The organism is Terribacillus halophilus, assembly GCF_900162685.1.
Lineage (GTDB): Bacteria > Bacillota > Bacilli > Bacillales > Amphibacillaceae > Terribacillus > Terribacillus halophilus_A.
In genome coordinates, this window is the sequence record NZ_LT727817.1 from 1 (window position 1) to 55,508 (window position 55,508).

63 protein-coding genes and 1 tRNA gene are annotated in these 55,508 nt (G+C 43.1%); 8 read left to right on the plus strand and 56 right to left on the minus strand.

From position 1 onward, the window contains the following. Positions 1-323: 323 nt before the first annotated feature. From lysS to spoIIE, 13 genes are all read right to left on the minus strand, one after another. Positions 324-1,808 (minus strand): lysine--tRNA ligase, encoded by a 1,485-nt coding sequence (gene lysS, locus B1K52_RS00015; RefSeq protein WP_077303759.1) that lies wholly within the window; start codon positions 1,806-1,808, stop codon positions 324-326. 161 nt (positions 1,809-1,969) lie between these two features. Further along, entirely contained in the window at positions 1,970-2,959 is a 990-nt protein-coding gene (dusB, locus tag B1K52_RS00020) for a tRNA dihydrouridine synthase DusB (protein WP_077303763.1), read from the minus strand. A gap of 21 nt (positions 2,960-2,980) precedes the next feature. Further along, positions 2,981-3,478, minus strand: coding sequence for a 2-amino-4-hydroxy-6-hydroxymethyldihydropteridine diphosphokinase (folK, locus tag B1K52_RS00025; RefSeq protein ID WP_077303766.1), 498 nt, complete (start codon positions 3,476-3,478; stop codon positions 2,981-2,983). Next, positions 3,475-3,837: a dihydroneopterin aldolase gene (gene folB / locus B1K52_RS00030; protein WP_077303769.1), complete on the minus strand. Its 363-nt coding sequence runs from the start codon at positions 3,835-3,837 to the stop codon at positions 3,475-3,477. Before folB ends, folK begins: the two co-directional genes overlap by 4 nt. Before the next feature lie 3 nt (positions 3,838-3,840). Beyond that, positions 3,841-4,602 (minus strand): dihydropteroate synthase, encoded by a 762-nt coding sequence (folP, locus tag B1K52_RS00035; protein WP_077303927.1) that lies wholly within the window; start codon positions 4,600-4,602, stop codon positions 3,841-3,843. Positions 4,603-4,752: 150 nt separating this feature from the next. Next, positions 4,753-5,676, minus strand: coding sequence for a cysteine synthase A (cysK, locus tag B1K52_RS00040; RefSeq protein WP_373022050.1), 924 nt, complete (start codon positions 5,674-5,676; stop codon positions 4,753-4,755). An 85-nt stretch (positions 5,677-5,761) separates the two neighbouring features. Continuing rightward, the gene (gene hslO / locus B1K52_RS00045) at positions 5,762-6,631 is read right to left on the minus strand and encodes an Hsp33 family molecular chaperone HslO (RefSeq protein ID WP_077303775.1); all 870 of its coding nucleotides are present in this window, start codon (positions 6,629-6,631) and stop codon (positions 5,762-5,764) included. A gap of 152 nt (positions 6,632-6,783) precedes the next feature. Continuing rightward, on the minus strand, positions 6,784-8,832 hold the full coding sequence (gene ftsH, locus B1K52_RS00050; RefSeq protein ID WP_077303778.1) for an ATP-dependent zinc metalloprotease FtsH: 2,049 nt from the start codon (positions 8,830-8,832) through the stop codon (positions 6,784-6,786). Between the two features lie 116 nt (positions 8,833-8,948). Continuing rightward, complete coding sequence (gene hpt / locus B1K52_RS00055; RefSeq protein ID WP_077303781.1) at positions 8,949-9,500, minus strand: hypoxanthine phosphoribosyltransferase; 552 nt, start codon at positions 9,498-9,500, stop codon at positions 8,949-8,951. Beyond that, a complete protein-coding gene (tilS, locus tag B1K52_RS00060) occupies positions 9,493-10,911 on the minus strand; it encodes a tRNA lysidine(34) synthetase TilS (protein WP_179106405.1) in 1,419 nt (472 codons plus the stop codon). The genes hpt and tilS overlap by 8 nt, the downstream gene beginning before the upstream one ends. Positions 10,912-10,972: 61 nt before the next feature. Beyond that, on the minus strand, positions 10,973-11,905 hold the full coding sequence (locus tag B1K52_RS00065; protein WP_077303787.1) for a protein kinase domain-containing protein: 933 nt from the start codon (positions 11,903-11,905) through the stop codon (positions 10,973-10,975). Next, on the minus strand, positions 11,868-12,608 hold the full coding sequence (locus B1K52_RS00070; RefSeq protein ID WP_077303790.1) for a VWA domain-containing protein: 741 nt from the start codon (positions 12,606-12,608) through the stop codon (positions 11,868-11,870). Before B1K52_RS00070 ends, B1K52_RS00065 begins: the two co-directional genes overlap by 38 nt. Positions 12,609-12,671: 63 nt before the next feature. Then, the gene (gene spoIIE, locus B1K52_RS00075; protein ID WP_077303793.1) at positions 12,672-15,131 is read right to left on the minus strand and encodes a stage II sporulation protein E; all 2,460 of its coding nucleotides are present in this window, start codon (positions 15,129-15,131) and stop codon (positions 12,672-12,674) included. A gap of 389 nt (positions 15,132-15,520) precedes the next feature. On the opposite strand from spoIIE, the gene B1K52_RS00080 reads away from it, so the two are divergent. Together B1K52_RS00080 and B1K52_RS00085 are read left to right on the plus strand one after the other, a co-directional pair. Further along, complete coding sequence (locus B1K52_RS00080; RefSeq protein ID WP_179106406.1) at positions 15,521-15,967, plus strand: MarR family winged helix-turn-helix transcriptional regulator; 447 nt, start codon at positions 15,521-15,523, stop codon at positions 15,965-15,967. Further along, the gene (locus tag B1K52_RS00085; protein ID WP_077303799.1) at positions 15,964-17,466 is read left to right on the plus strand and encodes a DHA2 family efflux MFS transporter permease subunit; all 1,503 of its coding nucleotides are present in this window, start codon (positions 15,964-15,966) and stop codon (positions 17,464-17,466) included. The genes B1K52_RS00080 and B1K52_RS00085 overlap by 4 nt, the downstream gene beginning before the upstream one ends. A gap of 39 nt (positions 17,467-17,505) precedes the next feature. Here the strand turns inward: B1K52_RS00085 and B1K52_RS00090 are convergent, their stop codons facing one another. Then, a complete protein-coding gene (locus B1K52_RS00090) occupies positions 17,506-18,081 on the minus strand; it encodes a histidine phosphatase family protein (RefSeq protein WP_077303930.1) in 576 nt (191 codons plus the stop codon). Positions 18,082-18,207: 126 nt separating this feature from the next. Between B1K52_RS00090 and B1K52_RS00095 the strand changes: the two genes are divergently transcribed. Beyond that, positions 18,208-18,281, plus strand: a tRNA-Met gene (locus B1K52_RS00095). 148 nt (positions 18,282-18,429) lie between these two features. Here the strand turns inward: B1K52_RS00095 and B1K52_RS00100 are convergent. From B1K52_RS00100 to B1K52_RS00130, 7 genes are all read right to left on the minus strand, one after another. After that, complete coding sequence (locus tag B1K52_RS00100) at positions 18,430-18,843, minus strand: S1 domain-containing RNA-binding protein (protein WP_077303802.1); 414 nt, start codon at positions 18,841-18,843, stop codon at positions 18,430-18,432. 74 nt (positions 18,844-18,917) lie between these two features. Beyond that, positions 18,918-19,298 (minus strand): FtsB family cell division protein, encoded by a 381-nt coding sequence (locus tag B1K52_RS00105; RefSeq protein WP_256855803.1) that lies wholly within the window; start codon positions 19,296-19,298, stop codon positions 18,918-18,920. Positions 19,299-19,305: 7 nt separating this feature from the next. Next, positions 19,306-19,905: a spore cortex biosynthesis protein YabQ gene (yabQ, locus tag B1K52_RS00110; RefSeq protein WP_077303809.1), complete on the minus strand. Its 600-nt coding sequence runs from the start codon at positions 19,903-19,905 to the stop codon at positions 19,306-19,308. Next, positions 19,902-20,186: a sporulation protein YabP gene (gene yabP, locus B1K52_RS00115; protein ID WP_077303812.1), complete on the minus strand. Its 285-nt coding sequence runs from the start codon at positions 20,184-20,186 to the stop codon at positions 19,902-19,904. The genes yabQ and yabP overlap by 4 nt, the downstream gene beginning before the upstream one ends. A 60-nt stretch (positions 20,187-20,246) precedes the next feature. Beyond that, positions 20,247-20,504, minus strand: coding sequence for an RNA-binding S4 domain-containing protein (locus tag B1K52_RS00120; protein WP_077303933.1), 258 nt, complete (start codon positions 20,502-20,504; stop codon positions 20,247-20,249). Continuing rightward, positions 20,504-21,820, minus strand: coding sequence for a bifunctional methyltransferase/pyrophosphohydrolase YabN (locus B1K52_RS00125; protein ID WP_077303815.1), 1,317 nt, complete (start codon positions 21,818-21,820; stop codon positions 20,504-20,506). Before B1K52_RS00125 ends, B1K52_RS00120 begins: the two co-directional genes overlap by 1 nt. Next, complete coding sequence (locus tag B1K52_RS00130; RefSeq protein WP_077303818.1) at positions 21,817-23,397, minus strand: putative polysaccharide biosynthesis protein; 1,581 nt, start codon at positions 23,395-23,397, stop codon at positions 21,817-21,819. The genes B1K52_RS00125 and B1K52_RS00130 overlap by 4 nt, the downstream gene beginning before the upstream one ends. Positions 23,398-23,528: 131 nt before the next feature. Between B1K52_RS00130 and B1K52_RS00135 the strand changes: the two genes are divergently transcribed. Further along, positions 23,529-24,743, plus strand: coding sequence for an MFS transporter (locus tag B1K52_RS00135; protein ID WP_077303820.1), 1,215 nt, complete (start codon positions 23,529-23,531; stop codon positions 24,741-24,743). On the opposite strand, the gene B1K52_RS00140 is transcribed toward B1K52_RS00135, so the two are convergent. From B1K52_RS00140 to metG, 24 genes are all read right to left on the minus strand, one after another. Further along, a complete protein-coding gene (locus tag B1K52_RS00140) occupies positions 24,701-25,504 on the minus strand; it encodes a helix-turn-helix domain-containing protein (protein ID WP_077303823.1) in 804 nt (267 codons plus the stop codon). The genes B1K52_RS00135 and B1K52_RS00140 overlap by 43 nt on opposite strands. Positions 25,505-25,590: 86 nt before the next feature. Further along, positions 25,591-26,127 carry a stage V sporulation protein T gene (gene spoVT / locus B1K52_RS00145; RefSeq protein ID WP_077303826.1) on the minus strand — a complete coding sequence of 179 codons (537 nt, stop codon included), beginning with the start codon at positions 26,125-26,127 and terminating at the stop codon, positions 25,591-25,593. Positions 26,128-26,282: 155 nt separating this feature from the next. Beyond that, positions 26,283-29,813, minus strand: coding sequence for a transcription-repair coupling factor (gene mfd / locus B1K52_RS00150; RefSeq protein WP_077303829.1), 3,531 nt, complete (start codon positions 29,811-29,813; stop codon positions 26,283-26,285). 91 nt (positions 29,814-29,904) lie between these two features. Then, on the minus strand, positions 29,905-30,132 hold the full coding sequence (locus B1K52_RS00155) for an anti-sigma-F factor Fin (RefSeq protein WP_077303832.1): 228 nt from the start codon (positions 30,130-30,132) through the stop codon (positions 29,905-29,907). A gap of 82 nt (positions 30,133-30,214) precedes the next feature. Continuing rightward, positions 30,215-30,775, minus strand: coding sequence for an aminoacyl-tRNA hydrolase (pth, locus tag B1K52_RS00160; protein ID WP_077303835.1), 561 nt, complete (start codon positions 30,773-30,775; stop codon positions 30,215-30,217). A 911-nt stretch (positions 30,776-31,686) separates the two neighbouring features. Beyond that, positions 31,687-32,463: an ABC transporter permease gene (locus B1K52_RS00165; RefSeq protein ID WP_077303838.1), complete on the minus strand. Its 777-nt coding sequence runs from the start codon at positions 32,461-32,463 to the stop codon at positions 31,687-31,689. Further along, positions 32,460-33,347 (minus strand): ABC transporter ATP-binding protein, encoded by an 888-nt coding sequence (locus B1K52_RS00170; protein WP_077303841.1) that lies wholly within the window; start codon positions 33,345-33,347, stop codon positions 32,460-32,462. The genes B1K52_RS00165 and B1K52_RS00170 overlap by 4 nt, the downstream gene beginning before the upstream one ends. Further along, a complete protein-coding gene (locus tag B1K52_RS00175; protein WP_077303844.1) occupies positions 33,348-33,539 on the minus strand; it encodes a PLDc N-terminal domain-containing protein in 192 nt (63 codons plus the stop codon). It abuts the gene before it with no gap. A gap of 6 nt (positions 33,540-33,545) precedes the next feature. Further along, entirely contained in the window at positions 33,546-33,737 is a 192-nt protein-coding gene (locus B1K52_RS00180) for a transcriptional regulator (protein ID WP_077303848.1), read from the minus strand. Further along, on the minus strand, positions 33,737-34,039 hold the full coding sequence (locus B1K52_RS00185) for a YxlC family protein (RefSeq protein WP_077303851.1): 303 nt from the start codon (positions 34,037-34,039) through the stop codon (positions 33,737-33,739). The genes B1K52_RS00180 and B1K52_RS00185 overlap by 1 nt, the downstream gene beginning before the upstream one ends. Further along, entirely contained in the window at positions 34,029-34,565 is a 537-nt protein-coding gene (gene sigY / locus B1K52_RS00190) for an RNA polymerase sigma factor SigY (RefSeq protein ID WP_077303854.1), read from the minus strand. Before sigY ends, B1K52_RS00185 begins: the two co-directional genes overlap by 11 nt. Before the next feature lie 112 nt (positions 34,566-34,677). Beyond that, entirely contained in the window at positions 34,678-35,313 is a 636-nt protein-coding gene (locus tag B1K52_RS00195) for a 50S ribosomal protein L25/general stress protein Ctc (RefSeq protein WP_077303936.1), read from the minus strand. Between the two features lie 72 nt (positions 35,314-35,385). Continuing rightward, positions 35,386-36,333, minus strand: a complete 948-nt coding sequence (locus B1K52_RS00200) for a ribose-phosphate diphosphokinase (RefSeq protein WP_077303857.1) — start codon at positions 36,331-36,333, stop codon at positions 35,386-35,388. 19 nt (positions 36,334-36,352) lie between these two features. Beyond that, on the minus strand, positions 36,353-37,714 hold the full coding sequence (gene glmU / locus B1K52_RS00205) for a bifunctional UDP-N-acetylglucosamine diphosphorylase/glucosamine-1-phosphate N-acetyltransferase GlmU (protein ID WP_077303860.1): 1,362 nt from the start codon (positions 37,712-37,714) through the stop codon (positions 36,353-36,355). A gap of 209 nt (positions 37,715-37,923) precedes the next feature. Next, entirely contained in the window at positions 37,924-38,226 is a 303-nt protein-coding gene (spoVG, locus tag B1K52_RS00210; protein WP_077303863.1) for a septation regulator SpoVG, read from the minus strand. A 122-nt stretch (positions 38,227-38,348) separates the two neighbouring features. Continuing rightward, the gene (gene purR / locus B1K52_RS00215; RefSeq protein ID WP_077303866.1) at positions 38,349-39,161 is read right to left on the minus strand and encodes a pur operon repressor; all 813 of its coding nucleotides are present in this window, start codon (positions 39,159-39,161) and stop codon (positions 38,349-38,351) included. Between the two features lie 54 nt (positions 39,162-39,215). Next, positions 39,216-40,085 (minus strand): 4-(cytidine 5'-diphospho)-2-C-methyl-D-erythritol kinase, encoded by an 870-nt coding sequence (ispE, locus tag B1K52_RS00220; protein ID WP_077303869.1) that lies wholly within the window; start codon positions 40,083-40,085, stop codon positions 39,216-39,218. A gap of 119 nt (positions 40,086-40,204) precedes the next feature. Further along, positions 40,205-40,381: a small, acid-soluble spore protein, alpha/beta type gene (locus B1K52_RS00225; RefSeq protein ID WP_077303939.1), complete on the minus strand. Its 177-nt coding sequence runs from the start codon at positions 40,379-40,381 to the stop codon at positions 40,205-40,207. A gap of 131 nt (positions 40,382-40,512) precedes the next feature. After that, positions 40,513-40,773, minus strand: a complete 261-nt coding sequence (veg, locus tag B1K52_RS00230; protein WP_038562465.1) for a biofilm formation stimulator Veg — start codon at positions 40,771-40,773, stop codon at positions 40,513-40,515. Positions 40,774-40,958: 185 nt separating this feature from the next. Continuing rightward, the gene (gene yabG / locus B1K52_RS00235; protein WP_077303872.1) at positions 40,959-41,837 is read right to left on the minus strand and encodes a sporulation peptidase YabG; all 879 of its coding nucleotides are present in this window, start codon (positions 41,835-41,837) and stop codon (positions 40,959-40,961) included. A 61-nt stretch (positions 41,838-41,898) separates the two neighbouring features. Continuing rightward, entirely contained in the window at positions 41,899-42,774 is an 876-nt protein-coding gene (gene rsmA / locus B1K52_RS00240; RefSeq protein WP_077303875.1) for a 16S rRNA (adenine(1518)-N(6)/adenine(1519)-N(6))-dimethyltransferase RsmA, read from the minus strand. Further along, positions 42,764-43,327, minus strand: a complete 564-nt coding sequence (gene rnmV / locus B1K52_RS00245) for a ribonuclease M5 (RefSeq protein ID WP_077303942.1) — start codon at positions 43,325-43,327, stop codon at positions 42,764-42,766. Before rnmV ends, rsmA begins: the two co-directional genes overlap by 11 nt. A 10-nt stretch (positions 43,328-43,337) precedes the next feature. After that, on the minus strand, positions 43,338-44,108 hold the full coding sequence (locus tag B1K52_RS00250; RefSeq protein WP_077303878.1) for a TatD family hydrolase: 771 nt from the start codon (positions 44,106-44,108) through the stop codon (positions 43,338-43,340). A gap of 69 nt (positions 44,109-44,177) precedes the next feature. Beyond that, the gene (metG, locus tag B1K52_RS00255) at positions 44,178-46,136 is read right to left on the minus strand and encodes a methionine--tRNA ligase (RefSeq protein WP_077303881.1); all 1,959 of its coding nucleotides are present in this window, start codon (positions 46,134-46,136) and stop codon (positions 44,178-44,180) included. Positions 46,137-46,592: 456 nt separating this feature from the next. Between metG and B1K52_RS00260 the strand changes: the two genes are divergently transcribed. Then, on the plus strand, positions 46,593-46,871 hold the full coding sequence (locus B1K52_RS00260) for a transition state genes transcriptional regulator AbrB (protein WP_038562480.1): 279 nt from the start codon (positions 46,593-46,595) through the stop codon (positions 46,869-46,871). Positions 46,872-46,904: 33 nt separating this feature from the next. On the opposite strand, the gene rsmI is transcribed toward B1K52_RS00260, so the two are convergent. The 11 genes from rsmI to B1K52_RS00315 all read right to left on the minus strand — a co-directional run bounded on the left by rsmI (position 46,905) and on the right by B1K52_RS00315 (position 54,187). Beyond that, the gene (rsmI, locus tag B1K52_RS00265) at positions 46,905-47,780 is read right to left on the minus strand and encodes a 16S rRNA (cytidine(1402)-2'-O)-methyltransferase (protein WP_077303884.1); all 876 of its coding nucleotides are present in this window, start codon (positions 47,778-47,780) and stop codon (positions 46,905-46,907) included. Then, positions 47,758-48,042 carry a GIY-YIG nuclease family protein gene (locus B1K52_RS00270; protein WP_077303887.1) on the minus strand — a complete coding sequence of 95 codons (285 nt, stop codon included), beginning with the start codon at positions 48,040-48,042 and terminating at the stop codon, positions 47,758-47,760. Before B1K52_RS00270 ends, rsmI begins: the two co-directional genes overlap by 23 nt. After that, complete coding sequence (locus B1K52_RS00275) at positions 48,029-48,775, minus strand: tRNA1(Val) (adenine(37)-N6)-methyltransferase (RefSeq protein ID WP_077303891.1); 747 nt, start codon at positions 48,773-48,775, stop codon at positions 48,029-48,031. Before B1K52_RS00275 ends, B1K52_RS00270 begins: the two co-directional genes overlap by 14 nt. A 71-nt stretch (positions 48,776-48,846) precedes the next feature. After that, complete coding sequence (gene yabA / locus B1K52_RS00280; RefSeq protein WP_077303894.1) at positions 48,847-49,197, minus strand: DNA replication initiation control protein YabA; 351 nt, start codon at positions 49,195-49,197, stop codon at positions 48,847-48,849. A gap of 15 nt (positions 49,198-49,212) precedes the next feature. Then, positions 49,213-50,037: a PSP1 domain-containing protein gene (locus B1K52_RS00285; RefSeq protein ID WP_077303897.1), complete on the minus strand. Its 825-nt coding sequence runs from the start codon at positions 50,035-50,037 to the stop codon at positions 49,213-49,215. An 8-nt stretch (positions 50,038-50,045) separates the two neighbouring features. Then, positions 50,046-51,032 (minus strand): DNA polymerase III subunit delta', encoded by a 987-nt coding sequence (holB, locus tag B1K52_RS00290; RefSeq protein ID WP_077303900.1) that lies wholly within the window; start codon positions 51,030-51,032, stop codon positions 50,046-50,048. A gap of 24 nt (positions 51,033-51,056) precedes the next feature. Beyond that, positions 51,057-51,494, minus strand: coding sequence for a YaaR family protein (locus tag B1K52_RS00295; protein WP_077303903.1), 438 nt, complete (start codon positions 51,492-51,494; stop codon positions 51,057-51,059). An 18-nt stretch (positions 51,495-51,512) separates the two neighbouring features. After that, positions 51,513-51,842: a cyclic-di-AMP receptor gene (locus B1K52_RS00300; RefSeq protein ID WP_077303905.1), complete on the minus strand. Its 330-nt coding sequence runs from the start codon at positions 51,840-51,842 to the stop codon at positions 51,513-51,515. Positions 51,843-51,869: 27 nt separating this feature from the next. After that, on the minus strand, positions 51,870-52,502 hold the full coding sequence (gene tmk / locus B1K52_RS00305; protein ID WP_077303908.1) for a dTMP kinase: 633 nt from the start codon (positions 52,500-52,502) through the stop codon (positions 51,870-51,872). Positions 52,503-52,515: 13 nt separating this feature from the next. Beyond that, positions 52,516-53,925, minus strand: a complete 1,410-nt coding sequence (locus B1K52_RS00310; RefSeq protein ID WP_077303911.1) for an aminotransferase class I/II-fold pyridoxal phosphate-dependent enzyme — start codon at positions 53,923-53,925, stop codon at positions 52,516-52,518. 79 nt (positions 53,926-54,004) lie between these two features. Then, the gene (locus B1K52_RS00315; protein ID WP_077303914.1) at positions 54,005-54,187 is read right to left on the minus strand and encodes a sigma factor G inhibitor Gin; all 183 of its coding nucleotides are present in this window, start codon (positions 54,185-54,187) and stop codon (positions 54,005-54,007) included. Between the two features lie 300 nt (positions 54,188-54,487). On the opposite strand from B1K52_RS00315, the gene B1K52_RS00320 reads away from it, so the two are divergent. Genes B1K52_RS00320 through B1K52_RS00330 form a run of 3 tightly spaced genes read left to right on the plus strand, consistent with a single transcriptional unit; the run spans position 54,488 to position 55,438 of the window. Further along, positions 54,488-55,048 (plus strand): sigma-70 family RNA polymerase sigma factor, encoded by a 561-nt coding sequence (locus B1K52_RS00320; RefSeq protein WP_179106407.1) that lies wholly within the window; start codon positions 54,488-54,490, stop codon positions 55,046-55,048. Then, complete coding sequence (locus B1K52_RS00325) at positions 55,045-55,197, plus strand: YvrJ family protein (protein WP_077303920.1); 153 nt, start codon at positions 55,045-55,047, stop codon at positions 55,195-55,197. The genes B1K52_RS00320 and B1K52_RS00325 overlap by 4 nt, the downstream gene beginning before the upstream one ends. Position 55,198: 1 nt before the next feature. Beyond that, the gene (locus tag B1K52_RS00330) at positions 55,199-55,438 is read left to right on the plus strand and encodes a helix-turn-helix domain-containing protein (RefSeq protein ID WP_077303924.1); all 240 of its coding nucleotides are present in this window, start codon (positions 55,199-55,201) and stop codon (positions 55,436-55,438) included. Positions 55,439-55,508: the final 70 nt, after the last annotated feature.

Sequence of the window (55,508 nt, forward strand, 5' to 3'; positions counted from 1 at the left end):
TGTCGTTTAGTTCGTAATTGGTTGTTTTGTTCAGTTTTCAAAGATCAATTTTGTTCCGTCGCTTATTTGGCGACTAGAACATCTTATCATGTTTTAACTTTCGTTGTCAACATGTTTTTTTAATTCTTTTCTTACGTTTGCTGCTCCGTTCGAAGCAACTCTAATAATTTACCACGGATATAAAACCAATGCAATAGTTTTTTAAAATAAACATAATATTTCTGTAAAATCTTTTGCGAAATAGGTTTCTCATTTCCCCAGTATTCTATGCAAACGCCTATAATAAGTGAAAGAAGAAGAGCAAAATGCCCTTCTTCTTCTTATTATGAACGGTTACGCATTTGCGGGAATAGTAATACGTCACGGATAGATGGTGCATTTGTTAGCAACATAATCAAGCGGTCAATCCCGATACCTAATCCACCTGTTGGCGGCATACCGTATTCAAGAGATTCTAAGAAATCCTCATCCATCTCGTGTGCTTCATCATTACCTTGTTCTTTCTCTTTTAACTGCGCTTCAAATCGCTCACGCTGATCGATTGGATCATTTAATTCAGAGAATGCATTTCCATGCTCTCTTCCTACAATAAATACTTCGAAACGATCTGTGAAACGTTCATCTTCTGGATTTTTCTTCGCTAGCGGAGAAATCTCTACTGGATGTCCATAAATGAACGTAGGCTGAATCAGCTTCTCCTCTACACGCTGTTCGAAGAATTCATTTAGGATATGACCAAATGTCATTGTATCTTTGATTTCGATACCATGCTCTTTTGCTAGAGCTTTCGCTTCGTCGTCACTCATGTGCTTCCAGAAGTCCGCACCTGTATGTTCTTTTACTGCATCTGCCATGTGAAGTCGTTTCCACTCCGGCTCTAGGTTAATTTCATGCTCCCCATAAGGAATGACCGTCTTGCCAAGTACATCTTTCGCTACATGCGCAATCAGATTCTCTGTCAGTTCCATGATGGTATCCATATCACCATAAGCTTCATATAACTCAAGCATAGTAAATTCCGGGTTATGGCGCGTGGAGACACCTTCGTTACGGAATACACGTCCAATTTCATAGACTTTTTCTAATCCGCCGACAATCAAGCGTTTTAGATGCAACTCGATAGCTATACGCATGTATAGCGGAATATCCAGTGCATTGTGATGTGTAATGAACGGACGAGCTGCAGCTCCGCCTGGGATGCTGTGCATAAGTGGCGTTTCGACTTCTAAGTATCCAACATCATCTAAATAACGTCGGATACTTTGTATGATTTTACTGCGAGTGATGAATGTCTGTTTTGATTCTGGGTTTACAATCAAATCAAGGTAGCGCTGGCGGTAACGCTGTTCAATGTCTGTCAGACCATGGAATTTGTCCGGAAGCGGGCGAAGCGCTTTAGACAAAAGATCGAAAGACGTTGCCTTAACAGAAAGCTCTCCTACGTTTGTTTTGAACATAACACCAGTTACTCCTACGATATCACCTAGGTCTGCACTGCTGAATAACTCGTACGCTTCTTCTCCAACCTGATCTTTACGTACATAAAGCTGGATTTGTCCACTCAAGTCTTGCAAGTGAGCAAAGCCTGCTTTCCCTTTTCCTCGTTTCGTCATCAAACGGCCAGCAATTGTTACTTCTGCTTTTTTCACTTCTAATTCTTCCTTGCTGAAAGAATCGTAAGCTGTTACTAGTTCTTCGGATTGATGCGTACGCTCAAATCTGGCACCGAACGGATTATAGCCTTGGTTCATGAGCTGCTCCATCTTCTCACGACGCACCTGCATTTGATCGTTTAATTCTTCACTCATCCTGTTCACTCCCATTTCTATATTCACTCTCTAACATGATAAAAAAACTGCCAGCATGGGCTGGCAGTATCCTTCGTCCTCATAAAATGCGAGGCTTATCGCATTGCTACCTCGTATTAGTATAGAAAAGCAGCACTGCTGTGTCAACAAAGCACGCCCTATTACGACATTGCCATTGAAGCTTCTACTTGGTCAGCGTAATCATACAGCAAATCGAGCATACCTTCTTTTGTACTTGTTTCATTGATTAGCTTGCGCACTTTCCCATTACCATCTAAACCTTTCAGATACCAGGCAGCGTGCTTACGCATTTCCAGTACCGCAACCTTCTCACCTTTTAGACGAATTAAGCGCTCCATGTGCAAAAGACAAACATCAATTTTCTCTCTTGGTCTCGGTTCGTCCAATAACACCCCAGTTTCCAAGTAGTGCACCGTACGATAAATCATCCACGGATCTCCAAGTGCAGCACGGCCAATCATAACTGCATCTACGCCAGTCTCATCCAAACGCTGTTTTGCGATTTGCGGAGTTGTAATATCCCCGTTCCCGATAACTGGAATAGATACTGACTCTTTCACTTGGCGGATGATATCCCAGTTAGCCAATCCTTCATAATGCTGCTCACGTGTCCGGCCATGCAGTGCAACCGCCGCTGCTCCTGCCTCTTCCAGCGCTTGCGCATTTTCTACAGCATAGATGGTACTGTCATCCCAGCCTGTTCGCATTTTTACAGTGACTGGTTTATTGACTTCTTTCACAACAGCCGATACCATCTCATAAATTTTCTCTGGCTGCAGCAACCAACGTGATCCCGCCATGTTCTTCGTAATCTTTGGAGCTGGGCACCCCATATTAATATCAATAATATCAGCTGTTGTGTTTTGATCAACGAACTTAGCAGCCTCCACCAATGTTTCTGGATTTGAACCAAAGATTTGCAAGCTCATCGGCTTTTCTTGCTCATCTATATAAAGCATGTTCATCGTTTTCGCATTACGAGTCACGATGCCATTATCACTAATCATTTCTGCGCAAACGACTCCTGCGCCGAACTCTTTGACGGTTAATCGGAATGCAGAGTTACTGATACCAGCCATCGGCGCCAATATTACACGGTTTTTAATGGTGATATCACCTATATTAAACAACGTCACTACCTCCTGTATTCACTATCTATGCAAAGAACCCCAAACCCTTACACCTTGAACCTCTTCAGCAGTCATTGTATCCAACCATTCTTTCACTTTTCTCCCATTTAAGGAGAGCTGCGGAGCTATTTCAGCCAATGGCACTAAAACAAAGGCTCGTTCATGCATGCGTGGGTGAGGAAGAATAAGTTCCTCAATGTTCATATTCTCAGTACTATACAGCAAAATGTCAAGGTCTACCGTTCGAGGACCCCACCTGATAATCCGCTCTCGTCCCAGCTCTTGTTCAATTTGCTGACACGTATGCAGCAGTTCCTGAGGAGTCAAGCTCGTATCCACTTCTACCACAAGATTAAGAAACTGATCTTGTTCTTCATAGCCGACCGGCTCCGTCTCATAAACTGTCGATACTTGTTTAAGCACAATATCCCGGCTATCTGCCAGCTGTTGGACTGCCTGCTGCAAGTATACTTCTTTTGGCTGTATGTTCGATCCTAAAGCAATCCACGCCGGCTTCATATGCGCTCCCGCCTAATTTCAACTGCCACGGATTCATAATGTCCTGCAATTGGCGGATCTGGTTTAATTACTTTGATTGTGCATGCTTCCAGCAGAGAAAAAGCAGTGAATAGCTGCTTGGCAATCTCTTCTGCCACTGCTTCAATGAGATTTTTTGCTCGGCCTTCGACAACAGCTTTAATGATTTCGTATGCCTGACCATAATGTATCGACTGGGTCATATCATCTGATTCCCCGGCTTTACGAAGATCCAGCTCCAGCACAGTATCGACTGTGAACCGCTGCCCAAGCTTGTTTTCTTCCGGAAACAGACCGTGGTAACCGTAAAATTGCAATTGATTTAAATGTATTTTATCCATCGTTTACTCCTCCCGAACTAAAGCATCCATCATTTTTGCGACACGCGCTGTACGTTTCACTTCATGTACACGAACCATATGTACACCTTTTGTGATGCCATACGCTACTGTAGCAGCAGTTCCTTCATCTCGTTCGTCAGCAGGCAAACCAAGTATCGTGCCGATAAACCTTTTTCTCGAAGTGCCGAGCAACACTGGAAAGCCCATAGCAGATAGCTTGTCTAACTGGCGCATGGCAGTCATATTCTCCTCCAGGTTTTTCGCAAACCCTACACCCGGATCTAACCATATATGTTCTTTTTTCACTCCAGCGTTTAAAGCGATTTGAATACTTTCCTCTAAATCTGCCATCATATCCGAAAGCAAATCCGTATACTGTACTTCCTCCCGATTATGCATCAAGATGATTGGCACTTCGTAACGAGCTGCTACTTTGGCCATATCTGGGTCATATTTCGCTCCCCAAATATCATTGATAATTGTCGCCCCAGCTTGAATAGCAGCTTCTGCTGTTTGTGCTTTGTATGTATCAATAGAAATTGGTACATCTACCGCTTCTCTGATAGCTTTTATCGCTGGTACGATACGGGCAATTTCTTCTTCAACAGCTACAGGTTCAAAACCTGGGCGAGTTGACTCACCGCCAATATCCAATACGTGCGCCCCTTCATCGACAAGCTTTCGAGCCTGTTGAACCGCAGCTTCCACATCTGTATAGTTTCCTCCATCTGAAAAGGAATCAGGCGTCACATTGAGTATACCCATTACAAGCGTTTGCTTCGCAAGGTCATATTCTTTATTTCCTATCTTTCGTTTCACAGCACGTCAACCTCTCGTTCAATCTATCTTACTAGTGTACACGATTTTTCGCACAAAAAAACACCCCCGCCAACGTTAGCAGGGATGTTTATTCTATTAGTCTTCAAATTGGTAAAGCGGTGTTGAAAGATAGCGTTCGCCATTACTTGGTACGATTGCTAACACTTTTTTGCCAGGTCCTAGTTCTTTCGCTACCTTCTTCGCCGCAAAGATTGCCGCTCCCGTAGACACTCCACCAAGCAAACCTTCCTTAGCTGCTGTTTCTCTAGCCGTATCATATGCTTCATCATTCTCTACTTGAATGATTTCCGTATAAATGTTTGTATCCAGGATAGAAGGAACAAATCCCGCACCGATACCTTGTATCTTGTGAGGTCCCGGCTGACCGCCAGACAGAACTGGCGAACTCGTCGGCTCGACCGCAACAATTCGAATCTCCTCATTTAGCTCTTTTAATACTTTACCTACACCAGTGATTGTCCCACCTGTGCCAATACCAGCGACAAAGGCATCCAAATCACCGCCAAATTCAGATGCAATCTCTTTACCAGTAGTACGTGCATGAATAGCAGGATTAGCTTCGTTGTTAAACTGTTGCGGCATGAAATAATCATGTTCTTTTTGCAATTCTTCCGCTTTCTGAATGGCACCTTTCATCCCTTCAGCGCCAGGTGTAAGCACAAGCTGCGCTCCATAAGCCCGAAGCAGATTGCGTCTTTCCATACTCATTGTATCCGGCATAACCAGAATCGCTTTATAGCCTTTTATCGCCGCTACTAGAGCAAGTCCGATTCCAGTATTTCCACTTGTCGGTTCAATGATTGTATCGCCAGCATTGAGTTTGCCATTTTCTTCTGCATCCTCAATCATTGCAAGGGCAATCCGGTCTTTAACGGAGCCGCCTGGATTCTGGAATTCCAGTTTCACATAAATCTCGGCGCTATCTGCGTCCGCCGTGCGATTAAGTTTGACGATAGGTGTATTACCGATCAATTCAGAAATGGATGATGCAATTGCCATGATTATTCCCCCTAATTCCCACTATTTTGATTGGATTTACTTAACTGTAAGCAAAATATGCTAAAAAGTCAATTCAAATGGGCTTTTATCGAAGCAGTTCTCTGAGCTCTTCTTCAGAGAAAGTATATGTTTCGTTACAGAAGTGGCAGTTCGCCTTCGCGCCATGATCTTCGTCGATCATCGCTTGAATCTCATCATTCCCAAGGCTAGTAATCGCATTTTGAATACGTTCACGAGAACACTGACAAGTAAAGCTGACAGGCATTGATTCTAAGAGATGAAGGTTTTCCTCCCCAATTAATTTCTCTAGAATCTGTTCAGGTGTATTCCCTTCTCTAATCAACGTAGAGATTGGCGCGATGGAACTGATTCTCCCTTCTAACTGCGAGATAATCTCATCACTTGCTCCAGGGAGCACTTGCAGAATAAATCCGCCAGCAGCGAGAATAGTATGATCCGGATTTACTAAGACGCCAGCACCTACTGCGGAAGGTACCTGTTCTGAGTTAGCGAAGTAATAAGTGAAATCGTCTCCTATTTCACCTGACACAAGTGGCACTTGACCAGTAAACATATCTTTTAATCCAAGATCTTTTGCCACACTTAATGTTCCAACTGTACCGACCGCACGGGATACATCTAGTTTTCCAAGAGAGTTTAACTCAAAATCAACATGAGGATTGGTAATATAACCTCTTACTTCTCCTTTTGCATTACTGTCTACAATAATTGGTCCGACTGGCCCGTCTCCTTCCACCTTCACTGTCAGCTTGTCCTGACCTTTTAACATTGTTCCCATTATAGCACTGATCGTCAGTGTACGACCTAATGCCGCTGAAGCTGTTGCATACGTATCATGACGACGGCGTGCTTCTTCCACCAATTCTGTAGATTGAATAGCATAAGCACGAATATTACCGTTGAATCCTGTTGCTTTAATTAAATAATCACCCATGACAGCAAAGTCACTCCTTTTATATATCAACCTTTAACGGTTTTATGTCCTTAAGGTATTGTATATCTTAACACAATCCTGTGGGTAAATCCCTTGATATGTTTACTATACCCAAACAACGAAAAAGGCCTCCTATAAGGAGACCTTTTCTTTTACGATCTTGGACGATCGTCTGAACCATTATCTTCACGCGGTTCATCTTCTGGTATTCCTGATTGTTCCCGAGGAGCAGGAGTATCTTCATCGATGGCATTGTCATCGGCTGGCGTTACTTCCTTGTCTTCCTGCGGTTGGATGGTAACAGTTACGTCGTCATCCTCATCTTTCATCAGGCTTGTTTTTTTATTCGACTTGCTGCGCTCTTCTGCGAGCTCTTCTTCAGTTGGAAGACGCCCTTTATCGAATAGTGTCTGGATCTGGAGCGCATCCAATGTTTCGATATCAAGCAGTGTTTGCGCAATAAGTTCCAGCTTCGCTTTGTTCTCTGTGAGAATATCCTTCGCTCTTGCATAACACTGATTGATGAAGCTTTGTACTTCTTGATCAATTTCATAAGCGATGGCATCGCTGTATGTTTGTTCGTTCTGGATATCACGGCCGAGGAAGACATTTCCGCCGCTGCTTGTAAACTGAAGCGGTCCAATCTTATCACTCATACCGTACTCAGTAACCATCTTACGAGCAATGTTCGTTGCCCGCTGGAAGTCATTATGCGCTCCAGTACTTACTTCACCGAAGATAACTTCCTCCGCAACACGTCCGCCAAGCAATCCAGTAATCTTATCAAGTAATTCCGGCTTCGTCATGAAGTAACGGTCTTCTCTCGGCAGCATAACGGCATATCCGCCAGCCTGGCCACGAGGAACGATGGTAACTTTATGTACCATGTCTGCGTCATCGAGTACCATACCGATGACAGTATGTCCGCTCTCATGATAAGCAACGATATTACGTTCTTTCTTAGAAATAACACGGCTCTTCTTCGCCGGACCTGCAATGACACGGTCGATTGCTTCATCGACATCATCCATTACAATCTCCTTACGGTCATTACGAGCAGCTACTAATGCAGCTTCATTCAACAAGTTCTCCAAATCTGCTCCGGAGAAACCTGGTGTACGCATCGCAATCGTACGCAGATTAACCGACTCATCAAGTGGTTTATTGCGGGCATGTACTTTCAATACTGCTTCACGTCCGCCTAGATCTGGTCTGTCAACTGTGATCTGACGGTCAAAACGTCCTGGACGAAGCAAGGCTGGATCCAAGATATCAGCACGGTTTGTAGCCGCGATGATGATGATTCCTTCATTAGCACCGAAACCATCCATTTCAACAAGAAGCTGGTTCAAAGTCTGTTCACGTTCATCGTGACCGCCGCCTAATCCAGCGCCACGCTGACGTCCTACTGCATCAATCTCATCAATGAAAATGATACATGGTGCATTTTTCTTCGCATTTTCAAACAAGTCACGTACACGGGATGCACCGACACCCACAAACATCTCTACGAAGTCCGAACCACTTATAGAGAAGAATGGAACGCCAGCTTCCCCTGCTACTGCACGGGCTAGCAACGTCTTACCTGTACCCGGAGGTCCTACAAGAAGAACACCCTTCGGAATACGTGCACCAACTGCGGAGAATTTACGCGGATCCTTGAGGAAGTCTACTACTTCAACAAGCTCCTGTTTCTCTTCATCAGCACCCGCTACATCACGGAATTTCACTTTCTTCTTCTCTTCGCTGTACATTTTAGCTTTGCTCTTACCAAAGTTCATTACTCGGCTGCCGCCGCCTTGTGCTTGGCTCATGAAGAATAGGAATACCAAGATGATTAGCAATACAGGGAATAGTGTAGACAGCAGCGTCTGCCAGAAGCTTGGCTGCGGCTCTTCATCCGCATTAAGTTTAACATTCTGTTCATCTGCTGCAGCCAGAATTTCGTCCATCAGCTGTTCATTCTGAGGAACCTCTGTCTGGAACTGCGTATTATCTTCCGTCTCACCTGTAATCGTATAGATATTATTAGTAGGCTGGACGGTCATACTTTTTATGTCACCACTCTCAAGCGTGGTTCTGAACTGATTAACATCGTACTGTTCGGTTTCATTTGACTGGTTCTGGAATAAGTTGATCACACCGATAATGACTACAAATATAATTATAACCATTAGGATATTACGAAACACTTTGCTCATTGCCTACCTCCTCCCAAACGAGAAAACTATAGTAAATACTACCATACGCAAAACATGCTGCACAACTAAATACCCTTTACCTTATGTAAAAGGCAGATAATCCATACCGTAACTGTTTATTCAGCACGGACACCGCCATATACTTCTGGTTTCAGAACACCGATATATGGCAAGTTACGATATTTCTCTTGATAATCCAATCCGTAACCTACAACAAATTCATTCGGTACATGGAATCCAACCAAATCCGCTTGAATTTTTGCTGTACGGCCTGAAGGTTTATCAAGCAATGTTACGATCTTGATCGATTTTGCTTTTCGGTATTTGAACAGATCTACCAAATAGCTTAATGTAAGCCCGCTATCAATGATATCCTCAATAATCAGAAGGTCTCTGCCTTCTACTTTTGTGTCCAAATCCTTGACGATTTTCACTTCACCAGAAGATGTCATGCCGCCTCCATAGCTGGATACGTCCATAAAGTCCATTTCCAAATGCGTATCCATGTGACGGATTACGTCAGACATGAATGGGAGGGCGCCTTTTAATACGCCGATTGCCAACGGGAAGGAATCCTTGTACTCCTCTGTAAGCTGCTTTCCGATTTCCGCACATTTCGCGTCAATCTCTTCCTTAGATATCAGTACTTTCTCAATCTCATCATGCATTGCCTGGTCCTCCTGTTTGTTCCCCATTTTTCGCTTGGTAACACAGACACAAATAATTGCCTGTCTTCCCTGTTGATCTGCCTGTTTCCCCTTTTCTCAAACCGATAAGCCACAAAATAGCGCCAGTCGCATCCTCCACAATCGGCCAATCCTGCCTTTTGAGAGCAGGAATTTTTCCATCAATGAAAATATCTTTTACTTTTTTGGTCCCTCTCATTCCACGCAGCTTCATTTTATCGCCATTTTTCCTTGTCCGTACTCTTAAAGGCAACGTAATGTCTTCTAACGGAATTACAAAGATATAGGGATTTTCTTCTGTTTGGTGAGGGGTAAAAGCAGCCGTTATTAATGATCCATCAGGTAACGTGACGCATCCGGGAGCGTGTAATGTATAGTGGAATAAATCTTTCGCCTCATCTCGAAAAGAAATCGACAAGCGGCCGTAAGACTTTGTCAGTTGTAATCCTGCCGGAAAATCCAAAGAAATATTTGCTTTAGAGCTAGCTATCAGTTCAAAAAACTGCGCTTCGTGCCGATGATGTAAGTCCACCGGAAGCGCTTGATACAGATAATTTAATATTAGATGAAACACTCTTCTTTGTAAAGCAATCGGGTATGTACAAAAACGAGCAATTTCAAAGGCTGCCGCCTGTTTCTCCGCGGTGTACGTCACTGCTTCCTTGAACATCTTCTGTGCCTGTTCAAGAAGATATGCTTCGTCCGCTTTAAGCGCTTCACTAAAGCGTTGGGCTTGTTGGTGGAAGCTTGGATATTCTTCTTTAATTGGTTGAAGAACGCGGTGACGGAAATAGTTCCGCGTATAATCAACACTTGCATTGGACGGATCAATTCGAAAAGGAACCGCGTGACGTTCACAATATTGTTGAATTTGTTCTTTGCTGCAAGCTAGCATTGGGCGAATTAGTTCGCCGCCGGCAAAGTCTCGTCTGACAGCCATCCCGCTGACAGCAGCAGGATTTGATCCCCGTGCCATGCGCATAATAATTGTTTCTGCTTGGTCATCTCCATGATGGGCCAGAAACAAGCTATCTGCCTGGTAGTGTCTCATTTGCTCCTCAAAAAAACGATAGCGTACTTCCCTTGCTGCAACTTGCGTGCTCTGTTGGTGTGCTATCTTCCAAGCCGAAACGTCCAGTGTGACAATTTCAGATATAACTCCCCATTGCTCGCATGCTCCCTTTACGAATTCAGCATCAGATCTGGATTCCATCCCCCTCAGTCCGTGATCGACACTTAAAGCTATTATCTTCCATCCTCTGCGTTCCTTTCGTTCCTTCAAGAAATGAAGCAGCGCCATTGAGTCAGGTCCTCCAGAAACACCTACCAAGATTGTCGTATTCTCTTTCCACAATCCATGCTTATCCATAAATGCCGTCATCGTTTGTTCCATTACTGTCATCCTTATGTAGTTGCTGCTATTATCGTACCATTTATACGGATATACCTAAAGTTTATTGCAGCAAGTAAAGCACATAACAAACGAAACCATAACTACTTAATAACAAACACTCACCAATTCCCGCTTTCCGCTTAGACCGTCTTGCAGGCGGCACCTGTTTTGCTACAGCTGCAGGGACCTTTTGCTTCATAAGTAATTTCATCATGTCTTGTTTCATTGCGACGCTGGTTGGGTATTTCCCTGTCAAGGCTTTTTCAAGAATTGGGCGCAGATGACCGGCACGGGTTAAGGCCTTCTTCAGCGTCACTTTTGGTGCTTCCCCTTTTTTGAATCTGTTCCCATGTATAACTTCTAATGCCGTCATCGCAAGCGCAAATAAGTCATATGTTGGTTCTGCTTTTCTGCTGCCCATTCCCCAATGGCCGCGATCGTAGAATTCAGTATATTCCTTAATCGCACGTCCTATTTGGGTAGTGCCTCCTACATCGACCCAGCGAAGCCGAATTGGATTATCACTCACAACCAGGTTATCCAATTTCAAATCTCCAAATACCCAGCCTGCTTGGTGAAGATAATCGAGATCCTCAAGCAGTCCAAGCAGCAGTACTGGAAGCCATTCAGGTCCTTTCTTCTTAACATAGTCATCCAACCGGCTGCCTTGAATATATTCCATAACATAAAAAGTATATAGTTTTCCGCTGGGACTGCTATAATCATCTGTCTCAAGCAAACAAGGTCCGAGGAAATGACCCTGGACCTTTTTCAGTGACTGCAACACATTCACTTCCATTGTTATTGAGGTACGCTTATCACTGATTTTCAAGGCAGCTTGAGCACCATTTCTCTCTGTCAGGTAGACAGAACCAATCGCACCGCTTCCGAGTTTGCGGAGAAGCGGATAAGTTCCGCCATGCCATTTCCCTGTCAAGCGCATGCCAGATCGCAAATCAGTTGCCGAACTCTTCATATTCGGAGATTCTGTCATTTGCTTTGCTCCTTTGCAGCGATTGACGGCTGAATTCATGTAATGCTTCGCGAAGCGCTGGACCAGTCGGTGTCACACCGCCCGTTGCAAGCTTAGGAAACACAGAAGATACATTCTCAAGCCGTTCGGTCCAATCCATTATTTTTACGGCTGCATCCCTTTTCCCTGGAAAGCCGAAGATAACAAATTTATTTTGTCCTTGCCGCGCATTCATACTAATGGAAAGGTCAATTAATGCTTCTTTCACAACTGGAAGTTTATGATGCATGCTGGCACTTGTGTCGACAAGAATTAGAACTTCCAGATTCGCCGTCTCACTAATCTCCTCGACAACCTCCAGTACATCGCCGCGTTTTTCTGGAGGCAAATCATCTAATGTATTACCCTTGCCAAGAATTTGCTTTAGTTCTTGATTAACAACTCCTTCTATTGTTTGTGTCATCGCCTGCTTTGTGACCATCTGAACGGTTTCTGTCAAAGCTTGTTTGTAAATAAGCTGACTCACACCGCCCCCAGCTTTAGCTATGTTCTCTACTTCAGCTAAACTGAGCGACTGCTCTGTCTGTCCCTCTTCTAAAATTCCAATCACATTAACGGTTATATGCTGGGCATAAGCTAAGGCTGCGACAGCTGAAGGGTCTTCCCCGCGGTTGGAGCATCCATCTGTAAGTAACAGGATTTGTTTGAGTGTGCTTGGTTTCATCGTTATCCCTCTTCTCCATTCGTTATCTCCATCATCGACTGGAAAAGAAGAAAATATACGTTTCTATGCCTCTCTCACATCGTTTTTATAAGTAGAGATGGAGGCCCATTCCGGCATATTTCGATCAATAGCCGCTACCATCACCGTCATGTCATCCTCAATCTCCCCTGCTCGATTGCGAACAACCTCCTCCAGCAGCAAATCAGCCATTTCCTGCGGTACAGTTGTGCTCATCTCTCTAATTTTGCGTTTCAGCCAAATATCTATATTTTCTATATGCCGCGGTGACTCGAAGATGCCATCACTCATCATGACGAGCAAATCTCCCGGCTGTAGCTGCTCCTGTACGACATCTACTTCAAGATCTTGCACGATACCGATAGGTAGATTGCCGGACTCTATTTTAATGACCTGATCACCGCGCTTGATGAAGCTAGGTGTCGATCCGATTTTTAGGAATTGGACAGCTGCATCATGTAAATCAATTACTGCAAGGTCCAATGTTGCGAATATCTCTTCACTCGATCTTAAGGAGAGGATAGAATTAATGGATTTAATTGCTACTTCCTCTCGGATCCCCGACTGCAGTATTTGCTGCAGCAAACGCAGTGTTTCTGTACTCTCTTCATGTGCTCGATCTCCATTGCCCATTCCATCACTGATTGCAACTGCGTACTTGCCCGCCCCTAGTTCGATCGTAGAATAACTGTCTCCCGATACGAACCCCCCACCTTTTGCCGCATGCGCAACGCCTGTATCGACAACAAATTTCTTGATGGAAGAAAAGGCCAAGAAACAAGACTTGTCCGGAAACTCTGCTATCTCTTCCTTCGTCACAACGACAGTCTCCCCTAGAATGTCGGATAAGATTGGACCAATAAGTTTCTGTCCTTCCCCATGATAACCAGCTATAGATATGTGCATCTCTACGTCAATGCTTCCCTTCGTAAGAGAGAATACATCGAGTTTCTCCACAACTAAACCAGCCGCCTTCAGTGCAGCCATTATCTCTACTTCTTGTTGTTCATGGTTTTCTTTTTCTTTTACAATCTCTTTAGCGAAATCCTCCATAACTTCGGATACGCCGGTTAATTGATCGGCGACAAATCGGCGGCTTTCCTCTACTTGCCGGCGCAGCATTTGATTTGCTTGGTAGAAACTCAGCTCATGCTTCATCGTTTCAACCACTTTCTTCGATTTAACACAGTGCGATTCCAGGTTTCTCTCCAGCAGCTTATTCGGCGACCCGCCGCCCTCCATATCTTCCTTCAAACTTTCCATCAGCTGATAGGTTCGGTCAAATTGCTGCGCCCCCCAGCAGCGATCTTTTTTAAAGCATAGCTGACATGTTTGCTCCGTTACATTGCCCAGCAGAAAATCAGTCTCCCGGTCACGCATTTCTTCTGCTGCACGATTAGGAGTCGTAAAGCTTTTCGCTAAAGCATGAAACACATTTGAAAATTGCTGTACACGACTGGCCGTCACATCCCGGACCTTTTGCAAGTATTGCTCCTGCTCTTGATTATGTTCGGCAGTTCCTGGCACAAAACGAGACATACGCCGGATCCAGCTGTCCGGTGTCAATACCAGAAGCAGAATACTAATGGCTGATGCAAGCAAAGATGGATACACTTCCTGCAATCCTTGCTCTTGCCCGTACAGACCAATCAGCAAAGTTCCAATTACAAGACCAATACTTACGCCGAATTTCTTTCCGTCTTTTAATAACCCGCCAAGCAGACCAGCAAATGCCAACAGGCTCATCTGATAAAGACTGGCAACATTGGCTAAACTCAAAATCAGCCCTGCAACTACACCTACCGTCGAACCCATTGCTGCTCCCCCAATTAAAGCAAGCAGCAAGACAAAGTACCGGGAGAAGATTTGCTCAATGCCAGCTCCTTGTATCTGCCAACCGATCGTACCAGTGAGCACCGAAGCGAGTAAGATGATTAAGCAAACAATTTCTTCATTCTTTAATGCTGGATAATATCTTTTAACGGATAATAACGGAAGACTTTGCATAAAGATGATAAAGAGCACAGAACCTAGAATCCCTTCGACGCCGATCATCATCCAATCGAAGCTGGATAAGGTATGTTCATAAGCAAGCGTCAGCATCCTAGGTAAGGCACTGGCCAAAAAGACGAGCACCGCTAAGACTCGAACTTGGTGCGGTATCTTTTTGCATATTGCTGCTAAGAAGTAGAGAACGAATGCAGCACCCGCTACATAGAGACCATGTGTCCATTGGTAGCTGCAAGCCCCCGCAATGGTTGCCAACGTAATCGGCAGCATCTTTTTTCGCCTTGTCAGCCATATGGATGCTAGAAATGCTGCTGCAAACGGCGAGACAGTTGTCAAAACGACAGCTCGTCCTAACAAGAATCCAACAAGCGCCAAAAGCCATGCCTTCTCAATTAATAGAAGCTTCGCGAGTTCAATCCCCTTCTTCTTCCAATTATCCAGCCGCTTCTGTTCTACTCCATAGATGCCCCATTTTTTTCTCGATACTGTCTCCATTACATTGAACACTCCTATCCTCAATTTGCCGAGGCTCTGTGTACATACTATGGTAATCCCCGGGACAAACTCTTTTTGATTAATGTCATTTAACCACACCTCTCTTTCACAATTTGTCAAAAGAACCAATGCAAACCGAAAAACATTTCGACTTATTCCCGTGCCTTTTCACGAGCTTCAACACCTCTAAGACAACAACAGCTCTTTTACGTCAATTTCTGTTGTCGTAACGAGTTCAGCTATTGGGTCTCTTGTCAGAAAACATTTACTTTTTTAAGGAAGCGTTTACCGCAAAACTTCTTTATTGCATTTTAATAAAAAGGGAGTAGAATAGTTCATACTGAAACAGTTCGCATGCGAACTATTTTTTTGTTGAGGGGATGACAACTTTGACTGATGAGGAAAAGATCAGCCAAGTTATTCAATCGTTTCGCTGCTTGAATCAAGCTTTTCATAAGCAGTTTTGGCATAATGCTGACCAATTGGGTGTGACTGTCGTACAGCTCCACATTCTAAAAGTATTGGCGGACGAGCCTGGAACTGGCTTGAATGAACTTGCGCACAAAGTGAATGCAAGCAAGAGTACAGTAAGTGAAACGGTTGAAAGGCTTGTACAAGCTGACCTGGTAAAACGAGAGCGTTCAACACACGACCGGCGCGCTATCGTTCTGTCGCTGACTCCAAAGGGGCTGGAGCAGAAGAAGACAGCATACCGAGCCTACTTGCAAAGATTGGGGAACATTTCAAACTTCAGCACGGAGGAAATAGAGACATTAATGTCGCTTCACCGCCGTTTGCTTAACAAGATAACAACTCAAGGAGATGAAACAACATGAAAGATCGTTCTGCCTATGTAGATCCGAAAACGATTAACAAAGGTCCGATCATAGCCATCATGGTTTTAGGTGCTTTTGTAGCTATCCTAAACCAAACATTGATGAATATCGCACTGCCCGTTATGATGAAGGATCTAGAAATCGAAGAAAATACAGCCCAGTGGCTGACAACAGCATTTATGCTAGTTAACGGTATCTTAATTCCTATTACTGCTTTCTTTATGGAAAGATTCTCAACACGTAAATTATTTATCACAGCAATGAGCTTGTTTGCACTTGGAACTCTCATTTGCGGAGTTGGACCTGATTTCACAACCATCTTAATTGGTCGTATCATACAGGCTGCCGGCGCTGGTATTATGATGCCATTGCTATTCAATACAGTATTAAGTCTCTTCCCAATTGAAAAACGAGGAAGTGCAATGGGACTAATCGGTCTTGCGATGATGTTTGCGCCAGCAGTAGGGCCTACACTATCCGGGTTAATCGTTCAAAGTGCATCTTGGAGATGGTTATTCTTTATCATCCTGCCAATTGCTCTTATTGATGTAATTTTAGCTATTTTCGTATTGCGTAATGTAACGAAGACACAAAAGTCATCTGTTGATATTCTATCTGTCCTTCTTTCTACTATTGGATTTGGCGGACTATTATACGGCTTTAGTGTTGCTGGTGATAAAGGCTGGGATTCGACAGAAGTTATTACAACATTAGCTGTAGGCGCAGTTGCCTTAGTCATCTTCATTACACGCCAGTTGATGATGAAAAAGCCGATGCTGGAATTCCGTGTATTTAAATACTGGATGTTCTCTCTATCAACAGCAATCAATGTCGTTGTTACAATGGCAATGTTTGCGGCGATGCTATTAATTCCTATTTTCACGCAGAATATGCTTGGCTACACACCTCTTGAATCAGGCTTACTGCTATTGCCCGGTGCATTAGTATCTGCAATTATGTCGCCTATTACTGGTAAGTTATTTGATAAGATTGGCGCTCGTCCACTTGCTTTAATTGGACTTTTGATCACGACTATTACAACTTACTTCCTAAGCACATTAACAATCGATACGACGTATACGTATATGATGACTGTTTATACATTCCGCATGATCGGTGTATCGATGGTTATGATGCCAATCATGACAGCAGGTTTGAACCAGCTGCCAAAACGTTATTATGCACACGGTACAGCAATGGCAAACACATTGCGTCAGATGGCTGGTGCAATCGGTACAGCATTACTTGTTACTGTATTCTCTAACCAAACAAAAGAGCATGTTACAGATATGGTGACATCTGGTACACCACAGCAGCAAGCTACTTTGCTTGGTTCAATCGAAGGTATCAATGATGCATTCTGGATTGCCACATTAATTGCTGGTGTTGGCTTCCTGCTTTCATTCTTCTTGAAAAAAGTTCGTCCTGCAGATGAGATTGAAGAAGAACAGACTAATGCTACTACAACACCTATCGGCAAACCTTCCGAAACACATTAAACGAAAAAACCTGCATCCTTGATTGGATGCAGGTTTTTTCTATATATTCGTCAGATGGTCGGCAAGATTGTAATTATGCATTTTCCATTTATCATCAATAAACTGAATGTTGCTTAAGCACGCATTCACAAGGCGTGTATTTTCGATGTCGTATTCCCCATCAGATATGGTAGCTAGAATGGCAGAGATTACTGCTCCATGTGCAACTAGCAGCACTTTCTTCTCTCCATACTTCACATTTACTTCCTGCAAGGCTTGCATTACTCGTTCCACCAGGGCATCCCATGTTTCCATACCCGGAAAGTCCCAGCTAGGATACTTGGCCTCACGCTCTTCTCTTGTAAGCCCTTCTGCTTCGCCAAACCCTCGTTCGACAAACCCTTTCATCTCGACGAGCGGAAGCTGTAAAGACTCATTAATGATATCTGCTGTTTTCCTTGCACGTTTCATCGGACTAGCGATGATTAGATCATAATCACTGCCTGCCAGGTAATCACGAGTTGCCTGTGCCTGCTTTATTCCTGTTTCATTCAATGGTATGTCGGTGCTTCCTTGTACTTTGCCAAGCTTATTCCAATCCGTTTCTCCATGTCTTACAAGGCAAATCACATTGATCCCCTCCCAATAAACTATATTCCTACTATACCGTATTCTTAACAGCAAACGAATAATAATTTTATTATTGACATATAGTATAGGCTGGTGTATTATATTACTTGTGTCTGAAACAAATATTGTTATGGCGGTGTAGCTCAGCTGGCTAGAGCGTACGGTTCATACCCGTGAGGTCGGGGGTTCGATCCCCTCCGCCGCTATCCCTAAAACAAGGAATGCATAATGCATTCCTTGTTTTTTTATATAAAAATGTATACAAAGAAAAAACCGAATGCTCGCAAGCATCCGGTCAATCGTTTTATATCTTAAGATTTGCATTTTTATCAAATCCCAATATAGACAGCAAGTTTAACCTTTTTTAGCGCCTCTGCCACCGCGTTTTGCTTCTGTGTGTTTCTTAAGGGACGCCAAACGGTCCTCTGAATCCTTCAAGAAGCGATTCATTTTTGCTTCGAAAGTTTCCGTACGTTCACGGCCACCACCATGATTGGACCCTCTATTATTGTTGTTACGGCGTGCTGGAGGCGGATTATCTTTTGCTTTCTTAATAGAAAGCCCAATCTTTCCGTCCTTTTCATTAATAACTTTGACTGTGATCATGTCACCAACAGACAAATGTTCATTAATGTCTTTCACATAATTATCGGCAACCTCACTAATATGCACAAGACCTGTAGATCCGCCTGGCAGTTCTACGAATGCACCGAAATTAGTAATACCTGTTACCTTACCCTGATACTTGCTGCCTACTTCAATTGACATAAAAAAAATGCTCCTCCTTAAAGTTTGAAAGAAATATACTACTTATATATTATATAAAAGCTTGGAAAAGGGTGTCAATAAGAGGGCTCCTCTTCGGTGATCTTAAATATCGTTTCACCGTCTTTTGAATAAAAATAGTTCGTTCTGGCTATTTCCAGTACGTAGCTCTTATCATTCAGAAGCTCAATCTCTTCTTTCAGTTCCTCTTCCTTCTTTTGTAAACTAGCCAACTCTTCTTGTTTCTCTTTGTATTCAGACTGCTTTGCTGTATAGACACCTCGTTGGTGAATATGAAAGGCTATCATCAGTCCAAGCAGAACAACTGCAAAAGCGGCGAACAAGATTAAACGCCGAAAGAGTCTTTTTTGTTTTTTCCGCTGCCGTTCTGTATATGCGTCGTATTTTTTCGTATAGCTGGACTCCATCTTTGTTACGTTCCGTTTCTGTCTTGCCACGCCAGTTTTACCTCCTTGATCTGCGCAGTGAATCATAAACCTTTGTTGCTATATTCTTCATTCTACTATAGATACCTGCTAAAATGGAGTAAATTTTTCGGTACTTCTTTGGTGTCAGCTTCCAAATCAACCGTCCTAAGATACGTATCGGGTACAATAGGATAATGAAAAGCAGCCAAACAAACTTCCATACCAGTGTGAGTAATCCCCCAGCCAGCATAAGCAGCCCTTGCAGAAGCCATCGGATTGGCGTCAGAACAAGTACATACAAGATGCGTTTGGCGATGAAAATTATCCTGTAAATCACACGAATAAGCCATTCGAGCACACGCCGATAGCTTGTCTGAAATAGAGCTCGATATCCTGCGAAGCCGCATATTAGTGCTAGAAGAATATAAAAACGCATTTCTCCCTGATTTACCTGAAACAGCAGGAAGAATAGCAGCAATGCCTGCAGCAGCCAGAATCCGCATTCCATAACATATCGCATGATGACCTGTCTCTTCCAGTGCCGTTCAAAGCGGCGGAATGTATCCATGGCTGCTCCAAGATAAATTCCGCCGGCAATCATCGACACAATGGTTAGGAACTGGACGGTAAGCGTCATTTGAAGAGCTTGCTAAAGATTCCTTTAGCCTTCTCCCCGTGCTGCTCGTCTAAATAAGACAGCTCCTGGATCTTGCCTTTTATTGATACCTTGCCTTCCTGCAAATCAAGATTCTTCATATGCAGGTTATTGCCGCGGATGACCATATAACCCATCTCGGTCTGAAGCAGAAACTCCTCGCTATCAAAGCTGTCCACTTCTTTCACACCACTGATCTCAAGTGTTTTTCGATTGAACATCTTTATGTCATGATCCGCTTGAACTTTTCGGGTTTGATCCATCGTTACCGCCTCCCTTTATCCCTAACAATCTATGAAGATAGGGACAAGGTTAGAACGGCTTTATTGTACAGGCTCTTCCTTTTTCACTTTATAAAGCGTTGCAGCGTCGTCTTTCTTCACTGCTTCTTTAAGCTGCTGCACCTCAATTGTGAGTAGTTTTTGACCGAAGCGAATAGCCATTTCGTCTCCTACAGCCACATTTGTGGACGCCTTCGCTTGGACACCATTAATGGTAATACGTCCTTGATCTGCTACTTCTTTAGCCAGTGTTCGTCTTTTAATCAATCGTGATACTTTCAGAAACTTGTCTAATCGCATCATCGTTCACTTCCTTTATCCGTACTTTGCTTCTTATCGATAACCTGATGCAGTGCGATTTCTGGGTTTATCTTATGATAGCCTGCATGGGAAGCAATAGCAAACAGAATCTCTCCAATTGCTGTTTCATACTGCTCGCTACTTTCATCACGCAGCTTTGCAAGCATCCGATCTATCTCAGACACAGTTATCTCTTTGACTTTTCCTAACTTCGCAGCTTTCATCAACTGAGGCAGCGCCGCATCTTCTGTATCCGTTCGACCTTGCTCTTTCTTTTCTTCTTGCTTGATGGCTGCCCAGCTATCGCGCAGCTCTTCTTCTGTTTCTAACACTTCATCTCCAAACACATGCGGATGACGGCGAATCATTTTTTCTGTCACGCTTCGAATCACATCATCAATCGTGAAGTAACCATCATCTTCGCCGATTTGACTATGCAGCATAACTTGGAGCAGCACATCTCCAAGCTCTTCAATCAGATTCTCATCATCTTCCTTGTTAATCGCATCAATCAATTCATATGCCTCTTCAATTAAATAACGGCGTAACGATGTATGTGTTTGTTTTTGATCCCATGGGCAGCCGTTCGGCCCGCGTAATGTTCGAATGACGTCATGGAGCCTGTAAAACTTATGATTTAATTCTAATGAAATAGCCGGCGGTATATAAACGCTCATCAGATTACTGAACGCAACACTTCTGTCCAGCTCCTCCAGCGCTACTGTTTTGATACTTTCACTCGAACTGCCTACAGCATCCACAATCGTCACCGGATATTCCGGCGGAAGATCTTCCAATAATTCCAGCTTCACTTCTGATGCCACCATTTGATCGTACACCTGACAGAAAATAAGATGCTGCCTGTACTCTAGTTCATCTCGGCGGAAGGACGTGGCATCTACGAACTGAAAGCCATCAATCGGATCAATCTGGAGGACAGAGAATAAGTCATCTAAGAAGCTCTGGCCACCAATGATTTTTACATCTACTTCTTGCTGTGCCAACAGCAGCTGTACTGTTTTTTCTGCCAGCATTGGATGTCCCGGTACTGCATAGATGATGGAACCTTCCTCTGCTTCCCGAAACAAGCTGTTTGCTATTTCTTCATATACCGTCTGAAAATCTGGATATTGTTCATATATCTCATCATACGAATGAAACGTCACACCTTCTTCTTGCAAGGTCTGGACGACTGGATGGTCCTTCGTCCTCACAAAGATAGGGTTTGCATGTTCCTTTAATTTTCGGTAAATTCCAAGTGACAGCTGATTAATGTCGCCGCCGCCAAGTCCTACCACTTCTATTGTATGTTTCATTTTTTCGTTCTCCCTTCCAAACGCAGCAAATATCGGCTGAACGGTAATGACTTTAATTCAGATCGACTGAACGCTTTCGTCTTGATTAAAGTAATAGCATACAGCATTGCACCTGTTATGACTGCGAAGATAACATATGCCAATAACAAAAATCGTGTTTTCACGTGAAACAATTCGACAGCGGCTGCATATAACATACCAACTGCGACAACCATGACCAACAATCCGACAAACAAACTCCTCCACGGCAGCTGGAACAGTTTCATATCGGGTATATAACGGTGAAGCAAATACAGATTGGCAGCCAAGATGCAGGTCACGGTAATAACGGTTGCTACAGAAGCCCCCATAATCCCCCACATCGGGACAAGCCATTCATTCAGCATCCACTTAATTAACAACCCGCCAGCAATAACAGCCGCAGTGTGCTTCCACTTCCCTAACGTCTCCAGCATAGAAGCGGTTGTTAGTGTGAGTGAGCAGACAAAGATTGTAAGCATAAATACTTGCAGCGTATATGTACCAAGATCTTCTTTAAAGAGTAATCTATTAATTAGCGGGAAAAGACTGATTAGACCGGCAGCAGCAGCGATGGATAATAAGAAACTAAGCTTCCATCCACTATGCAGTAAGGCAATCACAGATTTCCGCTCGCTCAACAGCTGTTTTTTCGTGATAGACGGTACAAATGCCAGCGCTAGAGAAGAACCTATCACAATCCCCAGCTGAACTAACGGCTGCCCACGATCATATATTCCTTTCCATTCACGTGCTTCTTCCAAACTAAACCCATGTTCCAGCAATCCAGATACAAGTGTAAACGCGTCTGCAAACTGCAGCAAAAGCAATAGCATATAGTTTAGACAAATAAAAAAGCCGTATACGAAAATTGTTTTTATGACATGGATCCATGGCAGCGACTGCTTAACAGAAGAGATGATCGGTTCATGTTTCATAAAAAAGCAGAGCACTATAATACCGCAGCAAGCTCCTGCTAAAGATGCTAGCGCCGCTTTCGCCCCAATTGCGTATAAATCACTTCCGCCACGAACGAGCAAGAAAGTAACAAGCAGAATCAATCCTACCCGGACAAGCTGCTCTACTACTTGCGAAACAGCTGTGGGTGTCATATTCTGCTTCCCTTGGTAAACACCTCTTAATATAGCTGTAAACGGAACAGCGAGAAAGATAAAAGCTGATGCTTGAAGCGGGATCTTCAGAGCAGGATCCCCCATAAGTCCAGCTATCTGCGGTGCCGCTATATATACAAAGGCAGACGTTAGACCGGCCAAGACAAACAAAAAAGCACCGAGCGGCATGTAGAACGAACGAAGAGATGGCAGCTGCTTCGGATATTGTTCAGACACTAGCCGAGATACCGCAGCCGGAATTCCATACAAAGCTAAGCTCGCTGCAATACCAAGGAAAGGATATACCTGCTGGTAAATATAGAACCCTTTATCACCTACAATATTTTGGAACGGGACACGATAACCCGCACTTAAGATCTTACTGATCAATCCAGCGACTGCCAGGATAAACGCTCCATGGAAAAGCCGCTTCATTCCTAACCCCATGCACTAATTCCCCCAACCTTTTCTACTGGAATTATACCACGTAGCGATATGTCAAATCTTGCTTTATCTTTGCACAAGATTCTATACGACGGAATCCTGTCTGGGCTATATGCTGAACAGGAGGTGATTATATGTATAAAGATATTCAGAAGAACCGTCATGTGATCTATTACTTCTCGGGAGGTGCCATTTCCCAAATTGGCAATATCTTATCTGGCTTAGGCTTTTTATTTCTCACATATCGTCTGACAGAATCAAATATGCAGACTACTTTTATAGCGATTGCAGAAACAGTGCCGTATCTGCTATTCGGCTTAATTGGCGGAGCAGTGGCAGATGTAATAAATAGAATAAAGATGATGATTATCATGGATTTATTGCGATTTGGAATTGTATGCTTCACTGTCATTTTATACTTCCAAAATTGGCTGAACTTTTATCATTTATTAACAGGCAGCTTCCTGCTCCAATGCTGCGGATGCTTTTTTAATCCTGCTCATCGCGCTGTTCTGCTTGAGCTTGTTAAAGAAGAGCAGCTTCCTGCTGCTAATAGTATATGGGACACTATACAACGACCAGCTTCTTTAGCAGGTCCAATCTTGGCTGCCTGGATGCTGGCAAAAGGTGATATTGTTTATTTATTCATCATAGATGCTTTGTCTTTTGCTATTAGTGCTGTATTCATCTCTCGTTTACCATCTATACTTCGTTTAGCAAACAAGGAAAGCCTCTCTTTGTCTTCTTTGTATCAATCTATCTGGGCCTTTGTGCAATACGGGAAAACCAATTCAAAGCTGGTACAGCTTTTTGTGATCACTTTCCTTGTCGTCTTTTTTAATACATGGGTATGGCAAGTAGGAATGCTGCTTGCTTTCGAGGAGATTACAACAGATGGAGAGAGTTGGTTTAATGCTTTACAGATACTTTATGGTATTGCAGCTACAATCATCAGTGTTCTTCTCCCTTATCTGCTAAAACAGCTGAACATGAAAAAGTATTTGATCGGCTGTATCATATGGGGGCTGGGAATCAGCATAATAGGATTTGTATATGAGCTGCCGGTTTTCTTTATTGGCGCGTTGCTCATTGGAATAGGCCTCCCAATCAGCAGTTTGACGAGAGTTTATCTTATCCAGACTTCTGTACCTAAAGCGATGCTAGGCAGGGCTTTTAGTACAAATGCTGTTTTGCTTTATGCAGCTAACACACTGTCCTTAAGTATTTATGCTAGTCTATTACCCGTGTTATCTATTCGAACATTAATGCTAATAAGCGGATTGGCAATTTTATTTATTGTATGCTTCTATGCATGCAGCAGTCTCTTTCGGAAAGTACCTGGTGTCTGACCATAGAGCCGCCGAAATACCGTATGATAGGAAGCCGCATTTTTAAATCCTACTTCTAAGGCAATTGTAAGAATGGAGACATCTGATTGCTGCAGCAGCTTCTGACTTCTCACGACACGGAGTATTTGCAGCCAGCTGTAGGGAGTCAGACCTGTTTCCTTTTTGAAGTAATGACTGAACTGATACTTTCCTAACGAAGTCAATGCCACCATATCATCCAAAGTCCAATCCTGTTCATAACTCTGCTTCAGTGCATCCAGCACTACATAAATCGACGGATCGTATCCTTCTATATTCCAATTTTCGGCATGTGCGCCTGGAACAAGTCGAAGCAGCAGTAACGCAAGCTGAATTAAACTGTTTTCCATCCAAAAGCGCTGCTCTGTTTCGGTCGTTTGCATTTGTAAATACATGCGCGTCGTCTCCACCCACTGATGAATGAGAGGATGCTTAAATACAATTTTTGTAAAGAAAGGATCTTGGGCTGTAATGCCAATTTCCTTTGCAATATCCGTTAAAAGTACTGGGCTTAACTCTACGATCCATTTCTCTGCGGTATGAAAGAGCTGCTTATGAATAACGTGTGGGTTGAGGAGGAGTGATTCACCGGTGGATAGCTCCATAGTGTGTTCTTTGAACTGATAGATGGACTTTCCGCTAGGATTGAATAGCAGTTTGTAGCTAAGGTCATCACGCCAGCTTCTCTCTCCCAGCAGGCTTTTGCGCCATAACAAAAGGCCGTTTTGATGTTCTAGTATCATATCGTCTCCTCCTCCTTTTCACCAGCTTAGCATAAAAAAGAATCCCGCAGCTGATATGCTGCGGGATTCCTATGATTTCAGATTCATTATTCCATTTGTCTTGCAAGGAAATTAGCAGCTGTTTCTGCAGCCTTTTCCTCTACCGTTCCCAATTCACCGTCATTACGACTGACAATGACAACACAGCCAATTGGGTCACCGCTGGCAATAATCGGGCTGACTACATACGCCTGTATCTCGTCATCTTTTCCTTCTACAAGTTCGACATTTCCCGATTGATTATAGACAGCAGTTGCTCTGTCCTGCATTGCCTTTTCGATCACTTCTCCAATACCTTTGTTCATGTATTCTTTCTTTGATTCGCCTGCAACTGCAATATATTCGTCACGGTCACAGATCATAACACCATGATCAATCGTAGTAAATAGTGCTTCCGCATATTCTTTTGCGAAGTCACCTAACTCACTGATAGGTGAGTATTTTTTTAAGATAACTTCTCCATCACGATCAACAAAGATCTCTAGCGGATCTCCTTCTCGAATGCGCAGTGTCCGGCGTATTTCTTTCGGGATAACAACACGTCCCAAATCATCAATTCTACGTACGATTCCTGTAGCCTTCATCTTCCATTGCCTCTCTTTCTGTATCCTAAGCTGCTCTGGGGTATTTTCTACTTATTATGAAGAAAAGAAGAATTCACCAGTTGTGCTGTTAGTATGATACACATTGGCATAACTATTCATTTCCTGCCAATTTTTTCGAGGACAATGTTAAGACTTTAGCCAGCTCGCTTGAATTCCCGCATCGCTTGGATGAATTCCTCTGCAATCTCATACCGGCGGTTATAGGAGTTTCTGTCCCAATTGAACACGATTTTCAGTTTCTTGTCTTCTGTGCCAAGCTGGACCATCCGCCCGTATTGATTAGCGAAGTCAAATAGCTTGCCGCCATCTACATGCTGACTCATATCTGGATCGACGAGTATTTCCATGCGCTGCTTTTTCTTCTTCTCACTGATGGATTCAATTTTCTCACGCTTCGCATACATCTTGATTGTTGTAACGTGGAAGAGATTGGCTACTTCATCCGGGTAATCTCCGAAACGATCAATCAGCTCCTCGCGTAAGTCATGGATTTCTTCTTGAGAGATGCAGCTTTGGAAACGTTTGTACATATCAATCTTCTGCTTTTCATCGCTAATATAGCTTTCCGGTATATACGCATTGATGTCCAGATCCAATTCTACTTCAAACGGCTTCATCTCCTCAGTAGGCTTACCTGCTTTACGAGCCTCCACTGCTTCGGTAAGCATCTGTGAATACATATCGAAGCCGACAGAATCAATAAACCCATGTTGCTGCGAGCCGAGCAAGTTACCTGCTCCGCGGATAGATAAATCACGCATTGCAATCTTGAAACCAGATCCAAGCTCTGTAAATTCTTTAATCGCCTGCAGTCGTTTCTCAGCCACTTCTGTGAGCACTTTATCTTGCTGATACGTGAAGTAAGCATAAGCAACACGGTTCGAACGTCCAACTCGTCCGCGCAGCTGATATAGCTGACTAAGCCCCATTCGATCCGCATTATTAACAATCAGAGTATTTACATTGGGAATATCTACACCAGTTTCAATGATGGTCGTACTGACAAGGACGTCGTACTCGCCTTCCAAGAAGGCAAGCATTACACCTTCCAGTTCCGATTCATTCATCTGTCCATGCGCAAATGCAACCCTAGCATCGTCAACTAACGCAGAAATCTCCTGTGCTTTTCGTTCGATGCTCTCGACCTGGTTATAGAGGAAGAACACCTGGCCATCGCGAGCCATTTCCCGCTCAATCGCTTCACGGATAAACACCGGATTGTATTCCATAACATATGTTTGAATCGGAAATCTGTTTTCAGGTGGTGTTTCAATAACAGATAAGTCTCTTACACCAAGCATGGACATATGCAATGTCCGCGGAATTGGCGTTGCCGTCAATGTTAATACATCGACATTTGTCTTCAGCTGTTTTAGTTTTTCTTTATGTTTTACACCAAAACGCTGCTCTTCATCGACAACTAACAACCCTAGGTCCTTATAGACGACATCCTTAGACAATAGTCGGTGCGTACCAACGACAACATCCACCGTACCGTTCTTTAAGCCTGCTGTTACTTCATTTTGCTGTTTTCGTGTTCGGAAACGACTCATTAGTCCGACATTGATTGGGTAGTCTTGGAATCGCTCTAAGATCGTCTCATAATGCTGCTGCGCCAATATAGTAGTTGGCACAAGAATTGCAACTTGCTTGCCATCTGCAATTGCTTTAAATGCAGCACGTATGGCAACCTCTGTTTTGCCGTACCCTACATCTCCGCAAAGCAGCCTGTCCATCGGCCGTTCCCGTTCCATATCCTGCTTAATTTCATCAATACAGCGAAGCTGATCCTCTGTTTCCTGATAAGGGAAAGCGGCTTCGAACTCCCGCTGCATCTCGGTATCTTCTGAAAAGGCATACCCTTTAGATGCTTCTCGCTCCGCGTATAACTTGATCAGTTCATCCGCAATATTTTCCACAGAAGATTGCACACGACTTTTTACTTTCTTCCATTCTGATCCGCCAAGTTTATACAGCTTTGGTTCTTTACCTTCCGAACCAACATACTTTTGCACAAGGTCAATTTGATCAATTGGAACAAATAACTTATCGTCGCCCGAGTAACGGATTAACATGAAATCTTTACGTATATCTTGTACCTGCAGCGTTTCTATTCCAACATAGCGACCAATACCGTGATTAGCATGAACAACATAATCACCAACTGCAAGCTCCTGGTAACTTTTGATTCGTTCTGCATTGGATATCTTTTGTTTCCGTTTTGGTCTTGATGTTCGTTTTTTAAACAACTCGTTCTCTGTTAGTACCGCCAGCTTATGGAACGGCAGCTCAAATCCGCTGCTAATATTGCCAATAATGATTGTCGGTGTACTCGCTGGTAATGAGACACGCTCTGTAATGACAGCTTCCATCTCATAATCAGCCATTACTGCCTGTATTTTTTCTGCTCGCTGTTGGTTCGGCGCCATTAATATAATAGAATAATTGCTCTTGCTCCATCGTTCTAACTCATTTTTCAATAAATGCATTTGTCCGTGGAATTGCTGCATCGCTCTGCATGTTACATTTACGATGTTTTGCGGGTGTGTATTCGATATATGCCGCAGGAACACACTCAAATACAGACGCGGCTGTTTCATCTGCCGCAATACCTCATGCCAGTCAAAGGAAAGACGCAAATCCCTGACAGTTTGATGCGCTTCCAATAGGCTTTGATGCCATTCTGCTTCCTCTTCATCAAGCCGATTGGCAGTTTCTTGAATACGGCTCATCTCATCCAGGATAATATAGCCATCCTGCCCAAGGTAATCTAATAAGCTAGCTGGCTTCTCATAGAAATAGCCAGCATATTTAGCCATCGCAGGAAAGCGCTCTTGCTGCTTCAGTCGTTCCAGATCTTGACTGACTGCCTCAAGCACCCGCTGTTTATGTTCATCTTCTTTTAGCTTACTAATTGTTTCGCCCAATGCTTTCTCCAGACGATCAGCTGCTCTTGCGATATCTTCTTGATCGACAAGCAATTCTGTTGCAGGTCCTATTTCCACAGTTTTTTGCTTTTCCATCGATCGCTGTGTGTCTGAATCAAAATATCGTATTGAATCAATTTCTGTATCAAATAATTCGATTCTCACTGGATTGTCTTCTGTCAGCGGAAAAATATCCAGTATACCGCCGCGCAAGCTGTACTCCCCTGGTCCAGCAACCATATCCGAACGCTCGTATCCCATATCTACAAGTGACTTCATATATTGGTCAAGATCGATTTCTTCTCCAACACGAAAAGCCAGCTGATAGCTTTCCCATTTAGCTGGTTGCGGAAGTATTCGTTTTAAAGCAGCTGCCGGTGCCACCAAGACACCATTTTCACTCTGCATCCAATTTCGCAAAGCATCAAGACGCTGGCTGCGAAGTTCCGGACTTGAGATAGCGAGCTCTGAAGCTAGCAGTTCATTTACCGGGTAAAGATAAACATTTGAATTTGTACTAAGTTCTAATAAGTCTTCATAAAGTGTCTGCGCCTGTGTCAACTGGTGGGTAACGAGTATAACCTTGCGTCGTACTGCATCCTGCAGCACTGTCGCCAACACACCTCTTGCCGATCCAGACAAGCCGGTGAGAAGCTGTTCCCCCATCCCTGACTTTATCCCGTTGATGACGGACTGAATGTCATCCTGGGCAGAGACGAATTGCTTAATCTCTTGCATAATGCCTCCTTCTGCTAGTACATATCATAAGCAAAAAACGCCTTGGTTGAAGCACCAAAGCTTTTTTATGACTGCAATATTTAGCTATACGTTATTGCATAAAATGATCCAGTTCATGGTAATGCGGGTATCGCTGCAAGGTATTTTCACAATCCTCACATGCCACCTGGCAAACAATATTTCCAGCATCCATCTGCACCATTTCCTGATAATCAACTGCGGATAACTGATCCCACCCGAGCGATTTTATATCTACTTTATATTCATCCAGTTCTGCAAGCTGTGTTTTGCAATGCCGACAACGATAAATAATAGCCATGTTCACGCCTCCGAGACTTAGATTTGACTCTGTCAAAGTCTGCCCGAAAAACGTATATTTCATACACATGGCACTGTATGTGTCAGCGATTGAAATCGTTCATAACGTTCAAGAAAGGCTCCTGAAGCCATGCTTCTACAGCATCAGCAGATTTCTTCACACTGTCTACTATATCTTGTAATTCATCCTTATGGAAACGCTGGAGTACATAGTCTACTACAGGTTGCTGATTAACCGGACGGCCAATCCCAAGTCGAAGCCGTTTGAATTCTTTCGTACCGAGATGATCAATCAAAGACCGAATACCATTATGGCCGCCATGACCGCCCTTCTCCCGAAGACGAATCCTCCCAGCAGGCAAGTCTAAATCATCATAAATGACAGCCACATCCTCAAGCTCCACATTATAATAATCCATTAGCGGACGCACCGCCTCGCCTGAAAGGTTCATAAACGTTATAGGCTTCACCAGAATTACCTTTTCCCCATTAATCATACCCGTTGCATATACACTATTGAACTTTTTATTTGTTAACGGCAAATTGTGCCGATGCACCAATTCATCAATTGCAATGAACCCAATATTATGCCGTGTCTGATCAAACTTCTGACCCGGATTCCCAAGACCAACAATCATTTTCATATCTATAAACGCCCTTTATTCACAAATTCCATACGAAAAAATGATACCCCAACAGAAAATAAAATACAAGGAAACCGAAATGCGGAAGAAACCGGTTAGAAACGGAGAAATAAGTGAGAAGACCCGGAGGAAGGTGTCCTATCCTTCTGCAGGGACTTATCACTTATAACGCAGTTTCTGTTCTTCGCAGCTAGACACCACCGAAAAGCGGAAGAAACCGGTTAGAAACAGAGCGGTAAGCAAGGGAGCCCGGAGTGGGTGTCTTTCCCACATAGGGATTCATTGCTTACAGCGCAGTTTCTGGTTTCTGCAGCTAGACATCACCGAAAAGCGGAGAGAGGCGGTTAGGGACGTAAGGATAAGCAAGGGCGCACGGAGTGGGTGTCTTTCCCACATAGGGATTCCTTGCTTATACTCTAGTCCCTGGCTCTCGCAGCTAGACATCACCGAAAAGCGGAGAAGAACGTTTAGAAACGGAGAAATAAGTGAGAAGACCCGGAGGAAGGTGTTCTTTCCTTTCGCAGGGACTTATCGCTTATAGCGCAGTTTCTGTTCTTCGCAGCTAGACACCACCGAAAAGCGGAGAGAGGCGGTTAGGGACGAAGAAGTAAGCGAGAAAGCCCGGAGTGGATGTTTTCTCCACGCAGGGATTTATCGCTTACGGCGCAGTCCATGGCTCTCGAAGCTAGACATCACCGAAAAGCGAAGAAATCGGTTAAAAACGGAGTGGTAAGCAGGAATTCCCCAGATTAAATCAATTCCCCACGCTACCTCTTCTACCTTTACATAGATAATCCCTTCTATCTTGCACAAAAAAGCACACCAAGGATGCTTCCTTTCACATCCTTGACATGCTTTGCCTCTGCTTCTTTCTATCTTATCCTTTATTGGTTTGGAATAATCCTACTTCATTAAAACTTAACACTCCTGTTAAACTGTTTTACCATTCCTATCAGCAATAAAAGAATAAAGGCGAGGGATGTTGTGACGATAATTCCTGTATGCAGAGTTGTCTTTTCCATCTCAAGTATATCCGTTGCTAGAGTAAGTATACTGGAAGGCAGATAAGTCGCTGTATCAGGTAGGACAGTCGAAAGGATTGCTATACTGGCTAGAATTAGAATTGAAATACCTGCTACCCCTCCGCTGCGGCGAAGAAATGTACCAACAAATAAGGTGACTGTAATAACTAGTACGATCCATAAACAATAAATCATAAAGCTTTTCCAAACGGAATCAAACGAAACATCGGTAAATAAATTATTTGTGTAGTACCATGCAACTCCATAGGAAAGAGAAAAGGCACTTAGATGGAGCAATACAAGCATTGTCCACTTACTGAAAATGTAGGTGGCAGTACTAAGAGGCCTAGTGAATAGTTGCATGAGAGCGCCTGTATTCCTCTCCTGCACAATGACATTCATACAAGCTAGTACGATAATCGCTGTTCCAATTGTATGCAGTTGGGATAATGTACTTACCAGTACTTCTCCTCCACTGGGGATAGGCAGTTCCACTATTGCACCTTCTGGCAAACTGTTCGAGTTTTCCAAGATAGCCGGCATAAAATATAGCGTGATTGGTTGGAGAATTGTCATTAGAAGCATAACAGCAGGCAGCCAAACTAACTTCTTGTCTCTCCAAGCTTCCAGCCATTCTTTACGAAACAGTGCGTTAAACTTGTTCAACTTTCCATCACCTCCATGTAACGTTCCTCTAAGGATTTTTCTTCTGCTCCAAAGTAACAGACTTGTATATTCTGCTCAATGCAACTTTGCAATAACATATTTGACGTTATACCGGGTTTTAATGTTCCAACAACCCTCTTAGTTTCCTGCACTTCTATTTTTTCATAAAGTTTACGCAGTATTCCATCTGGTAGAGTTTTTGATGTTTCCAAGCGATAACGTTCTTTAAGCAGCTTACCTTTCCATTCCTTCATATCCTCATATGAAATCCCCTGTCCCTCTCTCATAATCAACGCCTTATGACAGACTTGCTCTGCATCATGCAATACATGCGTCGAGAATAAGATGGCCATCTTACTCTTCAATCCATCCATGATATTCATCACATTTATCCTTCCTGCTGGATCAAGTGCAGAGACCGGTTCATCCAGCAGAAGGATTTGTGGTTCATGTAAGATAGCCTGCGCTATACCGAGCCGCTGTTTCATGCCCCCAGAGAAACTGCCTATTTTCTGCTTTTGCGCTTTTAATAAACCAGTCAGTTCTAGTACGTATTGAATTCGTTCTTTTGTTATTCGATTTGTCATTCCTGATAAAGTACCTGCTAACAGAAGATATTCTTTCGGGTACATCCAATTAAAAAAAACAGGGTGCTGAGGCAGAAAGCCAACTTTATCTCTACTAAGTGCTTTGTTCTGACTCAATATCACACCGTCAGTAGGTGCTATTAAACCTGCTAGCATGTGTAAAGTTGTTGTCTTACCAGCTCCATTTGGTCCTAAGAGCGCAAGACACTCATTTTCCTTAAGTTGGAGATTCAAGTTGTTAACTGCAACATGTTTCCCAAATTGTTTTACCAAACCCCTTGCTTCCAATATAGCCATCTACCTATCTCTCCTTTTTCCGACGACAAAAAATAAGACCGGTCCGATAATACTCACGCAAAAAATGATGATGATCCAGAGCCATTTTGGTCCTAGTGTATGTTCTGCTCGAATGCAATGGATAAGTGCAGTTACTAGTAAGATCAACTGCACTGCAAGAACAGGCAACAGCAATGAGAGTATATTCTCCACTTCCAGCTACCTCCTTCTGTCTCTGCGAATAATGAATATATAGTAACAAAGGAGTGGCATTGGAAACTGTATCAACCCAACAATCCCCCAGGCCCATGCATATGTGCCTCTTTTTTTAGCATCTATATATAACCAAATCCCTTGCGCCAGTAAAACTGGTATAACAAAGAGAGTGATTGTTAATTCATGCGCTGTCATTACATCACCCTCCTTTTTCTTCTCTCAACCAACAATAGAATGAGAACTGCAGCAGCTGATGTGAATTGCATAACATAAAAAGCCCACATGATATGCACAACTGCTACGATATATAAAGACAGCAAGACACATGCGAGAAGGATGAATCCAAATAATTCTTTACGCAGGCTTTCCTGATATCGCTTCTCTCCACAATTCAGCTGGTGGATGATCTCCTCAGCATCCGGGATATCAATTGGCACTTTCCTGTCCATTTCTGACCACGTTTCATTCATTTCCTTGATTACATCATCATGCTTCATCACGCCACTCCTCTCTTAATTTCTTTTGTGCATAATGGATACGAGATTTAACCGTTCCTTTTTTTAATTTTGCCATTGCAGCAATCTCCTCAATGGAATAGCCATAATAATGACGAAGCAGGATGAGCGTTCTCGTCTTTGTAGATAGGGTGGAAAATAATTCGAGGTGCAGTGACCAATCCAGATTTTCTTGTGCCAACTCCCATTTCATTTTTCGTTTTTCATTCTCAGTCAGCTGCTCATGTCTTTTTATATCTCGTTTTCTTTTTCGTTGTTCGTCCAAGAATAGACGCGTTGCAATTGATATCAGCCACGTGGAAAACTTTGATTGATAACGGAATTTAGGTAAATTTATATAGGCACGTATCATCGTTTCCTGCAGTAAGTCTTCTGTCATTTCTTTATTCATGGTGAGTTTGAAGAGATAACGATATAAGAATGTATAGTATTGCTGGAATAGCAGACTGAAAGCTGATTTATCTTTCTTAGCATTCTCGATCGAAACACTATCTACCGCGTCTTCCATTTCACCCCCCCTTTCCTATCTGTTGTCTATATGACGTTTGAGATATCGGTAAAGTTCAATCAAACATAAAAAAAGAGCTGCACCTTTTCGGTACAGCTCTTCTTCCAATCATTTATTCTTCTTTATCGTTCTTAGATCCTTCTTCCATTGCCTCTACATCGCTTGCGTCACCAGTAGTTGTGTCATCGGATTCAATTTCTGCAGTTGGTGCTGTGACTGTTGCGATCGTTGTATCAGCGTCTGTGAGTATTTCGTACGTGCCGTTTGTTGGCAGGTCACCTACACTGATACTGTCACCGACCTCCAACTTAGAAACATCGACTGAAATATGATCCGGAATATCATTAGGTTTTGCACTGATTTCTAAATCGTACAATGGCTGCTGTAATACGCCGCCTTCTTTAGAACCTGGTGCATCTCCCTCCAGCTGAATCGGTACTTCTACAGTGCGCGCTTCAGACATGTTTACTACAAAGAAATCAGCGTGCAAGATACGATCTTTTAATGGGTCCGTTTGGTAATCGTGCAGCATAACATCTACTGCATCTCCTGTTATATCCAAGGAGATTACCGCATTTTTCCCTTCATCACGTACTGTTTTTAATAAGTCGATACTATCTACTGCAACACTTACAGGCTCTTTCCCGTTGCCATACACGATTGCAGGGATAATACCCTCCTCGCGTAATTCATTGAGATACGACTTTGTATGGTTATCTCTTTTATTTGCTTTAAGTTTTACTGCCATCATAATCACCCTCCATGTTTTTACGCATCTACATGTAAGGATTCCCTTATGATTCAGGCACTAAACATATAATCAATCAAATAGTACACTAACAGATTGCTGTTCATGAATACGAATGATCGCTTCACTGAACAATGGTGCCACAGAAAGCTGTGTGATATTGTCAATTTGCTTCTCTTCTGGAAGCGGAATAGAGTTTGTCACAACAAGCTCTTTAATTTGAGAATTTTGGATTCGCTCGATTGCCGGTCCAGATAATACTGGGTGAGAGCATGCTGCATATACTGCTGTTGCGCCTTTTTCTCTTAAAGCATTAGCTGCTAGTGTAAGGGTACCAGCTGTATCAATGATGTCATCAATAATGATTGCTGTTTTTCCTTTGATTTCGCCGATAATATTCATTACCTCTGCCACGTTTGGACGCGGACGGCGCTTATCAATGATTGCAATCGGTGCTTTCAGACGGTCAGCCATACGGCGAGCACGAACTACACCACCATGGTCAGGAGATACAACAACGATATCTTCCAAGTTCTTTTTCTCGAAGTAATCAGATAGAATCGGAACACCGACTAGATGATCAATTGGAATATCGAAGAAACCTTGAATTTGCGGTGCGTGCAAATCAAGCGTCAAGACGCGTGTTGCACCAGCTGTTTGCAGAATATCAGCAATCAATTTACTTGTAATTGGTTCACGAGAACGTGCTTTACGGTCCTGACGTGCATAACCGTAGTAAGGCATGATAATGTTAATCGTTTTAGCTGACGCACGTTTTAATGCATCAATCATGATAAGCAATTCCATCATGTGCTGGTTAACCGGCGCGCTAGTGGATTGAACAACATACACATCGCAGCCGCGGATACTTTCTTCAATATTAATCTGGATTTCGCCATCGCTAAAGTGGGAGACAGTGATTTTACCCAATTCTACGCCAATGTGGTCTGCAATTGACTTAGCTAACTCCGGATTGGAATTCAAAGAAAAAACTTTTAACGATGGATCAGTATAAGGCATGTCAAGTAACCCTCCAAAATTATTTATTCTTAAAATAAGAAGTTTTGTTTTCTTGTCTTGCTCTAGCAATTGATAAAGCTTCTGATGGTACATCATCTGTAATTGTCGAACCTGCTGCTACTAAAGCACCTTTTCCGACTGTGACTGGCGCAATCAGGTTTGTATTACAACCGATAAACGCATTGTCCTCAATCTTCGTCAGATGTTTATTTTTTCCGTCATAGTTCACTGTTATTGTACCACAACCGATATTGACATCTTTTCCTACTTCAGCATCGCCAATGTAGCTCAAATGAGATACTTTACTTCCATCTGCAATCGATGCTTTTTTCACTTCAACAAAGTTACCAATCTTCACATTATCGCCAAGCTGTGCTTGTGGGCGGATGTGAGCAAATGGTCCGATATTGACATCATTGCCAATCTCACTGTCATGCGCAACGCTTTGTTTCACAATTGTACGGTCTCCAATTGTGACATCCTTCACTTCTGAGTTCGGGCCAATGATACTATCTTCCCCAATTACCGTGTTTCCTAGAATCATTGTGCCCGGTAAGATTGTCACATCCTGGCCGATTACGGCATCCGTACTGATGTAAGTAGACGTGGGATCTACAATTGTTACACCATTGCGCATGTGCTGCTCATTGATACGGCGTTTCATAATTTGTTCCGCTTCGGAAAGTGCAACGCGATCATTTACACCCATTGTTTCATCAAAGTCAGCTGTCTGGTATGCAGTCACCAGTTTGTTGTCTTTCTTCAATAGTTCCAGTACATCTGGAAGGTAATACTCACCTTGAGCATTATCGTTCGATACATTATGTAATGTTTGGAACAATAATTTATTATCAAAGCAGTATGTACCCGTATTAATCTCATCAACGAGCAATTCTTCTGCATTCGCATCCTTGTGCTCTACAATACGAAGTACTTCTCCTGCATCATTGCGAATGACACGGCCGTAACCTGCAGGTTCTGGTGCTTTTGCAGTCAAAACTGTTGCACTTGCCCCTTGCTGTTCATGATGATCAAGTAATGCTTGAATCGTCTGACTTGTGATTAACGGTGTATCTCCGCTCAGCACAACAGTCACACCGTCTTTATCCTTTAGGAACTCTTCTGCCTGCAGTACGGCATGGCCTGTACCTAGCTGTTCTTCCTGCAAAGCATAAACGCTTGCATCGCCAAGCTGTGCTTGAACCGACTCCGCTCCATGTCCTACAATCGTAATCAATTTATTTAAGTGTAAAGAATTTAACTGGTCAGTAACATGCTGTACCATTGGCTTTCCCATAACAGGATGCAGCACTTTGTACAGCTTTGATTTCATCCTGGTGCCTTTTCCAGCAGCAAGGATGACTGCATATCGGTTGGACATGCGAACCCTCCATTCTTTTATCCTCTGTAAATATATCTTAAAATAATTGTCATTTCAACAGGAGGCTGGCTTGATTTCACGTAATTCGAGACAATTTTATATCCAAATGCATAATTAATGGCATAAAAATAACAGCCATTCCATATGTTAGAACAGCTGTTAGTTTTGCCTTTATGAAAGATGGCAGAATACCATCTGTTATTCTCCTATTAAGAAGCACCTGCTGCTTCTTCATATTCCACCACTTCTACTTCTTCATCTCCTGCACGATGATATTCCTGTAGCACCGCATCCTGAATCTTGCTCCGTGTGCCGGAGTTGATTGGATGTGCCACATCACGGAATTCGCCGTCTGGTGTACGTTTGGAAGGCATAGCGACAAATAAGCCGTTATTTCCTTCAATGACACGAATATCATGTACAACAAACTCTTGATCCATTGTAATAGAAGCGATAGCACGCATTCTTCCCTCGGTATTAACGCGGCGTAATCTTACGTCAGTTACTTCCATTATGTTTCACCACCCTTACCTTATTTAGAACTTATTACCAGTAATTCTACAAAACTCTGGAAACTCCTTCTAAACCTAAAACTTTTTTAAAAAAAATTTCAGTAAGGGATTGGAACATTATCTTAGCTAAAGTAATTACCTTTTTGTACGTCAATTTGCTTATTGCGGACATCTACGTTCTGTATCTTAATCAGCGACGTGTAATCTTCCACTACACGATCCTCTTCTTCATCTTCAGCTTCCGCTAATACACCAATAGCAGTGACATTAGCATTAAATTCTTGAAGAAGGCTCTTCATGCCATTGATCGTACCGCCAGCTTTCATGAAGTCATCAACAATACATACATTGGCTTGATCCGGTATGCTACGCTTCGATAGGACCATCGTCTGTATCTTCCTTGACGATCCAGAAACATAATTGACACTCACCGTAGATCCTTCTGTTACTTTCGGATCTCTTCTAACAATGACAACGGGGACGTTCAAATAATTCGCTGCTGCATAAGCAATCGGGATACCTTTTGTAGCAACTGTCACAACTACATCAATTTTGCGGTCATGAAAAGCTGTCGCAAAAAGACGGCCAATTTTGTTTACTGCAGCAGGTTCTCCAAGAATATCACTCATGAACAAATATCCTCCTGGCAGAAGTCGATCCGAATCCGCCAGCTTATCACAAAGCTCATCAATGAAGGAGGCACTGTTTTCCTTTGAGTAGATGGGGATATAACGAACACCGCCAGCTGCACCTGATACAGATTGCAAATACCCAATTCCTTCTTGCTGGAACATATCATTTATAATAGACAAATCTTCGCTTACGGAAGATTTGGCAGCAGCGTACGTTGTTGAAAAATATGGCAAAGACACCAATTGCTGCGGATGATTTATCAGATAATTCGTCATCGCAACCAAACGTTCACTTCTTTTCATCTCTACACCTCAAAACCGAATGTTATTGTTAGATAATAACACTCTCGTACGGTTTTAATCAAGCTCAGGCCGCCCGCCAAGCATCCGTACAACATACACTTGCTCACAAAATCCTCTCAAGCTGTTGTATATCCGGTATGCGCGACTCTCTTGGGATACAAGAGAAAAGACAGTTGGTCCGCTGCCGCTCATCAATACCGCATCTGCTCCTGCTTCAGCCATCTGCTGTTTAATTTGTTTCACTTCCGGACATAGCTTCAGTGTGACAGGTTCCAACACATTTGCGACCTTGTCACAAATAGATTGAAAATCTCCATGCTCAATCGCATTAACCATTCCTTTTGTATCAGGATGCTCAATACCTTCAATCTTTAACTGCTGATAAATTGTCTGAGTGGAAACACCCACTCCGGGGTTAGCTAAAACAACCCAGCAAGCCGGTGGAGCTGGAAGTTCTTTTATCTTCTCTCCACGGCCGGTCGATAGCGCTGTTGAACCATATACACAGAAAGAAACATCCGAGCCGATTTTTGCTCCTAGCTCAGCCAGTGTATCAAGGGATAATCCCAATTCCCATAATGTGTTCAGACCACGCAATACAGCCGCTGCATCACTGCTTCCGCCTGCAAGACCGGCTGCGACCGGTATCTGCTTATCTATGTATATCTTGACACCTTTATCAATGTTATATGTATCTTTGATCAATTGCGCCGCACGGTAGGCAAGATTGCGTTCATCGTTCGGTACAAATCTGTTATCCGATTCGATTTCAATCTTGTTCTCCTGTAACACGATTAACTCTATCCGGTCTGCCAGATCAATCGTTGTCATCACCATCTCTACCTCATGATAGCCATCCGGGCGTTTGTATAGTACGTCCAACGAAAGATTGATCTTAGCTGGCGCCTTTTCGAGCAAATACATGTCATGTCACCTACTTTAGTTGAATTTCTTCAAAATTGTATCATAAAAAGAAGGTGCAGGCTATTCTGCCTGAAAAGAAGCAGCCCTCCTCTTAACTAACTGAGAAGGGCTGCTACTTATTACTGTTTATCTTGCATCGACTGCTCAGCCATAGCGATTGCATACTTTACCATATTCCCCGCGTCGCGAGAACGTATGCCGCCCCAGCCTTCCTTCTGTACCGTGTCGTAAAACCCAAGTTCTTTTGCAATTTCCTCTTTTAGTGCATCAGACATAATACCTCTTCTTCTGCCCAAAGAAAACAGCTCCCTTCTGATATTTACGACACGCTTATTATCTGTCTCTTCAGCTAATGTTATGCCTGTCAGATCTATACAAAAAGGGCAAAATAAAAAGGCAGAGGAGAATCCTCTGCCTTTTTCTAGCATTATTTAGCGATTTCATTCAAATCGTCTGTATCAAAATCTAATTCTACTGTTTCGGTTAAGACATCTGCATAGCTATAGGAGACACGCTCAAACGCATTCTCATCTTGATCAAGTTCTACGATGAATACAGCTGGATACGTTTCCGCAAGTACTCCGCAACGTTCGATGGTTTTCTTTCTCCCACCATTAGCTTTCAATTTTAAACGTTTACCAATTTGTCCTTCCAGACCCTGCTTAATTTCAACTAATGTTTTAGCCACTGCACTCCACCTCACTGATCTAATCATAGCACAATTAAGATATGAAGTCAAATAAAACTTATCATTATAACAGCATATCAATTTTGATGTCAATGAAAAGATTAAATGTTTCTTATTTCAATTTATTCTTTCAAATATGTGCAAAATTATGCATCAGTGGTAGATTTATGTGGCAGATTACTTATTCAGTTGTCTTCTTCTTCCTCATCCGGATCTATATAAGGCAGCCCAGTTCGAAGTAATCCGCGGGTTTCAATCCCCCCCAGCCCACGTTCTCCTGTCAATGTATTTCGAAGCGCATCCCACACACCAACTTTTTCCATAAATGGTGTAAAAGCAATTTTAGCTACAATATAAACAGGATCTAAAGCATGGATATTGATTCTGCTCGGTGAACTTGCAAAGTTTGCACCAGCTCGAATCAAGGATTCAAAATGGGATTGGCAGGCACCAGCGAAAATGACTAATTGGTCTAGATGCGGGTATAGCCGACGAGCTTCTCTAACTGTCTCCACAAAGTATTGGGAATGTCGATAAGCCTTCATATCATGCTTATCTCCTTTATTTTTCTGAAAGGCATCATGTCCGGTTATGACAATAATATCTGGTTGGATTTTTTGTAGAAGGGAAGCAATTTGGAGCGGCATCTCTTTTTCCTGCAGATGAACACCGTGTACTTGAATGCCGAACCGCTGGTAAAAATCGATACATTTCTTCAGATACGTTCTGTCTCCGTCAATATGGAGAACCTTCGCAGGGATTTGAAAGTAGTTTGGACTGTGCTGATAGCCTGCAGTCGAATCATATTCCCGCTTATCCTTCATCAGCATATAATCCTGGCGAAAGAGACGGTAGGAATAATCTTCTTTATCTTGCCATGTTTTCTTTTGTTTGCTTATTTCGCGTGTGCCAGCTTTCACGAGATCATCCTCTGGAGCATCAGCGATAAGACGCATATCTTCTCCATGCAGAATGACTTTATTAGCCGTAAAGCTGGACACACGAAACAATAAATCGTGCTGGTATGATTTTCTCGTGACGATATCACCAATCGTCCATTCCATTCCCGTTCACCTCATCCACCAAAGCTTTCTTCTACAGCTTATGATAGGTGGGCAAAAGTGTTCAGCTTCTAGCTGTAAAGGTGTTGGCTAAGGCAGCAAATTCATCCATAGCAAGCGATTCACCTCTGCGAGTGCCATCAATGCCTGCTTCATTCATAATGTCTTCCAGCTGCTCTTTTGAGAATTTAGCAGAGAAATGTCGATTTAAATTATTGCGGAGCGTTTTGCGGCGCTGCGCAAAGGATGCCTGTATAAGCTCGAAAAAGAACTTCTCATCTTCTACTGCAACAGGAGCTTCTTTACGCAGCTCCAGATGCAATACTGCGGAATCGACGTTTGGCTGTGGCATGAAAGCAGTCTTCGGCACCGTCATGACAACAGCAGCTTCTGTATAATATTGAACTGCGAGCGACAGGGAACCATAGCTCTTTGAATTCGGTGATGCAGCCATCCGATCAGCTACTTCTTTTTGAATCATTACAGTAATACTGGAAATTGGGAGCTCTCTAGTTAACAGATTCATTAAGATTGGTGTTGTAATGTAATATGGCAAATTCGCAACAATTTTCACTTCTTGATCTCCGAAGTACTGCTGCAATTCTTTTTGTACATCTGCTTTCAGTATATCTTCATTCCGAATTTGAACATTATCATACGGAGACAATGTATCTTCAAGAATCGGCAATAAGCGCTGATCAATCTCAAATGCCAATACTTTTTTTGCAGCAATTGCCAGCTGCTCTGTCAAAGCACCCATTCCAGGTCCAATTTCAATTGCACCAGATTCTTTCGTTACTCCTGCATGGTGAATAATATTTCGCAAAATGTTTGTATCAATTAAAAAGTTCTGCCCGAGACTTTTCTTAAAGGAGAAATTATATTTCTGAAGCAGCTCCTTTGTTCGTGTCGGGGTGGCTATATGCCGTTCATTTGTCATCTTCTTCCTCCTGTATAATGCGTTGCATCGTTTCAACGAACAGCTGCTCTGATATACGGAACATCGCCAGCCGCTTTAGCAGCTGCTTTCCATTCGTATGCCCGATCGCTAGTCTTTCTCCTAGCAGTTTTCGCCTTTGTTTTGCTTGCGGTCCTCCTAAAAGGCCGTAAGCGATGACAGCTTCCCTGGATATTTGCGGTTCGTAGGTCTTATCCATCTCATATACTTGCCCCAAAGCAGCACGGATTGATTCAGCTGTTGCATGTTCGATACCGATCCCTTTATTATGCTTTGCACGTGCTTTATCCTTTGATAAAAACGCATGCTTACAGCCTGGTACTGCCTGAGAGACAATATGACGAATCCGCTCACCAGGATAGTCCGGATCTGTAAAAATAATGACGCCCCGCTTCTCTTGCGCATGTCTAATTTGCTCAATTACACTCGCATTAACAGCAGAACCATTCGTCTCGATTGTATCTGCCTCGATTGCTTGGTTTATCTTAGCTGTGTCGTCTTTCCCTTCCACGACAATAACTTCTTTAATTTGCACGCTTTTCCCTCTATGCTTTGATTTGATATAGTCTTTCTGCATTCCGCATCGTCAGCTCTGCCAGTTCCTCATAGCCGATACCGCGGAGCTCGGCAATCTGTTCTGCCACCAGTTTTACGTAAGCTGGTTCATTGCGTTTGCCGCGATTTGGATGCGGTGCTAAGTAAGGACAATCTGTCTCGATTAACAAACGATCTGCCGGCACTATCTTTGCTACTTCCTTTGGCGCTCGCGCATTCTTAAACGTGACAGGTCCGCCTAGCGATATATAAAAGTTCATATCAAGAAACTCCTGAATCAGATCAGCTTCATCACTATAGCAATGCATAATACCGCCAACTTCCGCTGCCCCTTCTTCTCTCAGGATAGGAATTATATCTGCTGTTGCCTCCCTGTTATGAATGATGATTGGGAGCTTTACGCGTCTTGCTAGCTGGATTTGCTGGCGAAGTACGTCTTTTTGAACATCCTTCGGTGATTTATCCCAATGATAATCAAGGCCCATTTCACCAATCGCGACAACTTTTGGATGAGTTGATAACTCTTCTATTCGCTCTAAGTCTGTATCTGTCATATCAATTGCATCTACAGGGTGCCAGCCAATTGCTGCATAAACGAAATCATACTTTTCCGCCAGTTCAATTGCTGATGTGATTCCTTCTGCGTCACAGCCAATCACAACAAGACGAGAAACACCCGCATCCACTGCACGCTGCAGCATTTCTTCGCGATCTTCCGCAAACTGCTTATCATTAATATGAGCATGTGTATCAAATAACATAAAACATTGTCCTTTCTATCTAATAAAAAAAGGAAAAACGCTTGTGTACAAGCGTCTCCCTCTCCTTCTTTATTTTACAATGGAACCATTCGGTAAAGCTTGCTCCACTGTTGCCAATGCCAGTTTTCCATCCGCACTTTCACCAGAAAGAATCATCCCCTCAGACATTTCACCCCGAAGTTTAACTGGCTTCAGATTTACTACACAAATTACTTTCTTTCCTACTAATTCTTCCGGCTCGTAATGCTCTGCAATTCCTGAGATAACTTGGCGTTTTTCCGTACCCAAATCCAGCTGAATTTTCAATAGCTTGTTCGCCTTCTTCACTTTCTCTGCTGCAATAACTTCTGCCACTCGGAATTCAAGCTTTGCGAAATCGTCATACTGCACTTCTGGCAGTTTCGCAATGTCTTGTTCTTCTGCCGGTTTAGCCTTTTTCTCTGGTTCCGGAACCTTCATCATATTCTTAATTGCTTCCACTTCCACTTTGGCATCCAAACGAGGGAAGATTGGGCCTTCTTTTTTCACTTGGCGGCCTGCCTTCACTTCGGAAGAAAGCAGCGTATCCCACGTTTGGCTTGCTTCCTCTACGCCAAGCTGATCAAAGATTTTCGCTGGTGTTTCCACAAGGAATGGGCGAAGCAAGATTGCCACTTGGCGCAATACTTCTGCAAGATGCGCAAGTACATTGCCTAGACGGTCCGCCTGCGCTTCATCTTTTGCTAATACCCATGGTTTTGTTTCATCAATATACTTGTTTGCTCGGCTTACTAACTGCCAAATCTTCGCGAGCACAACGGAAAACTCCATGTTTTCCATTCCGTCTTCCACTTCTTTTACTGTTTGTTTTGCCATGTCTTCCAGCGCCTGCTCAAATTCTGTTTCTCCAGCTGTATAAGCCGGTACAGTACCACCCTTGTATTGCGTAATCATAGCCACTGTACGGTTCAGCAAGTTACCAAGGTCATTCGCCAAGTCAAAGTTTGTGCGATCGACAAAGCCTTCTGGTGTGAACACACCGTCTGCACCGAATGGCACTTCACGAAGCAAGTAGTAACGAAGCGGATCAAGACCATAGCGCTCTTTCAAATCAACCGGGCTCACCACATTTCCCTTTGATTTACTCATCTTGCCGTCCTTCATAAGAATCCATCCATGCGCGAATACTTTCTTCGGCAATGGCAAGTCGAGCGCCATTAGCATGATCGGCCAGTAAATTGTATGGAAACGGACAATTTCTTTACTCATCAAATGCACATCAGCCGGCCAGTACTTCTGGTACAAGCTGTCGTCGTCGGAACCATAACCAAGTGCGGTAATATAATTCGATAGCGCATCAATCCACACGTAAATAACGTGCTTCGGATTTTCCAGCACTTGTGGCCCCCATTCAAATGAAGTACGAGATACTGCCAAATCTTCCAGACCAGGCTTAATGAAGTTATTAATCATTTCATTCTTCCGGCTCACTGGCTGGATGAATTCAGGATTTTCTTCATAATGTTTTAACAGACGATCTGCATATTTGCTCGTACGTAAGAAATAAGACTCTTCTTTCACACGATCAACAGGTCCGCCACAGTCAGGACATTTGCTGTCTTGCAGCTGTGTTTCTGTAAAGAAAGATTCACAAGACGTACAATACCAGCCTTCGTATTCATCTAAGTAGATATCGCCCTGCTCTAAAAGACGGGAGAATATTTTCTGAACCGTTTCTTTATGACGCGGTTCCGTTGTTCGAATGAAGTCTGTATTTGTTATTTCTAGTGTCTTCCATAAATCTTTTATACCCTTAACAATATCATCTACATACGCTTGCGGTGTTACACCTTTTTCTTCTGCTTTCTTTTGAATCTTCTGGCCATGCTCATCAGTACCTGTCAGATACGCAACATCGTATCCACGCAGACGCTTGTAGCGCGCCATCGCATCACCTGCCACCGTCGTATAGGCATGTCCGATATGTAGCTTGCCACTCGGATAATAAATCGGCGTTGTAATATAAAATGTTTTATTTTCTTTCTGCATCTGCTTACCCTCCATTATCAAAAAAGCTCATTAAGATGAGCTGCTCGTATGCATTTACACTTACCTCTATTGTAGCGACTTTCCAGCATAAATTCCAATGCGGCTGAATTTTTTTCATCGCGATGCGACAGAAAAGGAATCGAATCTGCGTATTTTATAGTAGTAATCCGACAAATCATGTTAATTTGTCGAATAATGTCGACTTATCGACACATTTCTTTTGTCATTGTTCCAATAAAACCCCCTAATTTATTTTACTTATTTTACATAAATATACATTAATAAAGGTAAAAAGACCTGCTCATTTCCCTTTCTCCTGTTTTTACTGTAAGAAACACGCTTTACTTCAAGATATTTGAATTGACACATATGTCAATCACTGGTACGATAGCTTTAGTTAAATTGTCGAATAATGACGAATCAACATATATATACACCCGAGAGGAGAAACAAAGGATGAAATCAACAGGTATTGTACGTAAAGTAGATGAATTGGGAAGGGTTGTAATTCCAATCGAATTGCGCCGTACACTTGGCATCAACGAAAAGGATGCTTTGGAAATTTACGTGGATGATGATCGCATCATTCTTAAAAAATACAAACCAAACATGACTTGCCATATCACTGGCGAAATTTCTGATGATAACTTGTCATTGGCAAATGGCAAATTAGTTCTTAGCCGCGAAGGTGCAGAAGAGCTAATCAATGAAATTCAAACACGTTTGAACAAATAAGCAAAAACCGCTCCTTTTAATGGAGCGGTTTTTTTAGTCTACATGATAGGCCTGATAAACGTCGCGTTTCGACAGCTTGCGATCAATAGCTACTTGTTTGATTGCCTGCTTAGATGGAATATCGTCTTTCTCTACATACCAATCTACGTGTTCCTGTATACTCATGTTCTCCCAAAAAGCTTGCTCTGCTTCCTGCAGCTCTGCTTCTGATGCACCTTCTACCACGATACAGAACTCGCCGCGTAAATTCTCAGATGCAGCCCATTCCACGGCTTCTTGCAAATCCCCCCGCAGAAATTCTTCATAACGTTTAGTCAGTTCTCTTCCTAACGCCACTTTGCGTTCACCGAAACTGTCGTGTATAGCCGATAACGTTTCTTTTAAACGATGAGGACTTTCATAAAAAACCAATGTTGCTGTCACCTTACGCAGTTTCTCCAATTCCCCAGTTAGATCTCTTTTCTTCCTCGGCAAAAATCCGAAGAACTGATAAGCATCAGTAGAAATGCCAGAACCAACTAATGCGACCAGTGCTGCATTAGCTCCTGGAAGTACAACTACCGGATAACCAGCTGCTGCAGCTGCTTGAACTAATTCCTGACCAGGATCGGAAATTGCTGGCATACCAGCATCGCTGACCAACCCGACATCTTTCTCTTCTGCTAACAAATCCAGCAGCATTTGTTCTCTCGCTTTACGATTATGTTCGTGATAACTGATTAACGGTGTTTGAATATCAAAGTGATTGAATAACTTTATCGTGTTGCGTGTATCTTCTGCAGCGACAGTATGTACTTGCTTCAATGTTTCCAGTGCTCGCAATGTAATATCCTGCAAGTTGCCAATCGGTGTTGGTATTATAAAAAGTGTTCCTGTCTGGTGCTTCTCAAAACTTTTCTGTGATTGCATGGTGACTTCCCCCTTCCAATATAAGCTTCCATTTCTGCTGCTTAGAGAGCTGTTTGATTCGATACTCCTCCCGCAATGCCGCTTGTCGCGTTCCGAATAATTGGAGGTATACCAAGATGAATGGTCCTCTGCCTCTTGTATATTTCGCACCTTTTCCAGTTGCGTGCTGCTTTAAGCGGTTAGCAAGTGCATTCGTATATCCCGTATACAAACTTTCATCCTTGCACTTTAATATATAGACAACATGCTTATTTTCTCCCATACAGGATTTCCTCTAATTCATCCGTATATCCCCCACTTGCAGTATGTGAATAAAGCGGAGGCAATACTTTTAAGCCAGGATTGCCATTACGTACCCCTTCGATTAACAGGATATTCGCTTCTTTATCAGGCTTCGGATAAACAAGCCGCATGCGTTTTGGCTCGATTTTCTGCTGACGCATCGACGTAACAATATCAAGCATTCGCTCCGGACGATGCACCAGACTCACCTTTCCTCCTGGTTTGACAAGCTTGCGGCAAGCCAGAATCACATCATCCAATGTACACATAACTTCATGACGAGCAATTGTCAGATGATCATTCAGATTTTGCTCGCGTTTGCCAGGCGTCTTGAAATAAGGCGGGTTACAAGTAACAGCATCGAAAGGACCGTTACCAAAGAAAGCCGGCATGTCTTTTAAATCCCCATGCACGATATCCAACTGTTCATCCAGCTCATTTAATGTCACATTGCGTACTGCCATATCATAAAGGCGCCCCTGAATTTCAACGCCTGTAATTTGTGCTTTCGTTCTTCTGCTCATCAATAAGGGGATAACGCCATTACCGGAGCATAAGTCTAATATTTTTCCCTTTGTAAGAGGAATAGATGCAAAATCAGCTAGAAGCACTGCATCTAATGAGAAGGCAAATACAGTCGGACTTTGGATAATACGCATATTTTGCTCCGCAAGCAGGTCGTCTAGCCGTTCATCTCCCTTTAATTCCACCATACAACTAATTCCCCTCTTTATTTTATTACAAAAAAGGACCTTCCCTACTGCGTGTAAGGAAGGCCGCCACATCATTTATTCTTATTCAAGAACGTCAAACAGAACAAGCAATCTTCATTACGTCTCGGACTGCCGAAGTGCACATTACAGATATGGAAACCTTCTTCATATAAACGCGCTAGGTTGTCATATCCTTCGCCAATCGGTGCTTCCTTAGACGGTGCGGCCTTGCTGCCAGCTTTTTGCTCCTGTGCAGCTTGGCCATCTAGACGATTGCGCAGATGATGATTCTCTACCGTTAAACGGTTGTTCTCTTCCAACAGCTCCGCTACATGACCTTTAACATCACCCAATTGCTTGTACAGCTGGCCGATCTGCTCTTCCATCTGTGTGACATGCTCCAGTATTTCCTTTTTATTCACCGTCTCTCCACCCCATCAGTCCATGGCTTGCGTTGAGATAACTCCTTCTTCGATCAGTTCATCTAAGGTATACTCGATAACCCGTTCCTTCTCCGGTACTTCAATCTGAATCAACCGTTCCAAAATGTTCAGGCCTACTACCTTACCTGATCCGTAAGAAGTCCGAATCGCTTCACCTAAATCCGGTAGCTCACGTTTCGCCTCTTCGTACTCATCATTTTCATACTTCAAGCAGCACATAAGCCTTCCGCATAAGCCGGAGATCTTCGCCGGATTCAGCGATAGGTTCTGATCCTTTGCCATCTTGATAGACACTGGCTCGAAATCTCCTAGAAAAGTAGAGCAGCAAAGCATTCTGCCGCAAGGTCCAATTCCGCCTAGCAGCTTTGCTTCGTCACGCACACCAATCTGTCTAAGCTCAATCCGAGTCTTAAATACTGCCGCTAAATCTTTCACCAGGTTACGGAAATCAACCCGGCCGTCTGCTGTAAAGTAGAAAATCACTTTATTTCGGTCGAAAGTATATTCTACTTCAACCAAATTCATATCAAGTTTATGATCGCGAATCTTTTTCTCACAAACTTTATACGCTTGCGCAGCGTTCTCTGTATTTTCCGCCACACTATATTTATCTTTGTCTGTTGCGATACGAATAACCTTTTTCAGAGGAAGGACAATATCCTCTTCGTCTACTTGCTTATCTGCAAGTACAACTCGTCCGAATTCTACGCCGCGAACAGTCTCTACAATAACATAATCTTCCAGCGCAACAGAAAGGTTGCCTGGATCAAAGTAATAGATCTTACCCGCCTTTTTAAAACGGACACCAATGACTTGCATCTACCAATTCACCTCTGCATCTGAAGTGTTAATTTCTCCATAACAAGTGCAGGATGGACATTTTGATCTAATTGGCGTTTTGCTTCCATAATAGACTGCAAACAATCTGTAGCTCGCTGCCTCGTCCAATGGCGAAGGCTGTTTTCAAGCCTGTCTTTTTCCTGTATATAGATAATGGAATCCGGCCTGTCAGCATAAAGATAGATAATGTCTTTAAACCACAATAATAGCAGATGTAACGCCAGTTGCTGCAACTCGCGGTCCTTCATTACAGGCATCCATTGACTATGGACAAACAAAAGCGCTTCATTAGGCCTAGTTTCCAGCACTTCTACTAATTGTACCACTAGTTTTCGCGCTTTAGCAAACCACTCTTGCTCGGAAATCTCCATAGCTTCCTCATAATTGTTCGTCAACTGGGATAAAAGACGTGCTGAGGATTGTGATATTCCCTCGGAAATAAGCAATTTCGCAAATTGTTCTTCCTGTAATGGCTGCAGCGCTAGTATTTGGCATCTGGATTGAATTGTCTGAAGCAGAGCCTGACTATTCTCTGTCAGCAGAATTGCTGTTGTGTGCGCTCCAGGCTCCTCCAGAAACTTGAGCAGGCGATTGGATGCATTTGCTGTCATTTTATCCGCATCTTCCATGACGTATACCTTACGTTCCGATTCCATACCTGTATAAGAAAATTCTTTCTGCAGCTTGAGAATCTGTTCATTCTTGATTGAAGCACCATCCGGAACAATCCAATGAAGGTCTGGATGGTTGCCAGAATCAATACGGCGGCAGTCCTTACAATCATTGCAAGGTTCAGCACCTTTGCGGTTCTTACAAAAAATACTTTTAGCATACAAGCGGCTCAATTCCGCTTTGCCAGTACCGCGCGACCCCTGAAATATGTAAGCATGAGATATTCGATCGCGTTTCAGACTGTTGATGAGCATTTTGCTCACCACAGGCTGCTTGGCAGACATTTCCGTCCAATTAGACATACTGTTCTTCCTTTATCAGTTACTTTACGTGTAAAGATTAAACAGGAGCCCTTTTATTTCTCCAATCAGTCCGAGAACACCAATCTGCTGCTTTTCTTGATCCATTAAGATCTCTGTCAGCTCCATTAGTTTCTCATCTATCTGGCGCACTGTTGTGAGTCGCCGGGCTCCGTTCTGGTTCCAGGAATGCTCATGATGCAGCTCCATTCCATTTTCCTTTACATCTTCCATGAATTTCTTAATCTTTCTTTTATATAAAGTAAGCTCGCGAAACGACCTTGTCTTTGCAAGCCGCTCTCCTTGCTTTGTGATGTCCGTTATCAGCTGCTGTAACTCAGCTCCTTGCAGCTTCCTGCTTTGAGACTGCACCAAGTCCTGAAACCGTCTTGGTTCTGTTGGTGTCTGTGTTGTGTTCTTACGTGCTGCATCCAGCTGTGCACGTATCTCCGGACCGATTTTCAACGGTATAGTCTCCTTTATTTAGAACTTGAAGAAGGAATCAACAGGAAGTACGAATACAGTTGCTCCGCCAACCTCTACTTTGACCGGGTTCGGGATATAGGAATCTGCGTTGCCTCCCATAGGGGAAATAGGTGCCACCATCTGATTTCGCTGGCTGCAGTTATCCTTAATGATATCCATTACATCATCTACTTGGTCATCTTCACAACCGACCATAAGTGTCGTATTCCCTGCTTTAAGGAACCCTCCGGTTGTAGATAGCTTGGTTGTTTTGTAGTTCTGATCTCCGAGTGCATCTGTCAGTCTGTTACTGTCTTTATCCTGAATAATTGCTAATACTAATTTCATCGCAATTCCTCCTCCATGTCTTTTCCATTACTTTTGCTTTAAAAAAGTCATGATCGCCTGCACAGCCTCTTCCGCTACTTCTGCAAGCGGCTTAGCAGCATCAAGTGCTACATAGCGGCTCTTGTATTGTTCCTGCAGGATCTGATACCCTTCATAGACGCGCTCATGAAAGGATAAAGCCTCCAAGTCCAATCGATTCTTCTCTCTACCTTTATTCTCCGAGATTCTTGCTAATCCTTCTTTTGGAGAAATATCAAAGAATAGTGTCAAATCAGGCATAGTTGATTCGACAGCGAAGCGATTTATTTCCATCACTTCCTCCATTCCAAGTCCGCGTGTATACCCTTGATAAGCCAAGCTGCTGTCAACAAAGCGATCGCACAGTACTATCATTCCCTTTTCTAAAGCCGGCCACACCTTCTCTACTAGGTGCTGTCTTCTCGCCGCAGCATAAAGCAGTGCTTCTGTACGTCCATCCATTTTTGTATTAGACGGATCTAAGATTACAGCACGAATTGCTTCTGCAATCTCAATACCGCCAGGCTCACGTGTCGACAGCACTTGATAGCCTTCTTCCTCTAAACGAGCTGCTAACAGCGGAATGGCAGAAGTCTTGCCTGCTCCTTCTCCGCCTTCCAGCGTAATAAACAATCCTGTCAAAAATCATTCTCCTTCATTTGCTATACGTAAGCATCCCTTCTGCAATCCGTTCATTTTGAAAAGAGATGCTGCTATTCTTCCATAATTGTATCATTTCCACATGCTGTTTTGTAACGATTTCTCCTTTTGCCAGTACCGGAATACCAGGAGGATAGGGAATAATCGATTCAGCTGCAATCATGCCGACTGCTTCTTCCCATGCTGTAAATTTTGCCTGCTTCTGCTCCATCTCTGAATAGCTTACAGGTAGTTCGGTTATAGGTTGTGTAAAGAGGCGAACCTCATGCACAGGCATTCTGTGCGAACAGCTTCCTACAGCATTAATTGTCTCCTCCACTCGCTGCAGTTCTTCTTGCGACAGACTTTCGAGTCCATGCACGAGCAAAATATGCCGATCTGTGACAAGTTCTGGGTAAATACCGTGTGACTCCAGTTCCGCTGCAAGCTGTTTTGGCTGATAACTCGGCTTAACCCGCAGCACAATTTTCAGCCAGTCACCATCCGGCTTTTCTACTTCCCAGCAATCTGATTGCGCAAGCACGCTCCGCAAAGTATCGATAGTCAACTGCAGGTTATTCATCTCCTCTGCTGAGCGTGTAGCTAAATACTTCCTTGCTGTATCTAGAGAAGCTAACAGCAAATAAGACGGACTGCTGGACTGCAGCATTCGTAAATAACGATCAATAGCGCCCACCTGGACATAGCCCCCGATGTTTACATGCAAGTATGAGGCCATCGTGAATGCTGGAGCCATTTTATGCGCTGACTGAACAACCACATCTGCTCCAGCCTGCAGTGCACTTAGAGGAAGTGACTCTGCTGTTCGAAGATGCACGCCATGTGCCTCATCGATTAGCACTGGCATGTTTGCTGCATGTGCTGCATCTACTATAACTTTCAAATCGAAAACTGTACCATAATAATCAGGGTACGTTAAAATAAGTGCTTTTGCCTCTGGATACATCTTGATTGCTTTTATAACTGTATGCTGTGATGGATGTGTATATCTTGCTTTCTCATCGTTGTACTCAGGAGCTAAAAATACCGGCTTCGCTCCTGCAAGTTCCAGTCCGTTTAATATGGACTTATGACAATTACGCTGCACTAACACTGTCTCATTCTGTTGGATGGTCCCCAATATCATTGCCAAGTTACCGACAGTACTTCCGCCAACTAAGAAACGGGACTGCTGTGCTCCGAAGTAATCTGCAGCTAAATGCTGCGCTTTCGCAATTACTCCCTCCGGTGCATGCAAATCATCCAAACCTGACAATTCTGTCTGATCAAGACGTGCTGCGCGCCGGAAGAAATCCTCTTTCTGAAATAGCGCGCCATGTTTATGTCCCGGAACATGAAATGATATCGATTTTCGTTCAGCGAATTGTATTAAACTATCATAAAGTGGCGTTTCTTCCTGATTCATTTCGTGTTTCTTCCTTTACTGATCTGTTTGTATTTATTATACGGACTAAAACAGAAAGAAAAAAGCCTGGTAAGAGGCTTTAGTGGAAAGTCATTTGATTAAGGTTGCGAAGTTTCTTCACAAAATAATGATATTGCACTTCTTTTGGTTCAGTCTGGACAATTTTCTGTTCGCATTCTCTGCATATAAAAAGGCGATACAGATGGATTCCTTCTTTTTTCTCTTGATCACATATACCGCATAAGCAACTTTTGCTCATCATTCTCCACCTCCGTTAGGATAGTTTCTCCTAAACTAACGAACTCTATACCTGCTAACCTTGTATTCTAGCCTATGTTTGCCTAGATCAGATGTTGTTTGTACGCTTTGTACGTATTGACGTTGTAAATTCAAGGACTAGCTGCCTTTTATATACTATAGGAAACTCCCCTAGCAAAAGAGCCACAGGAATAACTGGTGGACGAGCAGCTTGGGACTGTTTATAAAAGTCTTTTCAAACAGGCTAATTTTTTTTACACTAAAATAGAACATATGTTCGTTTTGTGGAAGGGAGGACTGCATGATGTGCAGCAAGGATGATCAGACGCCAACTAACATACACCCAAATGCAGCCTTAATGAATGGATTCCTAAAAGAGAAAGAGCATCGTTTAATCTATGAGCAAGCAGTACGTCTTCCATCTGCTGCTAATCTAAGCCGGCTCAACTCAGCTTTTCAGCAATTTTATATTGAAATACAGTTGACCAATTATCTTACAACTACACTCAGTTTTTATGCCAGCAATTACAGTAAACATGCTGCGAAGAAACAAAACCGGGAACTAGTTGTCCTTGATCAGCCAATTAATGAAGAACACGACAACAGTAAAAAGGACATGCTTATTGCCAGAGAGGATCAGCAGGTGTATGGATGGGAAGAAGCAATTCAAGACCCTGGACTCTTTTCGGCGATACAGGAGCTCCCTGACAAGCAAAAAGAGTACCTTGAGCTGCGTTTCGTCCATCAGCTCACACATACCGAGATAGCAGACAAACTAGACATCTCTCAACAAGCCGTTTCAAAATCTATTCAGTCTGCACTTAAGAAATTGCGGACTGTTCTATCAAAAGGAGCATTACCATGACAACCGATAATCTGATTTCTATGATTGGCAACCTCGGGTTCCCTATAGTCGTATCATTTTATCTGCTCATCCGGCTTGAACAAAACATAAAGCGCCTGGAACAGACATTGCAGGCGCTTATTGAACAAATCCAGAAAGGAGAAAATTAATATGGAGAGCTTATTTGACCTGACACTTAAAGCAAAAGCTAACGACAGAGCTGCTATGGAAGCAGTGCTCCTCCGCTTTCAGCCAAAGATTAGAAGATTGAGCAACAGCGCTCCTCCTGCATGGAAAGAAGATATGGAGCAAGAACTGTATATTCAGCTGATTAAAGCAATTCATCGATTCGAAATGCAAGAGGTCGATCCACAATGGAATCTTACACACTCAATCTATCCCGCCATATAAAAAATACCTGATCCATTTTGGATCAGGTATTTCATCTTGCCTGGCAGCGTCCTACTCTCGCAGGGCGAAC

Excerpts from the sequence above, each read along its gene's own strand:
- tilS (WP_179106405.1), bottom strand. The coding sequence starts at position 10,911 with ATGGAACAAACGATGACGGCATTTATGGATAAGCATGGATTGTGGAAA.
- yabP (WP_077303812.1), bottom strand. The coding sequence starts at position 20,186 with ATGGATCAAACCCGAAAAGTTCAAGCGGATCATGACATAAAGATGTTC.
- ftsH (WP_077303778.1), bottom strand. The coding sequence starts at position 8,832 with ATGAGCAAAGTGTTTCGTAATATCCTAATGGTTATAATTATATTTGTA.
- spoVG (WP_077303863.1), bottom strand. The coding sequence starts at position 38,226 with ATGGAAGTAACTGACGTAAGATTACGCCGCGTTAATACCGAGGGAAGA.
- folP (WP_077303927.1), bottom strand. The coding sequence starts at position 4,602 with ATGGGTATACTCAATGTGACGCCTGATTCCTTTTCAGATGGAGGAAAC.
- B1K52_RS00315 (WP_077303914.1), bottom strand. The coding sequence starts at position 54,187 with ATGATGAGCAAAAGTTGCTTATGCGGTATATGTGATCAAGAGAAAAAA.
- glmU (WP_077303860.1), bottom strand. The coding sequence starts at position 37,714 with ATGTCCAACCGATATGCAGTCATCCTTGCTGCTGGAAAAGGCACCAGG.
- B1K52_RS00325 (WP_077303920.1), top strand. The coding sequence starts at position 55,045 with ATGACAACCGATAATCTGATTTCTATGATTGGCAACCTCGGGTTCCCT.
- spoVT (WP_077303826.1), bottom strand. The coding sequence starts at position 26,127 with ATGAAGGCTACAGGAATCGTACGTAGAATTGATGATTTGGGACGTGTT.
- B1K52_RS00320 (WP_179106407.1), top strand. The coding sequence starts at position 54,488 with ATGTGCAGCAAGGATGATCAGACGCCAACTAACATACACCCAAATGCA.
- pth (WP_077303835.1), bottom strand. The coding sequence starts at position 30,775 with ATGAAAATGATTGTTGGTCTTGGGAATCCGGGTCAGAAGTTTGATCAG.
- B1K52_RS00065 (WP_077303787.1), bottom strand. The coding sequence starts at position 11,905 with ATGACAGAATCTCCGAATATGAAGAGTTCGGCAACTGATTTGCGATCT.
- B1K52_RS00275 (WP_077303891.1), bottom strand. The coding sequence starts at position 48,775 with ATGGTGGAATTAAAGGGAGATGAACGGCTAGACGACCTGCTTGCGGAG.
- rsmI (WP_077303884.1), bottom strand. The coding sequence starts at position 47,780 with ATGCAATCACAGAAAAGTTTTGAGAAGCACCAGACAGGAACACTTTTT.
- B1K52_RS00300 (WP_077303905.1), bottom strand. The coding sequence starts at position 51,842 with ATGAAATTAGTATTAGCAATTATTCAGGATAAAGACAGTAACAGACTG.
- B1K52_RS00200 (WP_077303857.1), bottom strand. The coding sequence starts at position 36,333 with ATGCCTTATACTGATCCATCGTTAAAAGTTTTTTCTTTGAATTCCAAT.
- B1K52_RS00125 (WP_077303815.1), bottom strand. The coding sequence starts at position 21,820 with ATGAAACATACAATAGAAGTGGTAGGACTTGGCGGCGGCGACATTAAT.
- B1K52_RS00120 (WP_077303933.1), bottom strand. The coding sequence starts at position 20,504 with ATGCGATTAGACAAGTTTCTGAAAGTATCACGATTGATTAAAAGACGA.
- ispE (WP_077303869.1), bottom strand. The coding sequence starts at position 40,085 with ATGTATTTGCTCGAAAAGGCGCCAGCTAAGATCAATCTTTCGTTGGAC.
- hpt (WP_077303781.1), bottom strand. The coding sequence starts at position 9,500 with ATGCATGATGAGATTGAGAAAGTACTGATATCTAAGGAAGAGATTGAC.
- B1K52_RS00250 (WP_077303878.1), bottom strand. The coding sequence starts at position 44,108 with ATGTTATTTGATACACATGCTCATATTAATGATAAGCAGTTTGCGGAA.
- cysK (WP_373022050.1), bottom strand. The coding sequence starts at position 5,676 with ATGGCAATTGCATCATCCATTTCTGAATTGATCGGTAATACACCTATC.
- B1K52_RS00070 (WP_077303790.1), bottom strand. The coding sequence starts at position 12,608 with ATGAAACCAAGCACACTCAAACAAATCCTGTTACTTACAGATGGATGC.
- purR (WP_077303866.1), bottom strand. The coding sequence starts at position 39,161 with ATGAAAAGAAGTGAACGTTTGGTTGCGATGACGAATTATCTGATAAAT.
- B1K52_RS00170 (WP_077303841.1), bottom strand. The coding sequence starts at position 33,347 with ATGGCTATATTGGAAGCAAGGGGTTTGGTAAAACAATTTGGGAAACAT.
- B1K52_RS00195 (WP_077303936.1), bottom strand. The coding sequence starts at position 35,313 with ATGGCAGTAAAACTTAAAGCAAATAAAAGAGATAACCATACAAAGTCG.
- holB (WP_077303900.1), bottom strand. The coding sequence starts at position 51,032 with ATGTCTAATTGGACGGAAATGTCTGCCAAGCAGCCTGTGGTGAGCAAA.
- folK (WP_077303766.1), bottom strand. The coding sequence starts at position 3,478 with ATGAAGCCGGCGTGGATTGCTTTAGGATCGAACATACAGCCAAAAGAA.
- hslO (WP_077303775.1), bottom strand. The coding sequence starts at position 6,631 with ATGGGTGATTATTTAATTAAAGCAACAGGATTCAACGGTAATATTCGT.
- B1K52_RS00155 (WP_077303832.1), bottom strand. The coding sequence starts at position 30,132 with ATGGCTATTATTTATCGTTGTCGGCATTGCAAAACACAGCTTGCAGAA.
- B1K52_RS00100 (WP_077303802.1), bottom strand. The coding sequence starts at position 18,843 with ATGTCAATTGAAGTAGGCAGCAAGTATCAGGGTAAGGTAACAGGTATT.
- B1K52_RS00310 (WP_077303911.1), bottom strand. The coding sequence starts at position 53,925 with ATGAATCAGGAAGAAACGCCACTTTATGATAGTTTAATACAATTCGCT.
- B1K52_RS00130 (WP_077303818.1), bottom strand. The coding sequence starts at position 23,397 with ATGGGGTTAGGAATGAAGCGGCTTTTCCATGGAGCGTTTATCCTGGCA.
- B1K52_RS00085 (WP_077303799.1), top strand. The coding sequence starts at position 15,964 with ATGAAAGATCGTTCTGCCTATGTAGATCCGAAAACGATTAACAAAGGT.
- B1K52_RS00180 (WP_077303848.1), bottom strand. The coding sequence starts at position 33,737 with ATGACAGCGCATGAATTAACAATCACTCTCTTTGTTATACCAGTTTTA.
- folB (WP_077303769.1), bottom strand. The coding sequence starts at position 3,837 with ATGGATAAAATACATTTAAATCAATTGCAATTTTACGGTTACCACGGT.
- yabQ (WP_077303809.1), bottom strand. The coding sequence starts at position 19,905 with ATGACGCTTACCGTCCAGTTCCTAACCATTGTGTCGATGATTGCCGGC.
- B1K52_RS00270 (WP_077303887.1), bottom strand. The coding sequence starts at position 48,042 with ATGGGAGAAAATAAGCATGTTGTCTATATATTAAAGTGCAAGGATGAA.
- metG (WP_077303881.1), bottom strand. The coding sequence starts at position 46,136 with ATGCAGAAAGAAAATAAAACATTTTATATTACAACGCCGATTTATTAT.
- spoIIE (WP_077303793.1), bottom strand. The coding sequence starts at position 15,131 with ATGGAGACAGTATCGAGAAAAAAATGGGGCATCTATGGAGTAGAACAG.
- B1K52_RS00185 (WP_077303851.1), bottom strand. The coding sequence starts at position 34,039 with ATGAAGCATGATGATGTAATCAAGGAAATGAATGAAACGTGGTCAGAA.
- B1K52_RS00260 (WP_038562480.1), top strand. The coding sequence starts at position 46,593 with ATGAAATCAACAGGTATTGTACGTAAAGTAGATGAATTGGGAAGGGTT.
- B1K52_RS00330 (WP_077303924.1), top strand. The coding sequence starts at position 55,199 with ATGGAGAGCTTATTTGACCTGACACTTAAAGCAAAAGCTAACGACAGA.
- lysS (WP_077303759.1), bottom strand. The coding sequence starts at position 1,808 with ATGAGTGAAGAATTAAACGATCAAATGCAGGTGCGTCGTGAGAAGATG.
- mfd (WP_077303829.1), bottom strand. The coding sequence starts at position 29,813 with ATGCAAGAGATTAAGCAATTCGTCTCTGCCCAGGATGACATTCAGTCC.
- yabG (WP_077303872.1), bottom strand. The coding sequence starts at position 41,837 with ATGGAATGGACGATTGGTGATATCGTCACGAGAAAATCATACCAGCAC.
- B1K52_RS00135 (WP_077303820.1), top strand. The coding sequence starts at position 23,529 with ATGTATAAAGATATTCAGAAGAACCGTCATGTGATCTATTACTTCTCG.
- B1K52_RS00140 (WP_077303823.1), bottom strand. The coding sequence starts at position 25,504 with ATGATACTAGAACATCAAAACGGCCTTTTGTTATGGCGCAAAAGCCTG.
- rsmA (WP_077303875.1), bottom strand. The coding sequence starts at position 42,774 with ATGACAAATGAACGGCATATAGCCACCCCGACACGAACAAAGGAGCTG.
- sigY (WP_077303854.1), bottom strand. The coding sequence starts at position 34,565 with ATGGAAGACGCGGTAGATAGTGTTTCGATCGAGAATGCTAAGAAAGAT.
- B1K52_RS00285 (WP_077303897.1), bottom strand. The coding sequence starts at position 50,037 with ATGCAAGTCATTGGTGTCCGTTTTAAAAAGGCGGGTAAGATCTATTAC.